The 56335-nt window shown below is 43.8% G+C and carries 65 protein-coding genes and 1 riboswitch (2 of these 66 running past the window's edge); of the genes, 54 read left to right on the top strand and 11 right to left on the bottom strand.

Annotated elements, in window-relative coordinates; all coding sequences use genetic code 11:
• The 10 genes from DESACI_RS15810 to DESACI_RS15765 all read left to right on the top strand — a co-directional run.
• Positions 1 to 309: the 3' portion of an NUDIX domain-containing protein gene (locus DESACI_RS15810; protein ID WP_014828202.1), read on the top strand. Its footprint begins 228 nt before the window's first position; only the last 309 of its 537 coding nucleotides appear in the window; the start codon falls outside the window, past its left edge; it ends in the stop codon at positions 307 to 309.
• Entirely contained in the window at positions 309 to 1478 is a 1170-nt protein-coding gene (locus tag DESACI_RS15805) for an endonuclease Q family protein (protein WP_014828201.1), read from the top strand. Before DESACI_RS15810 ends, DESACI_RS15805 begins: the two co-directional genes overlap by 1 nt.
• Before the next feature lie 33 nt (positions 1479 to 1511).
• A complete protein-coding gene (locus tag DESACI_RS15800) occupies positions 1512 to 2111 on the top strand; it encodes a stage II sporulation protein M (protein WP_014828200.1) in 600 nt (199 codons plus the stop codon).
• A 235-nt stretch (positions 2112 to 2346) separates the two neighbouring features.
• Positions 2347 to 3462 carry an alanine dehydrogenase gene (gene ald, locus DESACI_RS15795; protein ID WP_014828199.1) on the top strand — a complete coding sequence of 372 codons (1116 nt, stop codon included), beginning with the start codon at positions 2347 to 2349 and terminating at the stop codon, positions 3460 to 3462.
• Positions 3463 to 3690: 228 nt separating this feature from the next.
• Positions 3691 to 3915 carry a hypothetical protein gene (locus DESACI_RS15790; RefSeq protein ID WP_014828198.1) on the top strand — a complete coding sequence of 75 codons (225 nt, stop codon included), beginning with the start codon at positions 3691 to 3693 and terminating at the stop codon, positions 3913 to 3915.
• A gap of 99 nt (positions 3916 to 4014) precedes the next feature.
• Positions 4015 to 4911, top strand: coding sequence for a site-specific tyrosine recombinase XerD (xerD, locus tag DESACI_RS15785; protein ID WP_014828197.1), 897 nt, complete (start codon positions 4015 to 4017; stop codon positions 4909 to 4911).
• Positions 4912 to 4960: 49 nt separating this feature from the next.
• Positions 4961 to 6133: a phosphopentomutase gene (locus DESACI_RS15780; RefSeq protein ID WP_014828196.1), complete on the top strand. Its 1173-nt coding sequence runs from the start codon at positions 4961 to 4963 to the stop codon at positions 6131 to 6133.
• 15 nt (positions 6134 to 6148) lie between these two features.
• Complete coding sequence (locus DESACI_RS15775) at positions 6149 to 7450, top strand: pyrimidine-nucleoside phosphorylase (RefSeq protein ID WP_014828195.1); 1302 nt, start codon at positions 6149 to 6151, stop codon at positions 7448 to 7450.
• A gap of 67 nt (positions 7451 to 7517) precedes the next feature.
• Complete coding sequence (locus DESACI_RS15770) at positions 7518 to 8009, top strand: CoA-binding protein (protein ID WP_014828194.1); 492 nt, start codon at positions 7518 to 7520, stop codon at positions 8007 to 8009.
• A 201-nt stretch (positions 8010 to 8210) separates the two neighbouring features.
• Entirely contained in the window at positions 8211 to 9359 is a 1149-nt protein-coding gene (locus DESACI_RS15765; protein WP_014828193.1) for a D-alanyl-D-alanine carboxypeptidase family protein, read from the top strand.
• Here DESACI_RS15765 and sigF read toward each other — a convergent pair.
• From sigF to spoIIAA, 3 genes are read right to left on the bottom strand one after another with little or no spacing between them, the layout of a single operon-like run.
• On the bottom strand, positions 9356 to 10195 hold the full coding sequence (gene sigF, locus DESACI_RS15760) for an RNA polymerase sporulation sigma factor SigF (RefSeq protein ID WP_014828192.1): 840 nt from the start codon (positions 10193 to 10195) through the stop codon (positions 9356 to 9358). The genes DESACI_RS15765 and sigF overlap by 4 nt on opposite strands.
• 11 nt (positions 10196 to 10206) lie before the next feature.
• On the bottom strand, positions 10207 to 10644 hold the full coding sequence (gene spoIIAB / locus DESACI_RS15755; RefSeq protein WP_014828191.1) for an anti-sigma F factor: 438 nt from the start codon (positions 10642 to 10644) through the stop codon (positions 10207 to 10209).
• Positions 10644 to 10988 carry an anti-sigma F factor antagonist gene (gene spoIIAA / locus DESACI_RS15750; RefSeq protein WP_014828190.1) on the bottom strand — a complete coding sequence of 115 codons (345 nt, stop codon included), beginning with the start codon at positions 10986 to 10988 and terminating at the stop codon, positions 10644 to 10646. Before spoIIAA ends, spoIIAB begins: the two co-directional genes overlap by 1 nt.
• 270 nt (positions 10989 to 11258) lie before the next feature.
• Here spoIIAA and spoVAC point away from each other — a divergent pair, with 270 nt between their 5' ends.
• From spoVAC to lysA, 8 genes are all read left to right on the top strand, one after another.
• On the top strand, positions 11259 to 11726 hold the full coding sequence (spoVAC, locus tag DESACI_RS15745) for a stage V sporulation protein AC (RefSeq protein WP_014828189.1): 468 nt from the start codon (positions 11259 to 11261) through the stop codon (positions 11724 to 11726).
• Positions 11727 to 11781: 55 nt separating this feature from the next.
• Positions 11782 to 12789 carry a stage V sporulation protein AD gene (gene spoVAD / locus DESACI_RS15740; RefSeq protein ID WP_014828188.1) on the top strand — a complete coding sequence of 336 codons (1008 nt, stop codon included), beginning with the start codon at positions 11782 to 11784 and terminating at the stop codon, positions 12787 to 12789.
• A gap of 13 nt (positions 12790 to 12802) precedes the next feature.
• Positions 12803 to 13165, top strand: coding sequence for a stage V sporulation protein AE (gene spoVAE / locus DESACI_RS15735; protein WP_014828187.1), 363 nt, complete (start codon positions 12803 to 12805; stop codon positions 13163 to 13165).
• Positions 13166 to 13211: 46 nt separating this feature from the next.
• Positions 13212 to 14705 (top strand): spore germination protein, encoded by a 1494-nt coding sequence (locus DESACI_RS15730; protein WP_014828186.1) that lies wholly within the window; start codon positions 13212 to 13214, stop codon positions 14703 to 14705.
• A 22-nt stretch (positions 14706 to 14727) separates the two neighbouring features.
• On the top strand, positions 14728 to 15789 hold the full coding sequence (locus DESACI_RS15725) for an acyl-CoA dehydratase activase-related protein (RefSeq protein WP_014828185.1): 1062 nt from the start codon (positions 14728 to 14730) through the stop codon (positions 15787 to 15789).
• Positions 15731 to 16882, top strand: a complete 1152-nt coding sequence (locus tag DESACI_RS15720; RefSeq protein WP_014828184.1) for an acyl-CoA dehydratase activase-related protein — start codon at positions 15731 to 15733, stop codon at positions 16880 to 16882. The genes DESACI_RS15725 and DESACI_RS15720 overlap by 59 nt, the downstream gene beginning before the upstream one ends.
• Entirely contained in the window at positions 16866 to 17888 is a 1023-nt protein-coding gene (locus DESACI_RS15715) for an acyl-CoA dehydratase activase (protein ID WP_014828183.1), read from the top strand. Before DESACI_RS15720 ends, DESACI_RS15715 begins: the two co-directional genes overlap by 17 nt.
• Positions 17889 to 17983: 95 nt before the next feature.
• A riboswitch (Lysine riboswitch) is annotated at positions 17984 to 18175 on the top strand.
• A 116-nt stretch (positions 18176 to 18291) separates the two neighbouring features.
• The gene (gene lysA, locus DESACI_RS15710) at positions 18292 to 19626 is read left to right on the top strand and encodes a diaminopimelate decarboxylase (protein ID WP_014828182.1); all 1335 of its coding nucleotides are present in this window, start codon (positions 18292 to 18294) and stop codon (positions 19624 to 19626) included.
• Between the two features lie 54 nt (positions 19627 to 19680).
• On the opposite strand, the gene DESACI_RS15705 is transcribed toward lysA, so the two are convergent.
• Positions 19681 to 20067 (bottom strand): hypothetical protein, encoded by a 387-nt coding sequence (locus DESACI_RS15705; protein ID WP_014828181.1) that lies wholly within the window; start codon positions 20065 to 20067, stop codon positions 19681 to 19683.
• A gap of 117 nt (positions 20068 to 20184) precedes the next feature.
• A complete protein-coding gene (locus DESACI_RS15700; protein ID WP_014828180.1) occupies positions 20185 to 20484 on the bottom strand; it encodes a hypothetical protein in 300 nt (99 codons plus the stop codon).
• Positions 20485 to 20667: 183 nt separating this feature from the next.
• On the opposite strand from DESACI_RS15700, the gene DESACI_RS15695 reads away from it, so the two are divergent.
• The 17 genes from DESACI_RS15695 to DESACI_RS15620 all read left to right on the top strand — a co-directional run bounded on the left by DESACI_RS15695 (position 20668) and on the right by DESACI_RS15620 (position 35128).
• Positions 20668 to 21741 (top strand): LCP family protein, encoded by a 1074-nt coding sequence (locus DESACI_RS15695; protein WP_014828179.1) that lies wholly within the window; start codon positions 20668 to 20670, stop codon positions 21739 to 21741.
• A gap of 290 nt (positions 21742 to 22031) precedes the next feature.
• Complete coding sequence (locus DESACI_RS15690; protein WP_014828178.1) at positions 22032 to 22373, top strand: hypothetical protein; 342 nt, start codon at positions 22032 to 22034, stop codon at positions 22371 to 22373.
• 196 nt (positions 22374 to 22569) lie between these two features.
• On the top strand, positions 22570 to 25128 hold the full coding sequence (locus DESACI_RS15685; protein ID WP_014828177.1) for a CBS domain-containing protein: 2559 nt from the start codon (positions 22570 to 22572) through the stop codon (positions 25126 to 25128).
• A gap of 4 nt (positions 25129 to 25132) precedes the next feature.
• Positions 25133 to 25807, top strand: coding sequence for a site-2 protease family protein (locus DESACI_RS15680; RefSeq protein ID WP_014828176.1), 675 nt, complete (start codon positions 25133 to 25135; stop codon positions 25805 to 25807).
• A gap of 43 nt (positions 25808 to 25850) precedes the next feature.
• Complete coding sequence (trpS, locus tag DESACI_RS15675) at positions 25851 to 26825, top strand: tryptophan--tRNA ligase (protein WP_014828175.1); 975 nt, start codon at positions 25851 to 25853, stop codon at positions 26823 to 26825.
• Positions 26826 to 27602, top strand: coding sequence for a segregation and condensation protein A (locus tag DESACI_RS15670; RefSeq protein WP_014828174.1), 777 nt, complete (start codon positions 26826 to 26828; stop codon positions 27600 to 27602). It abuts the gene before it with no gap.
• A gap of 5 nt (positions 27603 to 27607) precedes the next feature.
• Complete coding sequence (gene scpB / locus DESACI_RS15665) at positions 27608 to 28168, top strand: SMC-Scp complex subunit ScpB (protein WP_014828173.1); 561 nt, start codon at positions 27608 to 27610, stop codon at positions 28166 to 28168.
• An 18-nt stretch (positions 28169 to 28186) separates the two neighbouring features.
• Positions 28187 to 28735, top strand: a complete 549-nt coding sequence (gene thpR, locus DESACI_RS15660) for an RNA 2',3'-cyclic phosphodiesterase (RefSeq protein ID WP_242833068.1) — start codon at positions 28187 to 28189, stop codon at positions 28733 to 28735.
• Positions 28736 to 28752: 17 nt separating this feature from the next.
• Entirely contained in the window at positions 28753 to 30594 is a 1842-nt protein-coding gene (locus DESACI_RS15655; protein WP_014828171.1) for an ABC-F family ATP-binding cassette domain-containing protein, read from the top strand.
• 63 nt (positions 30595 to 30657) lie between these two features.
• On the top strand, positions 30658 to 31317 hold the full coding sequence (ytaF, locus tag DESACI_RS15650) for a sporulation membrane protein YtaF (protein WP_014828170.1): 660 nt from the start codon (positions 30658 to 30660) through the stop codon (positions 31315 to 31317).
• A 10-nt stretch (positions 31318 to 31327) separates the two neighbouring features.
• Complete coding sequence (gene coaE, locus DESACI_RS15645) at positions 31328 to 31927, top strand: dephospho-CoA kinase (protein ID WP_014828169.1); 600 nt, start codon at positions 31328 to 31330, stop codon at positions 31925 to 31927.
• A 54-nt stretch (positions 31928 to 31981) separates the two neighbouring features.
• Positions 31982 to 32560 (top strand): lytic transglycosylase domain-containing protein, encoded by a 579-nt coding sequence (locus DESACI_RS15640; RefSeq protein WP_014828168.1) that lies wholly within the window; start codon positions 31982 to 31984, stop codon positions 32558 to 32560.
• Between the two features lie 27 nt (positions 32561 to 32587).
• Positions 32588 to 32887 carry a metal-sensitive transcriptional regulator gene (locus tag DESACI_RS15635; protein WP_014828167.1) on the top strand — a complete coding sequence of 100 codons (300 nt, stop codon included), beginning with the start codon at positions 32588 to 32590 and terminating at the stop codon, positions 32885 to 32887.
• Between the two features lie 224 nt (positions 32888 to 33111).
• Positions 33112 to 33249: a hypothetical protein gene (locus tag DESACI_RS24595; RefSeq protein WP_158310190.1), complete on the top strand. Its 138-nt coding sequence runs from the start codon at positions 33112 to 33114 to the stop codon at positions 33247 to 33249.
• Between the two features lie 4 nt (positions 33250 to 33253).
• Positions 33254 to 33739, top strand: coding sequence for a DUF134 domain-containing protein (locus DESACI_RS15630; RefSeq protein ID WP_014828166.1), 486 nt, complete (start codon positions 33254 to 33256; stop codon positions 33737 to 33739).
• Between the two features lie 30 nt (positions 33740 to 33769).
• Entirely contained in the window at positions 33770 to 34156 is a 387-nt protein-coding gene (locus tag DESACI_RS15625) for a NifB/NifX family molybdenum-iron cluster-binding protein (protein WP_014828165.1), read from the top strand.
• Between the two features lie 117 nt (positions 34157 to 34273).
• Complete coding sequence (locus tag DESACI_RS15620) at positions 34274 to 35128, top strand: Mrp/NBP35 family ATP-binding protein (protein WP_014828164.1); 855 nt, start codon at positions 34274 to 34276, stop codon at positions 35126 to 35128.
• Positions 35129 to 35235: 107 nt separating this feature from the next.
• On the opposite strand, the gene DESACI_RS15615 is transcribed toward DESACI_RS15620, so the two are convergent.
• Positions 35236 to 35706 (bottom strand): HAD family hydrolase, encoded by a 471-nt coding sequence (locus tag DESACI_RS15615; protein WP_014828163.1) that lies wholly within the window; start codon positions 35704 to 35706, stop codon positions 35236 to 35238.
• A gap of 116 nt (positions 35707 to 35822) precedes the next feature.
• Between DESACI_RS15615 and DESACI_RS15610 the strand changes: the two genes are divergently transcribed.
• The gene (locus tag DESACI_RS15610; protein WP_083845606.1) at positions 35823 to 36242 is read left to right on the top strand and encodes an iron-sulfur cluster assembly scaffold protein; all 420 of its coding nucleotides are present in this window, start codon (positions 35823 to 35825) and stop codon (positions 36240 to 36242) included.
• Between the two features lie 39 nt (positions 36243 to 36281).
• Positions 36282 to 36716: a MerR family transcriptional regulator gene (locus DESACI_RS15605; RefSeq protein ID WP_014828161.1), complete on the top strand. Its 435-nt coding sequence runs from the start codon at positions 36282 to 36284 to the stop codon at positions 36714 to 36716.
• Positions 36717 to 36970: 254 nt separating this feature from the next.
• Here DESACI_RS15605 and DESACI_RS15600 read toward each other — a convergent pair whose 3' ends face one another.
• The gene (locus DESACI_RS15600; RefSeq protein WP_014828160.1) at positions 36971 to 37186 is read right to left on the bottom strand and encodes a hypothetical protein; all 216 of its coding nucleotides are present in this window, start codon (positions 37184 to 37186) and stop codon (positions 36971 to 36973) included.
• Between the two features lie 331 nt (positions 37187 to 37517).
• Here DESACI_RS15600 and DESACI_RS15595 point away from each other — a divergent pair, with 331 nt between their 5' ends.
• The 10 genes from DESACI_RS15595 to DESACI_RS15550 are packed head-to-tail and all read left to right on the top strand — an operon-like array spanning position 37518 to position 46381.
• Positions 37518 to 38405 carry a cytochrome c3 family protein gene (locus DESACI_RS15595; RefSeq protein WP_014828159.1) on the top strand — a complete coding sequence of 296 codons (888 nt, stop codon included), beginning with the start codon at positions 37518 to 37520 and terminating at the stop codon, positions 38403 to 38405.
• Positions 38406 to 38407: 2 nt separating this feature from the next.
• Positions 38408 to 38938 (top strand): YeeE/YedE thiosulfate transporter family protein, encoded by a 531-nt coding sequence (locus DESACI_RS15590; protein ID WP_014828158.1) that lies wholly within the window; start codon positions 38408 to 38410, stop codon positions 38936 to 38938.
• 1 nt (position 38939) lies between these two features.
• The gene (locus DESACI_RS15585; protein ID WP_014828157.1) at positions 38940 to 39530 is read left to right on the top strand and encodes a YeeE/YedE thiosulfate transporter family protein; all 591 of its coding nucleotides are present in this window, start codon (positions 38940 to 38942) and stop codon (positions 39528 to 39530) included.
• 35 nt (positions 39531 to 39565) lie between these two features.
• On the top strand, positions 39566 to 41782 hold the full coding sequence (locus tag DESACI_RS15580; protein ID WP_014828156.1) for a molybdopterin-containing oxidoreductase family protein: 2217 nt from the start codon (positions 39566 to 39568) through the stop codon (positions 41780 to 41782).
• 11 nt (positions 41783 to 41793) lie between these two features.
• A complete protein-coding gene (locus DESACI_RS15575) occupies positions 41794 to 42369 on the top strand; it encodes a 4Fe-4S dicluster domain-containing protein (protein ID WP_014828155.1) in 576 nt (191 codons plus the stop codon).
• Positions 42370 to 42389: 20 nt separating this feature from the next.
• The gene (gene nrfD / locus DESACI_RS15570) at positions 42390 to 43286 is read left to right on the top strand and encodes an NrfD/PsrC family molybdoenzyme membrane anchor subunit (protein ID WP_014828154.1); all 897 of its coding nucleotides are present in this window, start codon (positions 42390 to 42392) and stop codon (positions 43284 to 43286) included.
• A gap of 39 nt (positions 43287 to 43325) precedes the next feature.
• Positions 43326 to 43778 (top strand): QcrA and Rieske domain-containing protein, encoded by a 453-nt coding sequence (locus DESACI_RS15565; protein ID WP_014828153.1) that lies wholly within the window; start codon positions 43326 to 43328, stop codon positions 43776 to 43778.
• Positions 43775 to 44500 (top strand): cytochrome b N-terminal domain-containing protein, encoded by a 726-nt coding sequence (locus tag DESACI_RS15560; protein WP_014828152.1) that lies wholly within the window; start codon positions 43775 to 43777, stop codon positions 44498 to 44500. The genes DESACI_RS15565 and DESACI_RS15560 overlap by 4 nt, the downstream gene beginning before the upstream one ends.
• On the top strand, positions 44475 to 44885 hold the full coding sequence (locus DESACI_RS15555) for a hypothetical protein (protein ID WP_242833067.1): 411 nt from the start codon (positions 44475 to 44477) through the stop codon (positions 44883 to 44885). The genes DESACI_RS15560 and DESACI_RS15555 overlap by 26 nt, the downstream gene beginning before the upstream one ends.
• Complete coding sequence (locus DESACI_RS15550) at positions 44882 to 46381, top strand: hypothetical protein (RefSeq protein WP_014828150.1); 1500 nt, start codon at positions 44882 to 44884, stop codon at positions 46379 to 46381. The genes DESACI_RS15555 and DESACI_RS15550 overlap by 4 nt, the downstream gene beginning before the upstream one ends.
• Positions 46382 to 46535: 154 nt before the next feature.
• On the opposite strand, the gene DESACI_RS15545 is transcribed toward DESACI_RS15550, so the two are convergent.
• On the bottom strand, positions 46536 to 47426 hold the full coding sequence (locus tag DESACI_RS15545) for a helix-turn-helix domain-containing protein (protein ID WP_014828149.1): 891 nt from the start codon (positions 47424 to 47426) through the stop codon (positions 46536 to 46538).
• A 419-nt stretch (positions 47427 to 47845) separates the two neighbouring features.
• On the opposite strand from DESACI_RS15545, the gene DESACI_RS15540 reads away from it, so the two are divergent.
• The 4 genes from DESACI_RS15540 (at position 47846) to DESACI_RS15525 (ending at position 48966) form a co-directional block, all read left to right on the top strand.
• Positions 47846 to 48049: an FmdB family zinc ribbon protein gene (locus tag DESACI_RS15540; RefSeq protein ID WP_014828148.1), complete on the top strand. Its 204-nt coding sequence runs from the start codon at positions 47846 to 47848 to the stop codon at positions 48047 to 48049.
• A 63-nt stretch (positions 48050 to 48112) separates the two neighbouring features.
• Positions 48113 to 48316 carry a DUF362 domain-containing protein gene (locus tag DESACI_RS25260; protein WP_041276106.1) on the top strand — a complete coding sequence of 68 codons (204 nt, stop codon included), beginning with the start codon at positions 48113 to 48115 and terminating at the stop codon, positions 48314 to 48316.
• A complete protein-coding gene (locus tag DESACI_RS25255) occupies positions 48300 to 48506 on the top strand; it encodes a hypothetical protein (RefSeq protein ID WP_014828147.1) in 207 nt (68 codons plus the stop codon). Before DESACI_RS25260 ends, DESACI_RS25255 begins: the two co-directional genes overlap by 17 nt.
• 73 nt (positions 48507 to 48579) lie before the next feature.
• Positions 48580 to 48966, top strand: coding sequence for a DUF302 domain-containing protein (locus tag DESACI_RS15525; protein WP_014828146.1), 387 nt, complete (start codon positions 48580 to 48582; stop codon positions 48964 to 48966).
• A 429-nt stretch (positions 48967 to 49395) separates the two neighbouring features.
• On the opposite strand, the gene DESACI_RS15520 is transcribed toward DESACI_RS15525, so the two are convergent.
• The gene (locus DESACI_RS15520; protein WP_014828145.1) at positions 49396 to 51003 is read right to left on the bottom strand and encodes an N-acyl-D-amino-acid deacylase family protein; all 1608 of its coding nucleotides are present in this window, start codon (positions 51001 to 51003) and stop codon (positions 49396 to 49398) included.
• A gap of 264 nt (positions 51004 to 51267) precedes the next feature.
• On the opposite strand from DESACI_RS15520, the gene DESACI_RS15515 reads away from it, so the two are divergent.
• Positions 51268 to 52161, top strand: a complete 894-nt coding sequence (locus tag DESACI_RS15515; RefSeq protein WP_014828144.1) for an NAD(P)/FAD-dependent oxidoreductase — start codon at positions 51268 to 51270, stop codon at positions 52159 to 52161.
• A 206-nt stretch (positions 52162 to 52367) separates the two neighbouring features.
• Here the strand turns inward: DESACI_RS15515 and thrB are convergent, their stop codons facing one another.
• Together thrB and DESACI_RS15505 are read right to left on the bottom strand one after the other, a co-directional pair.
• Complete coding sequence (gene thrB, locus DESACI_RS15510; RefSeq protein ID WP_014828143.1) at positions 52368 to 53264, bottom strand: homoserine kinase; 897 nt, start codon at positions 53262 to 53264, stop codon at positions 52368 to 52370.
• Entirely contained in the window at positions 53261 to 54556 is a 1296-nt protein-coding gene (locus tag DESACI_RS15505) for a homoserine dehydrogenase (RefSeq protein ID WP_014828142.1), read from the bottom strand. Before DESACI_RS15505 ends, thrB begins: the two co-directional genes overlap by 4 nt.
• Before the next feature lie 365 nt (positions 54557 to 54921).
• Between DESACI_RS15505 and ilvE the strand changes: the two genes are divergently transcribed.
• Entirely contained in the window at positions 54922 to 55821 is a 900-nt protein-coding gene (gene ilvE, locus DESACI_RS15500) for a branched-chain-amino-acid transaminase (protein ID WP_014828141.1), read from the top strand.
• A 20-nt stretch (positions 55822 to 55841) separates the two neighbouring features.
• Positions 55842 to 56335: the start of a biosynthetic-type acetolactate synthase large subunit gene (ilvB, locus tag DESACI_RS15495; RefSeq protein ID WP_014828140.1), read on the top strand. It continues 1195 nt past the right edge of the window; 494 of the gene's 1689 nt are visible here — the first part of the coding sequence; the start codon lies at positions 55842 to 55844; the stop codon falls past the right edge of the window.

Raw genomic sequence — 56335 nt, 5'->3', positions numbered from 1 at the left:
CCCGCTGGAAAGATCGATCCTCAAGAAGCTCCTTTGGCTTGTGCTATTAGAGAACTGCGCGAAGAAACCGGTTATAGAGGAACTATGGAGGAAATCGCAACGTTTTACACCACGCCAGGCTTTTCGGACGAAGTGATGCATGTTTTTCTGGCAAGTGATTTAAGCTGGGATCCGTTGACAATGGATGATGATGAATTTATTGCTTTAGAAAGAATTCCTTGGGCCGAGGCGTTAAAGCTTGCCCGAAATAACGGGTTTATAGATGCCAAAACGATCCTGGGGATTTTGTTGGCTGAGGGACATATTTGATGATTTATGCTGATTTACATATTCATATTGGGCAAAGTCTTGATGGTAAGGATGTCAAGGTTACTGCTTCGAGGTCTCTGACTCTTCCCAATCTTATAGAGATGGCTCGGAATGTTAAAGGTTTGACCTTGATAGGGATTGTAGATGCCCATTCACAGGGTGTCCGGCGTGATTTCAGAACGCTGCTGTCTGCAGGACAACTCTCTTCCCTGGCAGGTGGCGGATATACTGCAAGAGGCTTGATCATTATTCCGGGGCATGAAATTGAATTGCAAATTGGGGAAGGGAATGCTCATTTTCTAGCCTATTTTCCCTCTATAGACCACGTTGAACGATATGTTCAAGAATTACGGCCTGCTATAAAGAATTGGCAGCTTAGCACTCAGAAAGGGCATCTTCCAATTGAACTGTGGCTGGAAGCAGTTCGCAGGGCCGAGGGGATTTGGTTTCCTGCTCATGCCTTTACTCCTCATAAAGGAATTTATGGCAACTGCTGCCGCCGCTTGGCAGATGTCTTGCCTGTTCTTCCCCTGGCGCTGGAAATCGGTTTGAGTGCTGATAGAGCAATGGCTAAGAGTATTGGAGAACTGGAGAACGTGGTCTTATTTAGTAATTCCGATGCTCACTCCCTGGCTAACGTTGCCCGGGAATATAATTTACTGGAAGGCGTTGAATCCTCATTTAAGGGATTATGTGATTTGTTGAAGAAAAACTCGGTAGGAACGGTGCGAAATTATGGTTTGCCTCCGAAAGTAGGGAAATATCATCGTACCTATTGTTTAAGCTGTGAACAAGTTGTCTTAACTGCCCCGCCTCAATTATCGTGTCCGGTCTGCGGAGATCATCGCGTTGTCGTGGGTGTTTTGGATCGCCTGGTAAGTATTGCAGATCAACCGGTGAAGGATTACGATCCGTCGCGCTATGTCTATCATGTTCCCTTAATGCGTCTCCCGGGAATCGGACCTAAAATGTATCAGCGATTACTTAACAGTTTCGGAACGGAAATGGCTGTCCTGCATGAAGTTACTGAGGCTGAGTTGCTCCCGGTAGCCGGTGAAAAAGTAACGCGTTTGATTTTAAAGGCTCGTCATAATGATTTGCGATTTATTTCCGGTGGCGGCGGTGAATTTGGCAGAGTTTTGGACATACTTCCCGACCGAAAGGAATAAAATTCCATATAGGATAGGGAAGGAGGAACTGGCGTGTGGAAGAAACTAGGTGAACATATTCGTAACTATTGGGTTATTTATCTAACCCTTTCCGGTGTCTACCTGGCAGGGGCAGTGTTTGGCGCCTTGGGGGTTAAAGCTTTGGGTGGGACGGAAGCTTCTCAATTGGGGAATTTTCTCGATACACTTCTGAAAAATCAGCCGGTAGATTTAAATCCTATATTTCTGGGACAATTAGCGAGAGATGTTTTCATAGTTATGACGGGAATATGGATTCTGGGACTTACCATCATCGGAGCCCCATTGATTTATCTTATAGTATTTACACGAGGTTTCATTCTAGGTTTCACAATAAGTTTTATTATTGGCTTTAAAGGAATGCTTGGTCTTGGTTTGATCGTTATTACCGTATTATTGCCTGCTCTTCTGGGAATTCCGCTGCTGCTTTTGGGGGCAGGCTTAGCAACGATCTTCTCATTTCTATTGTTAAGGGGAAAAGCTCGAGGAGAATCCTTGCGTAGAGAGTTTCTGTATTATACGGTTGCTGCGGCGTTCGTTTGTCTTGGGGCGGTATTTGTAGGGGTCACTCAAGGTTATTTATCGGTTTTAGGTGTACGAGTTTTTGGACTATAATATTCAATCATGCAAGATAATGCAGTGCATAAAAATGCATGCAATTAAATGCAGGTTTTTAAGACTTCAGAACCTTCATATTCTTCAAATGCTTAGAGATAATTCTATACAACAGATTGGAACTAGCCTTTCTAACGATAATCTTTTGATAGTAAATTAGTTGGCTTGCTTCTGGCACGAGAATTGCATTATAATTAGCAAAGTTAGGAATAATGTTAAAATGGAGGTTTGCATTATGCTAATTGGAGTACCAAAAGAGATTAAAAACAATGAAAACCGTGTAGCTATTACTCCAGCGGGTGTCCACGCTTTTACTTTGACCGGACATCAGGTTCTCGTGGAAAAATCTGCCGGAGAAGGCAGCGGAATCACCGATGAGGAGTATATGAAGGCTGGTGCCCAAATTTTGGATTCTGCGGCCGACGTTTGGAATGCGGATATGATCATCAAGGTTAAGGAACCTATAGCTTCTGAATATGATTATTTCAAACCCGGACAAATTCTTTTTACTTATTTACATTTAGCTAATGAACCGGAACTAACCAAAGCGCTTATGGAAAAACAAGTGGTAGGAATCGCCTATGAGACGATTCAACTGGATAATGGTTCTTTGCCTCTGTTGGTTCCCATGAGCGAAGTGGCCGGACGCATGTCAATTCAAATAGGCGCTCAATTCCTGGAAAAACACTACGGCGGAAAAGGAATGTTATTAGGTGGGGTTCCCGGAGTGTCACCGGCGAAAGTTACCATTATAGGCGGCGGGATTGTTGGCACAAACGCTGCTAAAATGGCTGTTGGCTTAGGCGCTAATGTCATTTTGGTTGAAAAGAGTGCCCAGCGGCTTCGAGAAATTGATGACCTTTTTAACGGTCGGGTTAAAACTCTGATGTCCAATCCTTATAATATTGCTGTCAGTGTCGCCCGAGCAGATTTGCTCATTGGAGCTGTGCTGATACCCGGAGCTCGTGCTCCGCACTTGGTCACTGAAGAAATGGTAAAAACTATGACCCCGGGCAGCGTGATTGTCGATGTAGCTATCGACCAAGGCGGAAGTATCGAAACCATTGATCGGGTTACTACCCATAGTGATCCGGTTTACATTAGGCACGGTGTGGTGCACTATTCTGTAGCAAATATGCCAGGCGCTGTTGCCAGGACCTCAACCTTTGCTTTGACGAATGTTACGATGGGTTATGCCTTGGACATCGCCAATAAAGGATATTTTAAAGCGATTCAAGAAAACCGATCTCTGCGCAAAGGGATTAACGTTATTAAGGGTAAACTAACCTATAAAGCTGTAGCCGAATCATTAAATATTATGTATACCCCTTTAGAAGAAGCTTTGCTCTAATTTCTAACCTTTGTATTTGATAAAAGCAATATAAGCTGCTAAGGTTAATCCGAGTGGAATCCTGAGGTGGATTCCACTCTTTTTCGTACTATACCATCACCCCCCTATGCCCCTTTGCTTGCCTATGCGATAGTATCCTTAGTAAGGCGGGAGGATACGAACTTGCGATTTCCTTAGGGATATGGACAATCTGGAGCTGCATAGGCTTTAAGGATAGGAGGTAGAGGCATGCCAAAAAAATATTGGAGAGATTTTTTCTTATATTTGGGTCGAGTATTTCTCCTCCTGGTTCTACTCGCTGTGTTGCTTCCCAAGCTTGCCATTATCTGCAATGTTTGGATTTCATCAATGCTTCATAATGATAATAAGCCGTTGGGAAATCCGATGAAGGTTGAAGCACCTGGATGGACAAAATCTGTATTGCAGTTATTTCCTATTTCCAAGGAGGAGTGAGAATTTCCTTCAAAGTTCGTAGGGAACAAGGAAAAGCGCCTGCCGATGTAGAATTCAAAAAATGAGGCATCTGAGTATGGTAGCAAAGAAGGGGATTGAATGACCTCCACTGAAGAGCTTATGAAACAGTACTTAACTTATTTACACGTCGAACGGGGACTTTCCTTGAATACTCGTCAGGCCTACGAGCGTGACTTGCGTCAGCTTGTTGTTTTTCTGGAACAAAGGGGAACTGATATTTTAACTTGCGAGTCTAATGACCTCTTCTTGTTTCTCTTTCAATGGAAAGAACAGGGGAAGTCTCCTCGAAGTATTGCCAGGTGCAATGCAACGTTACGAGGTTTTTTTGCGTTTCTTTTAGATGAAGGAAAGAGGGTTGATAATCCCAGCGAATATCTTGTAACACCAAAGCTAAATCAATCTCTGCCGAAGGTGTTGCCTGAAGGGACAATGGATAGACTATTAAAAATCAGTGAATCAACGGATTATGCTTATCGAGATCTTGCAATGCTGGAAATCCTCTATGGCAGCGGCTTGAGGGTCTCGGAATTAATTAATCTCCGTGTCAATGATATATCGTTGGACGTTGGTTTTATTCGCTGTATAGGTAAAGGAAATAAGGAACGCATTGTTCCTTTGGGAGAACCTGCTATAGAGGCTGTCAGGAGTTACCTTAATGGCCCAAGAAAGAGAATGTGCTCTAAGACGGCGAGTGATTTTTTATTTTTAAATTCTCACGGCCGTCCTCTTACTCGTCAAGGAGTATCCTTTATTTTAAATAATTGGGGTGTCTCCCATAATATTGCGAGGAAAGTTTCCCCACATATGTTTCGACATAGTTTTGCAACTCATTTGCTGGATCACGGCGCTGATTTGCGTTCCGTGCAAGAACTGTTAGGACATGCGGACATTTCTACAACTCAGATATACACGCATTTGACAAGAAAACGTTTGTTAGAAGTTTTTAATAAGTCACATCCCCGTGCTGAGCGGTGAATTCAATCAACTAAAGCTATTTTTCAAGTCGATTTTGGAGGCGAGACTAGTGACACGCAGTATTATTATTGTCTTAGATAGTGTCGGAATCGGAGAAATGCCCGATGCTTGTAATTATGGTGATGCGGGGAGCAATACTTTACATAATATTGCCGAATATATGGGGGGATTAGAACTTCCTAATCTTGAAATGCTCGGACTGGGAAACATTCATCAGATCAAAGGGGTTCAAGCTCAGGCACACCCCAAAGGCTGTTATGGCAAAATGGCTGAGGCCTCACGAGGGAAGGATACTACCAGCGGCCATTGGGAAATAGCGGGAGTTATTTTAGAGAGAGCTCTTCCGACGTTTCCCCAGGGATTTCCTCAGGAGTTTATTAAACGTTATGAAGAGGCAATCGGCCGGGGGGTTATTGGCAATGAAGTTGCTTCGGGTACAGAAATCATCCAGCGCTTGGGAGAGGAGCATGTGAAAACGGGTAAACTCATTGTTTATACCTCTGCGGATTCGGTTTTTCAAATTGCTGCCCATGAAGAGGTTGTACCTTTGCCGGAATTGATGCATTATTGTCAGACGGCCCGTGAAATGCTGACCGGAGATCTGCAAGTTGGCCGAGTGATTGCGCGCCCATTTCTCGGACAAGCCGGCGAATTTTATCGAACTGCAAACCGGCATGATTTTGCTTTAGAGCCTCCCCGTAAAACATTGCTGGAATATATTTCCGAACAGGGCCTAACAGTTAATGCCGTAGGAAAAATTCATGATATTTATGCAGGGAAGGGGATTACTGACTTTTGCCCAACTAAAAACAATAGGGAGGGCATTGATAAGACCATAGAATACATGGGCCACGAACATGATGGCTTGATTATGACAAATCTTGTAGATTTCGATATGGTATATGGTCACAGAAATAATGCGGAAGGATATGCCCAAGCATTGAAGGATTTTGATCAACGCTTGCCAGAGATATTTAAACGTTTAAAACCTGACGACTTACTGATTATTACAGCTGATCATGGCTGCGATCCGACCACTCCCGGAACCGATCATACGAGAGAGTATGTCCCTCTCCTCGTTTATGGGCTCAGGATAAAAGGTGGGGTTAACTTAGGCGTAAGGCCGACGTTTGCCGATTTAGGGGCGACCGTTGCAGAGTTTTTAGGAATTGATCCTTTGCCTGCAGGAAAAAGTTTCTTAGCTGAAATTAAAAATGGTTGATGGAGTGATTTTTATATGAGAATGGTTGATTTAATCCAAAAGAAAAAACGAGGGGAATCTCTAACGGCCGCTGAAATTAACACGATAGTACAGGGATATGTTAAAGGCGGAATCCCTGACTATCAAATGTCGGCATGGCTCATGGCTGTTTACTTTAAGGGTATGAGCAAACAAGAGATTGCCGACCTGACGTCAGCATTTGTGGATTCCGGAGATAGAAATGATTTATCAGCCATTCACGGGATCAAAGTTGATAAACATTCCTCGGGCGGAGTGGGCGATAAGCTCAGTCTGGTCATTATTCCCCTTGTAGCCTCTGTTGGGGTGCCGGTTGCTAAAATGTCCGGAAGAGGATTAGGCCATACCGGCGGCACCATAGATAAATTAGAGTCGATTGAAGGCTTTAATACTGTCTTAGATCGGGAAGCATTTATTCATAATGTTAATACGCATAAGATGGCTATCGTCAGCCAAAGTTCTAATTTAACGCCGGCAGATAAAAAGATTTATGCTCTGCGCGATGTAACGGCTACTGTAGACAGCATTCCCTTGATTGCCAGTAGTATTATGAGCAAAAAGATAGCCTCAGGTGCCGATTGTATTGTACTTGATGTAAAGGTTGGTTCGGGAGCTTTTATGAAATCTATTGCTGAGGCTGTTGACCTAGCTAAGACAATGGTTGAAATAGGCAAATCATTGAATAGAAAAACCATTGCTGTTGTAACAGATATGAGTCAACCCCTTGGCCATGAAGTAGGGAACGCCAATGAGGTCAAGGAAGCTATTGAAATCCTGAAAGGACAGGGAGCAGAAGACGAAACGGTTGTAGCTTTGACTCTGGCATCCTATATGACGGTTCTCGGGGGGGCCTTTGATGACTTTGATACTGCCTACACGGAACTCAGCCAAATCCTTAAAACAGGGCGGGCTGTGGAAAAGTTCAAAGAGCTGATAGAAATCCAAGGCGGAAATTCGAAGGTTGTTGATAACCCAAGTCTGCTTCCGCAAAGTAAATACCATACTGAAATAAAAGCACTGTCCGATGGATATGTTTCGGCGATTGATGCAGAAAAAATAGGTATTACAGCGATGCTGCTTGGTGCGGGAAGAAAAGAGAAAGAAGATCCCATAGATTATTCTGCTGGGGTCACCATGGTGAAGAAAGTTGGAGATAAGGTCAACGTGGGAGACACTATTGGTATTTTACACACCAATAGCGAAGGTCATGAAGAAGCTGTTGACCTATTTAATAAGGCCTATGTTTTCAGCAAAATAATGCCCGAATCACATCAGTACATTTATGAGGTCATCCATTAACCATAGCCATTCATAAATTTCTCTTCTCCACGTATATGATAAATAAGGCGCTGGGAGGAGGAAGTTTATGGTGCGAGAGAAAACGATTTTTCCATTTACCGAAGGGATTACAACGGCTGATACGTTCGCTGTTTTGGGAAATGCCCAAAAGTTTAAAACTCACAAACATGCTTGGAAAACCTGGAAGACTTTAAAAGAATTTGGCTGCCTTGCCTATCCTGTGGCAGATGATCTGAAAAGACTTGATGGGAGTAAAGTATATCCAAGTGTAACCGAACTCAAGGGTAAAGTAACGGTCGTTGTGCCTTGCTTACTGCCGGAAAATTTGCCGTCACTTGTCTCAGAAGTTATTCTTGCCGGGGCCGAAAAGATTTGGTTTCAGGAGCAAACATGGAGCCAAGCCTTTCAAGAGGAATGCGAGAAACAGGGAGTTCAGGTCATCAGAGGATGTGTCCTTCGGCATAAGAGGTATCCGGCATTGAGCTTGTGTTACCTTAATCCTTGCTATTGGCACGGATTAAGAGATTTGAAAGTTCCCGCGAAACGCTCCCTAAGATAGAATAATTCGCTTTTGCATGTCTAATTATTTAATAAAGGTGTTGTTACTCCACTGTAGTAGTGAAGTGACAACACCTTTTGTTATTTGTAGCCATCTAGGTTTTTCGCAAGTTCGTTACAAGCCCAGTTTTCTTTATGCGCATTTCAATATAATTTTCCTTTTCGGGAATAATAACATCAAATTTAATGAGGAGGAGTTAAGATGCGCAAAGGATTGGCTGTTGTTTTTGCTTTCATGCTTGTACTTAGCAATATAGCTTTTGCTAATGTCCGTTCCGTTTGGGGAGCAGAGATTGAGACTGATGCAGCGAGCGCTGTTCTGATGGATGCAGCATCGGGCCGGGTTCTCTATGAAAAAGATATGCATAAAGAGTTGCCGCCTGCCAGTGTAACGAAACTTATGACGTTGCTTGTGGCTGCAGAAGCTATTGATTCAGGGAAGGTAAAACTGACGGATAAAATCACTGCTAGTGAGAATGCCAGTAAATTAGGAGGATCTCAAATTTATCTTGAACCAGGGGAAACGTTTACCTTAGAGCAAATGTTAATTGCCATTGCAGTTGGTTCTGCAAATGATGGTTGTGTCGCAGTGGCAGAACATATTGATGGAACTCATGAAGCCTTTGTGGAAGAGATGAACCGAAAGGCTCAAGCCTTGGGCTTAAAAAACACTCACTTTGTTAATGCTTATGGGTTACCTGCCGAAGGGCATTATACAAGTGCTTATGATTTAGCGGTGATTGCACGAGAGACTCTTAAATATCCGCTGATACGAAAATTGACAAGTATTAAAGAATATGACTTACGTGATGGAAAGTTTAAACTCTGGAATACCAATAAACTCCTTTGGTGGTATCCGGGTGCCGATGGCTTTAAAACAGGCTGGACTAACGAAGCCAAATATTGTCTGGCATCAACGGTTGAGAGGAATGGGCTGAGGTTAATTTGTGTCGTGATGGGAGTTCCTCAGGTTCGAGGGCATTTTGCTGAATCGATGAAAATTTATAACTACGGTTTTGCCAAATATCAATTTAAATCCTTTGCCCCAGTCGGTGAGAAGGAGGGGGTTGTCAAAGTTCATAAAGGAACGGAAGACAGTGTCAATGCCGTGACTGAAAAGGCCTTCGGAGCTACTATTGAAAAGGGAAATGATAAAAATTTCTGGGTCGAGACTAAGCTTAACCCAGAAGTGAGTGCTCCCATTCAAAAAGGACAAAAACTTGGGGAAATTTTGTTATACCGGAATGACGTTTTACAAAGCAGTGTCAATTTGATTGCTGATCATTCTGTAGGCAAAGCCGGCTTAGCAGAACAGATAACCCGTACTCTCAAAGGAGTAATCGGATATTAATGGGGTTCGTTTTTAGAGGATGTGTCTGATTCAGAGTCTGGAACAGATCGTTGATTTGAGCGTTCATCGACCTTGGATAATTCGCGAATTTTCAGGAGAGCTGCACGCTCAATTCTGGATATCTGAACTTGAGAGAGGTTTAGAATTTCGGCAATTTGACTTTGAGTTTTATCTTCAAAAAAGCGCATTAACAGAACACGTTTTTCCCGTTCAGGAAGTTTATCCAAGACTTCATTCAGAGCAATTTTATCAAACCAGCCAGGCTCTGTCCCTTTTTCGGCTGAGAGTTGATCAAGCACATAGATGGGATCGGAGTCATCTTGGTAGAGGGTGTCGTAAATCGATGTCGGGCTTTGAATGGCCTCCAGGGCGGCAACGATCTCGTCACGATCAACCCCAATATTAGCCGCAATTTCTCCGATAGTCGCCTCGCGGCCTAATTTGGAAGAAAGTTCATCTCTGGCGCGGTTAACTTTATATACCAGTTCTTTATAAGAGCGTGGAACCTTTAAAGGGTGATCATCACGAAGGAAACGTCGAATTTCTCCGATGATCATCGGCACCGCATAGGTTGAAAATTTTACGCCATAGGAAAAGTCAAATTTATCAATTGCTTTAATGAGCCCAATGGTTCCTATCTGAAAGAGATCTTCCAGTTCATAGCCTCTGTGGGCAAAGCGCTGGACTAGGTTAAAAATAAGTTTTAAGTTGCAATTTATTAATCTCTCTCGGGCTTCTATGTCTCCTTCCTTGGCAGCATGAAGATTTTCCATCATCTCTTCATCAGAGAGAAGCGGAAAGTGAGGAAGATTCATATCCGTTAGTCGTTGAATCATGTCCGGCCCTCCTAATGGGAAGCATTGGACGTTTGTTTAAGTTGCTTCTTCATGGTTACAGTTGTTCCAATGTCAACCGTTGAGTCGACTTGAAGGTCATCCATAAACGATTGCATGAAGACGAAGCCTAGACCCATCCGTTCCGGATCTGTACTAAAAGCGGGCTGCATAGCCTGTTCAACATTGGGAATACCACATCCTTCATCTTTTACAACAATTTTGAGGGTACTGTCAGTCACTTCTAACTCGAGATAAACAATATGATTAGAGCGGTTATGGTAACCGTGGATGATGGCGTTGGAAACTGCCTCAGAAACTGCGACTTTAAGTTCTTCGATATCATTAAGAGGCAGATCTAATTGGGCTCCGACAGAAGCTATGAGCAACCGCGCAATTCCAACATTTTCGGCGATACTTGAAAATGTGAGGGCTAATTGATTTGATTTCATTATGCTCTCCTTCCTTCCTCATAGGCATGAGTTTCATCCTCGTAAAAATTAATTATTTTGGGTAATCCTGACAACTCCATAATTTTATAAACATGGGGCTGAACATTACTGATTTTAAGTTTTCCTCCTAAGGAGAGTAATTTCTTATATCTCCCCAAAATAACCCCTAATCCGGAACTATCAATAAATTGAACGTTTTGGAGATTGAGAATTACGGTGCGAATGCCTCTTTTCTCAATTTCCTTGTCGATAGCTTGTCTTACAAGATCTGAAGTGTGCATGTCCAGTTCTCCGTCTAAGCGTAAGAACAGGGTAAGGCGCTCTATCTTTTTCTCAAGGTTCAAGACCATCCCCCCTAAATTGTCTGTTTGTTAAGAAAATCTGTATTGATTTTTGTTTACAAAGTAAGCTGAAACTTATTTTAGAGAAACTCATTCTCTCATATTTAAACTATGATTTCGGCTAATAACCATAATTTTCCTGCGTGCTTTTTATAGAATTCTTGGCAAGCTCTGTCGAATGGTCGCGTTCAATATGAATTTTTAAGTATAAAGTATAATTTATACCGTTTTCATTAATAATACAAATTAGTCTATAAAAGGGAGGAAGCCTGAGTGACGAATCAATCTCTCCGCGAACCTACGCTTTCGATTTCACCGGAAGACTATAAAACTCTAGCGAAAAGCTATACTCCCAAGCCAACTATTGTTAAGAATATCTTGCGGGCATTCTTTGTTGGCGGAGTAATTTGTGCTATAGGACAAGTCATTATTAATTTCTTTTCCCTTATTGGCTTAACCCGTGCAGAGGCTTCCAATGCATCTACTGCCACTATGATTTTTTTCGGGGCTCTGTTGACCGGTTTGGGGGTTTATGATGAGATTGGTAAATTTGGGGGAGCCGGCTCGATTGTTCCGGTGACTGGTTTTGCTAATTCTATTGTTTCACCGGCTATGGAATTCAAACGCGAAGGATATGTCCAGGGAGTTGGAGCGAAACTGTTTACAGTTGCCGGTCCCGTTCTCGTCTATGGTATTGCAGCCTCTATCATTATCGGAGTTATTGCTTATTTTATTCATTGATAGTGACCCGGGAATTTGTTCCAAATTTGATCATGAATAGAGATGAATGCGTGATATGGATTCCAAAAGAGCGGGGAACCAAACCGTGGTGTTTGGCAGCCCTCCGGTTATTCTAGCGTCTTATTCGGTCGTTGGCCCGAAAGAAGGTCAAGGTCCTCTTGGCAAGACCTTTAATAAGATTTGGAAAGATCAATTGAATGGTGAAAAATCTTGGGAATTAGCGGAGAGCAAAATGCTCCAAGAAGCTTTGCAGGGAAGTATTGATGAAGCGGGTATTACCAAAGATCGGATTGATTTTATGTTAGCCGGTGACTTGCTGAATCAAATTGTTTCTTCGAATTTTGCTGCACGTCAGATTGCGTTGCCTTTTATTGGGGTCTATGGAGCATGTTCCACCATGGCTTTAAGCATAGCCTTGGGCAGTATGCTGATTGACGGCGGGTTTGCCGAATATGTGCTTATTGGAGTTTCCAGTCACCATGATACAGCTGAGAGACAATTTCGTGCCCCCACCGAACAGGGAAACCAAAGAGCGATGAGTGCTCAATGGACAGTCACCGGAGCCGGCAGTGTTCTCCTCGGTAAACAGGGAGTCGGACCAAGGGTTACTGCAGCAACCATAGGCAGGGTTATTGATTATGGAGAGACGGATGCCAATAATATGGGTTCAGCCATGGCACCGGCGGTGGCAGATACTATTCTTAATCATTTCCAAGATTTGAAGCGCACGGCTCAAGATTATGATCACATAGCTTCCGGGGATTTGGGAACCGTCGGCATAGCCCTAGCCGCTGAAGTTCTTAAACAAAGCGGTTCGGACATGGGAACTGTATTTACGGATTGCGGTATAAGAATATTTGATTCAACTCAGGATGTTCATGCAGGAGGCAGTGGGTGTGCTTGTTCTTCTGTCGTTTTTGCTGGGGACTTGATGCAGAGGCTGAAAGCCGGAGAGCTGAAACGAGTTATGCTGGTAGGAAGCGGTGCTTTACATAGTCCAACATCTGCCTTGCAAGGAGAATCTATTCCTGGTATCGGACATGCAGTTGTTATAGAAGCCTGAAAGGAGTCCCTTGATGTTTAATATGATTTTACCTGCCTTTTTTGTCGGCGGCTTGATCTGTGTTATTGGCCAATTATTGATGGACTTGACGAAACCCTCTTTTACCCCAGCCCATGTATTAGTTACGTTTGTAACTGGAGGTGCCATCCTGGGAGCCTTGGGGATATATGAGCCTCTTGTTAAGTTTGCAGGAGCCGGCGCAACAATTCCATTATCTGGCTTTGGGTACAGTTTGGCTAAAGGCGCCATCGAGGCTGTAGGTAAAAGGGGGATATTAGGAGCTTTGTCAGGCGGGGTTGAGGCTACGGCAGTTGGTATTGCGGCCGCAGTGTTTTTTGGCTATTTAATGTCAATAACCTTTAACCCTAAAGGGTAAGTTGTCTCTAGGCGAATGAAAATACCGTGATTAAGGGAGGTAAGGTATGGATAACAACTCAAGTGAAAAAAACACACCCATCAGTAAAAATTATCAGGAGAATGTGGATTACATAAATAAGGAATTAGGAATTCCGGACTGTTTTGATGCCATTCTCCGGGAGATGTCTATTGGCGGCAAAAAGGTTGCCATCTATTCGATTAACGGAATGGTGGATACCCATGTAGCCAGTTATATCCTAGATGCCTTGATTGACTTGGAACGCTCCGACCTCATTGTCAATGCCTTGGACAAATTAGTTAAAGGACGCATTGTCAATCTACAGGTTACAGAAGTTGAGACCATGGACAAGGTGTTCTATTTTGTTTTATCCGGCCCTATGGCAATTTTTGTAGAGGGGCAAGAAAAGGCAATTATAGTAGATCTGCGGACTTATCCCTCCCGCCAACCCCAGGAACCTGATATTGAACGTGTTACCCGGGGATCTCGTGATGGATTTGTTGAAACCCTAGTCATGAATACTGCCCTAATTCGCAGGCGTTTGCGTGATCCCAAACTGCGCATGAAATTAGTTCAAGTCGGGGGCAGGTCTAAAACCGATGTGTGTATTTCCTATATTGAGGATATTACCAATCCGGAGATGGTTAAGAAAATCCAAGAAGATCTCCAGGCGATTAAAATTGATGGGATTCCTATGGCGGAAAAGAGCGTCGAAGAATTTATCCTTGGCAGCAAATTCTGGAATCCCTACCCCCGGGTAAGGTATACAGAACGTCCGGATGTGGCCGCCATTCATTTATTGGAAGGGCACGTAATTATTATTGTCGATACATCACCATCTGTCATTATGGCGCCGGCCACTTTCTGGAGTCACCTGCAGCATGCGGAAGAATACCGGCAGGAGCCTATTGTCGGTGCCTATCTGCGCTGGATACGTTTTGCAGGTATCTTTGCTGCTTTGTTTCTTCTTCCGCTTTGGCTGGGTGCTGCTCTCAATCCTCAGCTGCTGCCTGAAGGGCTTCGATTTATCGGAGTTTCTAAGCCGGCAAAAATTGGTCTATTTCCTCAAGTTGTCCTCGCAGAATTTGGAGTAGATCTTTTGCGGATGGCTGCTGTCCATACTCCGGCTCCCCTTGCAACGGCTTTAGGTTTAATTGCCGCTTTTATGCTGGGGGACATTGCTGTTAAAGTGGGGATGTTTTCGCCGGAAGTAATTCTTTATGTCGCTGTAGCGACCGTTGCTACCTTTGCCACTCCGAGTTTCGAGCTGGGTTTGGCCAATCGGTTGGCACGTTTATTTATTATTGTATTGACAGGACTCTTTAATTTTTGGGGATTTTTGGTTGGAATGGTCCTTGTCCTCTTTCTTCTCTGGAGAACCAGATCTTTCGGGGTTCCCTACCTTTGGCCTCTGCTGCCCTTTAATCTTAAAGCGATGGGGACAGTTTTGGTTCGGTCGCCGGTTCCCATTAAGAATACACGCCCAAGTATTTTAAAACCTCAGGATCCGATCAGACAACCGGAAGGTAGAAATAAATAGATTATGGAAAGGATGCCGTAGAGTGAAAATAGGGTTTCCGCGTGCTCTTTTTTATTATGACTATTTCCCTTTTTGGTCCGGCTTTTTTAATCATCTCGACATCGAGCTGAAAATATCCCCTTCGACACATCGGCAGATTATGGAAGACGGCCTAAAAAGAGCCAACGATGAAACGTGCCTGCCGCTTAAACTTCTAGCCGGTCATATTCAGGCCTTAAAGGATGTTGACGCGATTTTTCTGCCCCGAATGGTCAGCGGGGAGGAAAATGCCTACAATTGTCCAAAGTTTCTTGGCATTCCGGAAACCCTTCTGGCTGCAGTTCCTCCGGGTATGCCCGTGCTCAGCGCAGTGATCAATTGGCGGAAAGGACAACGCCAGGTTCTCAAAGATCTTCAGATTTTGGGTGTTAAGCTGGGCAAGAGCCGGGCCGAAATTCATAAGGCTTTTTTAAGGGGACATGAGTGTCAGCAACAGTATCAGGAATCGCGGGGGGCAGGATGGAATTTTGAGGAGAAAATTAAGGAACTGGAATCTGCTGGGGGAGGAACGTTAAAAAAATCGAACGGCAATTGTATGGTTATCGCCGCAAACGTACCCCAGACGCCCTCAAAGCCCTTGAGAATTACTTTAATTGGCCATTCTTATCTTGTGCAAGAATCTTATGCCAACCTGAATCTTCTGCAGCGTCTTCGTGAGAAAGCAGAAGTAAGTTTGATTCAGCATGTTGAACCTAAAGAAGCCGAAGCTCATCTCTCAGGATTACGCAAGAAACTTTTCTGGAGTCATGCTAAACAAATTTATGGAGCAGGGAACAAGTTTGTCGAAGATCCAACGATTGATGGGATTATATACTTAACTTGTTTCGGCTGCGGCACGGATTCCATGGTGCAAGAATTATTGGCTCAAAAAGTTCGGAAGCATCATAAACCGTATATGGTAATAACCCTCGACGAACATACCGGCGAAGCAGGGTTGGTGACTCGCTTAGAGGCCTTTCTGGATATGGTTGAAAGGAGGAAAGCTCGTGAAGGTTACGTTTCCGCATATGGGAAATGCTTGGATAGCCATTCAAACACTCTTTGAATCTCTCAATGTCGAAGTTGTTGTACCTCCCCCGAATAGTAAACAAACGTTAACATTAGGTGCGAAATTAGCACCTGAATCGGCATGTCTTCCACTTAAATTGAATCTGGGAAATTACCTTGAAGCAGCTCGGGATGGGGCGGATACGGTTGTTATCACCGGGGGGATAGGTCCTTGCCGTTTTGGCTATTATGGGGAGATTGAACGGCAAATTCTCAGAGAAGCTGGGTATGATTTTGATGTAGTGACCTTGGAACCCCCTGACGGAAGTTTAAGAGGTTTGGCTCAACGTATTCGCTATTTAGCTGGAACAAAAAATTCATGGGCCTCAATTCTCAAGGCGCTGCGTTTTGCTTACCTTAAATGTGTTGCCCTGGATCAGGTAGAAGATTTGATCCATGCCGCCAGACCCCGTCTGTCTGATCCTCATAATACGGAAAGGCTTTATGAGGAGGGCAAGAGGCGTTTGGCCCAGGCGATGACTGTGCAAGGGATACAGGATTCAGTGCGTTGGATGCACCAATGCATCAGAGAACGTCAATCGGACAGAAATAGTCCTCAAGAGAAATCTCACAAGCCTTTGCGTGTTGGGATTATCGGAGAAATTTACACCATCTTGGATCCCTATACCTCCGTGGGGATTGAAGAAGAACTGGGCCGTCAAGGGGTTGAAGTGGATCGTTCAATTTATCTTTCAGGCTGGGTGGGTAATCATATCTTTCAAGGGCTTGCTTCCGGTTATCGTTCAATCCGTTCTTACCCTAATCATGCTAAACCTTTTCTGCCCCACTTCGTGGGAGGACATGGTCAGGAAACGGTGGGGGCTGCAGTTAAATTTGCCAAGGAAGGTTTTGACGGGATAATTCAGCTTTTCCCGCTTTCTTGTATGCCGGAGATAGTGGCAGCCAGCGTCTTGCCTAGAGTCCAGGATGCCTATAATATCCCTATAATGACGCTCATTGTTGATGAACATACAGGGCATGCTGGAATACAAACACGTTTGGAGGCGTTCGTCGATTTATTAGAACGGCCGAATAATAAATACCTTTCAGAAACTACCGGAGAGGGTGTGTCTGTTGTTGGGGAACGATAACTATTATTTAGGGGCTGACGTTGGATCGGTTAGCACAAATTTGGTTTTGTTAAATCAAAATAATGAAGTGGATTTAACTCTTTATCTGAGAACTCAAGGAAGGCCAATGCAGACCATTCAAGAAGGGATTAAAATCTTAAGATCAAAGATTGGAAAATCAACAAAAATTATAGGTGTAGGAACCACTGGAAGTGCCCGTCAGCTGGCAGCAACGCTGCTTGGTGCCGATGTCATCAAGAATGAAATTACTGCTCACGCAGTTGCTGCTTCGAGAGTAGATCCTTCAGTTCAAACCATTCTTGAAATTGGTGGTCAGGATTCAAAGATCATTATTCTTCGCGATGGGGTTGTTTCTGATTTTGCTATGAATACGGTTTGTGCTGCAGGAACAGGCTCGTTCCTTGATCAACAAGCCGCCCGGCTTGGCATACCCATTGAGGAGTTTGGCAAACTAGCCCTGGAAGCTAAAAATCCGGTCAAGATTGCCGGGCGGTGTTCAGTCTTTGCAGAGTCCGACATGATCCATAAACAACAGTTGGGGCATGCCTTGCCGGATATCTTAGCAGGCCTTTGCCAGGCGATGGTCCGTAATTACTTAAATAATGTAGGTAAGAACAAGGACATAAAGGGACCTGTTTTTTTTCAAGGGGGTGTTGCGGCGAATCCAGGAATCTGTAAAGCCTTTGAAAGAGAGCTTGGGCTGTCTGTTATAGTCCCGGAACATTTTGGGGTCATGGGCGCTCTGGGAGCGGCATATCTAGCTCAAGAAAAGCTGAAGATGAACTCAGAAACAGAGACAAGGTTTCGGGGGTTACACTTGGCCGAAACCCAGTTCAAAGCTAAAAGCTTTGAATGTACAGGTTGCGCCAATCGTTGTGAAGTTGTGGAGATTCAGCAAGAAGGCTTAGCTTTGGCCCGCTGGGGGGATCGATGCGGAAAATGGGCTAATGCTCTTGGTAAGGGTATTTATAGGGCAAAACCTCCGGAGGAACAGCAAGGTGCATAATTGCTAAATTTAAGGCCGTTTTCCAGAAAAATATTTTGACCTTCCCTTAGAAGTCTGATATACTAAGAAAAATTTAATGTACCTCATCTCTTTGGAGGTGTGGTAGAGGCGCGAATGACAATAGTACTGTGGAGAAGGCTGCGACAGCCGATGAGCCCATAGAAAAGGGGATTTCGCCGAAGCCCAAAATGCAGCGTGAATTTTGGTGCTGGGCCTATGGTTAATAGCTGTAGGACTGTCACACGATGATTTCGATGAAATCCATCGTGTGGAGAACTACTCCCAACAGGAGAAGAGGGTCAATGTTAACGTGCAGTAGTACGGCAACAGAGGACCTCCTTCTGTTGTCGTTTGTTTTTTTGTCGGATAGAGAACGTTAGAGTAATGAGGGAGGAAGAGAACCATGAGGCTGCACGGTACTCAGAGAATTAATGAACAAGGACATTTAGAGATTGGTGGGTGTGACACGGTAAATTTAGCTCAAGAATTTGGCACACCGCTTTATATTATGGACGAGGCCCATATTCGCGAAATATGCAGGCGATATTATCAATCGTTTACTCAAGGTTTGAAAAATGCAGAAGTAATCTATGCTTCCAAAGCTTTTTCCACCATGGCTATGTGCCGCATCATTAACCAAGAAGGATTAGGTTTGGATGTGGTTTCCGGCGGGGAACTGTATACGGCTCTGCAGGCGGACTTTCCCGCTGAACGTATTTATTTTCATGGCAACAACAAATCGGCGGAAGAATTGGCTATGGCTTTAAAAGCAGGTGTTGGGCGTATCGTCGTTGATAATTTTTATGAAATGAGTCTTCTTAACGATTTGGCTCAAGGAATGAATCAAAAGGCCAATATTCTTCTTCGGGTAACTCCGGGCATTGAAGCTCACACTCATGAGTACATTCAGACAGGGCAAATTGACTCAAAATTTGGCTTTACACTTTCTAATGGAACCGCTGACCGAGCTTTAGACTTAGCTTTATCCTCTGCAAACCTTGTGGTCAAAGGGGTACATGCTCATATTGGATCGCAAATCTTTGAGTTAGAGTCCTTCAGTCACGAGGTCCGGGTTATGATTCAGTACATGGCAGATATATATGAACGTACAGGTTCTCTTTTGGAAGAATTGAACTTAGGCGGAGGATTTGGAATTTACTATGCCTCAGGCGATGAACCTGCCCAAATTGAGGATTATGCCAAAATCGTTCGAAATGCTCTTGAGGATGCCTGTGAAAAGCATAAATTCCCGATTCCTAAAATTATTATTGAACCTGGACGCTCCATTGTGGGAACAGCAGGAACAACCCTTTATACCATTGGATCCATTAAAGAGATTCCTGGGATACGAAAATATATAGCCGTTGACGGCGGTATGGCGGATAATCCGCGCCCAGCCTTATACCAAGCTCGTTATGAAGCAGTTTTGGCAAATCGTGCCGCTGAAGAAAACGCTGAAGAAGTTTCCATCACAGGAAAGTGTTGTGAATCCGGGGATATGTTGATTTGGGATATTAATTTGCCGAAAGTCCAATCAGGTGACTTGCTGGCTGTATCTTGCACAGGAGCTTATAACTATTCTATGTCTTCCAATTATAATCGTCTTCCTCGGCCTGCCGCAATCTTTGCAGAAGGCGGCAAGGCTGATGTGATCGTTAAACGGGAAAATTATTCAGATTTATTGAGAAATGACGTTCTCCCTGAGCGCTTAGCTCACTTGCCCATGGCAAGCCGTTAAGAGAAACAAAAAAGGATCCGTATACGCATTGAGTTCGTATCGGATTCTTTTACTTTAATACCCTTTTTGTGGTCGAACTAATGTTAAATCAAGAGCGACTAAAATGAGAATAGCAATTAAAATCAAGGTCAGACCATTAGCGGAAACCGGTCTTGCGCGGCCATTATCCGGGACAATAACTGGGGCATAGCCCAAAGGTAGAAGAGGCATGCTTCCGAACGCAGGCGCGGGATAAGATTGATAGTAAGAAGGTGAAGATGTGGTCGGGGGGAAAGAGAATTGTTCTAAGGGAAAGAAATTTTGAGCAGAAGAGTCTGGATAATAAGACGGAAAACTCTGTTGTATTGGATAGTAATTAGAATTTAGAACAGCATTGTTTTGATGAAAGAGTAAGGGAGCTCTCATTACGGGTCCATACATACGGGTGTTGCCAGGATTCAATTCAGTTCCCCCTTTTCCTACAAATTCACCCGATATAAAATTTTAAACAGGTTATGCTGGGGTGTGACATATATCGTCACACCCCTTTTTTAGCATTAGAGGGTAGAAGGTGTTTCTTTATTCCTGGGGATTGGAAGAGTCGAGATTCTGACCTTCAGGATAATGGGTTCCTTTGTGAAAAAGTCTCACAGGTTCGCGTTCTGGGGACCAAGCCTCATTTTCATAAAGGAACTCCGGCTCTGCCTGTGATCGTAATAATTTGCTCATAAGAGTACCGGGAGCTTTTAGAGCATGATCCTTGGCTTCTAGGTTTTCATCCATTGTGATGGTGTCTGATGTTTCTTGGGACATAGTATTGTCCAAGTCAGAAGAATTGACCGAAAGGGGTTTAAAAAATAATCGTTTGAGAATTACCATAGCAATACACCTCTCAATGGCATTATATGTATTTTGATTTCCTGCGTGCCAACCAGGAATGGATTAATATTAAAAAAATGCTAAATATTACATCTTGATTCGGGAATATTTCCAATGAGTTTGTTTGATCCTAAAAAGTAGCTTAAACCAAATTCAATAAATCCTATTGTGAGGTGGACTCGGGTGCAGAAAGGAAAATTCGGATTATTAGTCCGGGTCTGCAAAGTGTATTTCCTGCTTTTCCTGTTTGGTATAGTTCTCGGAGCCGGCTTTGCTTTAGGTCCGGTAATTTTCGGTCAAGCAAAGGAACCTGGATCTTTGCGAGCAGCTGAATCCAAAGAAAATGTGGTATCTCAAGGGGAAGAAAGTCAAGGCACTGATATTGAGGATAATCGTGACCAAGCGGATTTGTCCACTAAACCTGAAGTAAAACAAACGGTACCTCAAATGGATTCCTCAATATCATCTTCTCCCCTTAAAGATAACCGAATGACAATTCTTCTAGTGGGGGTGGATCGGAGACCTAATGAAAAATCCATAAGCAATACGGATACTCTTATTGTTGCCAGTGTTGATATTCAAAATGGGAAAGTTGCCCTAATTTCAGTACCACGTGATACTCAAATAACGATTCCCGGTTATGGTATGAGTAAAATTAACGCTGCCGCTCGACTGGGCCATGGACTTAAGACAACTTCTGAAATTATTGAAGGGCTCATAGGACAGCGAATTGAAGGGTATGTACTCACGAACTTTAATGGGTTTAAGGAAATTATTGATACTTTGGGAGGAGTAACCATCAACGTTGAAAAAAATATGTATTACGTTACCGGGGATAAAACAGATGGACTCATTAATTTAAAAAAAGGAACTCAGCACTTAAACGGATCACAGGCTTTGCAATATGCCAGGTACCGACAAGATGCCTTAGCCGATATTTCAAGGACCGCACGTCAGCAAGCCGTTTTAAAGGCGATGGAGAAGGAATTCCTGCAAGTACAAACGATTCCAAAGCTGCCAAGGTTAATTCCTCAGTTTATGAAATCCGTAGAGACGAATCTCTCCTTAAGCCAAATATGGTCCTTGGCTAATGTCTTATTCCGTATTGGGACTCCCGAAGTTGCATCGCAAACGCTGCCGGGTGATTTTCTGACGGAAAACGGTATTAGTTATTGGAAAATTGAACCGCAGAGGACCCGAGCAGTTGTTAGACGTTTATTTGAAGAGGGGAAGACTTCGTCTGTTTTTTTTAAATAAGAAGTAATGTTCTTTAGTTTTAAAGTTTTGTTTAATAGTTTTCCGGATACACTTTTGGGGGTAATGATATTTCGCAAGCATAAGTAAACTAACGGCTTCTGCCTTCACATGTTTGGCAGAAGTCAATTTTTTGTACCATATCGGTTTTGCAAAACTGCAGCGTCATTCATTCAATCACTGGCTTATCTTTTTTGTGACCACTTCCCTTCATGCTAGAAAATCTTGTGATTTTTATGAAATAGATATATACTATTTAAGTTATAAAAAGGCAATTATTTGGAGGGTGAACATTGGAAAAGCTATTTGATAAGTTGAAAGAATACTTACACATGGATACAGAAATCTCCTTTGAAGAGTTTTCAGAGTACTATCGCAATTTGATTACTGAACTTAACCAAACTTTTAGTGATCTTGATAAGGATAGTCGCATTAAAGCCCTTTATATTTGTTCGATCGTTCAGTCTAATGCCGATGCTCGGGCTAAAACCAATAAATCTAACGCTAAGGCCTATAAAAAAGTAAGTGCAAAATGTGCTTTTTGGGTTGATGCCATAAAATTCCACCTAGGTAAAGACGGTATGTCTCCTGAGGAAATTGAAAAAGCTACGGAAGATATCAACAGCGGTATTTAAACAGAATCATTCCGGGCTATAATCTAACAATCATAACTCCGCACCCTTTTGGTCTGCGGAGTTTTTCCATACCATCTGAATGTATAACTTTCGGTTGTCCTTATCTTGATCAACTAAGCAACAAGTTGCTGTTCTAGGTCCAGAGATGATATAATTTAGGAATAATACGTAAAAATAAAGAATTTAGGGTGTCGATATGGATATCATTTTGGCTCATCGCCAAATCGATTTTGATGCTTTAGCATCAATGGTAGCTGCTCAAAAGCTCTATCCGAACAGTGTTTTGGTTCTTGACGGGAAGCCAAACGTTTATGTTCAGGACTTTTTAGCGTTATCGAAAGATCAACTGAGGTTTTCTAAAGCACAAGAGGTTGATATAAACGACGTTTCTAAGGTCATCCTGGTTGATACTCATGAATTAAAGAGGGCCGGAATGCTCGCTGAGAAGATCACTCAAACTCCGGGTATAGAAGTGGAAATCTATGATCATCATCCGTACAGCGGTCCCTTAAAACCAGGAATGTTTATTGATCATGTTGGATCCTGCGCTACACTGCTGGTGGAAAAGCTGGCAGGGTTTGGGATGCCCTTAAGCAGTTTTGAAGCAACATTAATTGCCATTGGGATTTATGATGATACAGGGAGTCTCTTATTTGACAGTACGACTGTACGCGATGTTCGTGCCGTAGCTTATTTGCTCGAACAAGGCGCAAATTTAAGTGTCATCGCTGAATATTTACGGAAACCTCTTACAGAGGAACAAAAAGAGCTCTTGCAGCAATTGCTTGATCATGGGCAAACAGAATTTTTTGAGGGGGTACCCGTTTATCTTGCTTATGCAGAAACCGAGGAATATGTTGGAGGACTTGCCTTATTGGCTCATCGTGTAGGGGAACTTGAAGGCGCCGACACTTGGTTTTTGTTGGTTAAAATGGATCAGAGAGTGTATATTGTTGGCCGTTCCAGGGGAAGAGGGCTGGCGGTTAATCGCTTGGTAGAGGTATTTGGAGGCGCGGGACATGAGAGAGCTGCTTCGGCTACTATTAAAGATGCAGAGCTTGAGGCAATATTAAAGAAATTGCGTTTTGCCATAAAAAGCAGGGCCACTCGCCCTCACTTAGTACGAGATATGATGAGTTATCCGGTTAAAACAGTTTCCCCGGAGACTCGTTTAGGTGATGTTGAAAAAATTCTTTTGCGTTATGGACATACCGGGGTTCCGGTAACCGAGGATAAAACGTTAGTGGGAATCATCTCACGCCGAGATGTAGAGAAGGCAGTGAGGCATGGACTTCAACATGCGCCTGTTAAAGGCTTTATGACGCGAAATGTTGTCACTGTGGACTCAGATGCAACTTTAGATGAAGTTCAGAGGGTCATGGTACAGAACGACATAGGGCGGCTTCCCGTGGTGGAAGATGGTGATTTAGTAGGTATTGTTTCCAGATCAGATGTTTTACGTATAGTCCATGGGGGGGCAGTTCCTTTCGAAACCCAACTGGTTCGAGAACGCAGTATTGCCATGCGTCAGGATATTTTAGAGCTAATCGGAGGATTGCCCTCTGAAGAACAGGGAATCCTGGAAGCTGTGCGGGACACTGCACAAGAGGAAGAATGTTCAGTTTATTTAGTCGGAGGGTTTGTCCGGGATTTACTCTTATCATTTCCTACTCAAGATTTGGATTTTGTCGTTGAAGGCAACGGCGGACAATTTGCTCAAGCCTTAATGAAACGTTTGCCGGAAGGAAAGCTGACTCAGCACGTGAAGTTTGGTACAGCTCATATTTCTTTTCCTAACGGGAGTCATCTGGATGTAGCAAGTACACGAGTAGAATATTATTCTTTTCCCGGTGCTCTTCCTCAAGTGGAAGAATCCTGCTTGCGAGATGATTTGTTCCGGCGTGACTTTACGATTAACTCTATGGCAATCTGCTTGAATTCAGAACATTTCGGAGAACTTGTCGATTACTATGGCGGCAAGCGGGACTTGCAGCAAGGTAAAATTCGTTTTTTACACAATTTAAGCTTTATTGAGGATCCTACCAGAATGCTGCGAGCCGTTCGTTTTGCCCGGCGCTATAACTTTAAACTAGCCAAAGAAACTCTGGAAGCATTATTTACGGCTATTGAGACGGGAGTTCTCTTGAAGCTTAGTGTCGAACGGTTTACGGAAGAACTGTTTGTAATCTTTCAGGAGGACAACTATATCTCAATGGGCCAAACCCTGATAAGAAGTGGTTTGTTTCAAGGGTGGTTTGGGGAAGATTATAGTTGGAACTTCAGCGAGGATGATGTTCAGGAAAGTGTTGGCTGGCCTTTAGACCAGCGATGGTTAAGCTGTATATCGAGAATAAACTCAGAAGATATAGAAAAACTATGCGGCCGTTTAAGCTTGAACAAGACGTTACGCGACGAAACTCAGATTTTTCTTCATTTACGGGCAGTTTTGCCGAAAACGCAATCAATCAGCGAACTTGACCAATTAATTAGCAAAGCTCCCCAAGGGGTTATTGCAGTTTTAGCGCAGGATGAGCATTTCCGGCCACGGATCATGGACTGTCTGGAATCTGAAAAGAGAATTCGTATGACCCTTGATGGGAAGAAACTCTTGCAGATGGGGGTTAAGGAAGGCCCGATAATCGGAGAAATATTAGAGCAGGTGCGCAGGGCCTGGCTCGAAGGCAAAATTCATTCAACGGAAGAAGAACGAGAAGTCGCTCAACAGTTGATTGAGTCCATGTGCAGGAGGAGGTAATTTTTTGAATTCTTTGTTCGGGTTTGATCCAGCAACCATTATCGCCAATGTACCGGCCTTATTGATCGGGTTTGCCTTTCATGAGTATGCTCATGCTTGGGTAGCCGACAGACTCGGGGATCCGACGCCTGGGAGTCAGGGACGCTTAACCATGAATCCCTTGGCGCATCTTGATGTTTTTGGAACGTTAATGGCCCTTTTATATCAATTTGGCTGGGCAAAGCCTGTAATGATCAATCCCCGCTATTTTAAAGGCAATAAACAGCGGGGAAGAATGCTGGTGGCATTAGCGGGACCAATTTCTAATTTGCTCGTCGCCTTTTTGGCCTTGTTCGCTTGGTATATCAGCATGCATTGGCTTCATGGCACAGATTGGAGTTCTGTCATTGAAAGAGTGTTCTCTTCCATCGTCTTTATGAATTTAGGCTTAGGCATTTTTAATCTCCTGCCTATCCCTCCTCTGGATGGTTTTTCAATTCTTGCAGGGATTTTGCCGGAACGGTTTGCCCGCTATCTCTATTTGCTTGAACAATACGGCATGATTATCTTGGTAATACTTTTATTTACAGATATTCTGAATGTTGTCTTATACCCGGCTATGAATGGAATTGCTTCCGTTTACCAGACGATTATTTCCTTGATCTTAACCCCTTTTTTGGGTCATTTATGGTTGATTTAACGATTAAGTCCTTTTGAAGAGATTAATAAAAGGAGTGTATTGAATGAAAGGTACTATTTTTAGCGGGATGCGTCCGACAGGGGCGTTGCATATTGGACACCTCAGTGTTATCCAAAACTGGGTCTCTTTGCAAGATGACTATAACTGTTATTTTTCGGTGGTTGATCTGCATGCTCTAACCTCAGGGTATGAAGACAAATTGGACTTCCCCCGCCTGCGCCGCGAAATCGCTCTTGATTGGCTGAGCGTGGGTATTGATCCTGAAAAAAGTGCTGTATTTCTCCAATCTGAGGTAAAAGAACATGCCGAACTTCATCTGCTCTTATCCATGTTTACGCCCTTATCCTGGCTGGAACGTGTTCCTACCTACAAGGACCAAATCCAACAATTAAGCCTCCAAGGAAAAGATTTGGGTACCTATGGTTTTTTAGGATACCCCATGTTAATGTCTGCCGATATCTTGGTCTACAAAGCAGACACTGTGCCGGTTGGCGAAGATCAACTTCCTCATGTTGAGCTTTGCCGGGAAGTCGCCCGGCGTTTTAATCATCTTTATGGCCCGGTCTTCCCGGAACCCAAAGCTCTTGTGGGCAAAATTCCCCTTTTGCCGGGTGTTGATGGCCGAAAGATGAGTAAAAGTTATCATAATGCTATTTCTCTCACAGCATCTCCTGAGGAGATTAAAACGCGGGTTCAACAAATGGTGACAGACCCGGCACGTCTCCGTAAAGATGACCCCGGTCATCCGGAGGTATGTGTTGTGGATAAGTTTCATCAGATATATACATCGGAAGCGGCGGATTTGGAAGAAAATTGCCGGGCGGGAAAAATTGGCTGTGTCGCTTGCAAACGACTCTTGGCCGAGAACTTAGAGAAACTATTAAGTCCTTTTAGGGAACGCCGCGCTTATTGGGAGGAACCGGGACGTGTGGATAATGTCTTGAAAGAAGGAGCACTGCGTGCTCACGAAGCGGCCTCGGTCACGATGAAAGAAGTTCGAAGTGCTATGGGGCTCTAAATGGAAAGCGGAAATAACAATCCGAATAGTCCTCAGATAGAATTGCCTGCATATCATGGTCCTTTAGATTTACTTTTAACCTTAATTCAACAAGAAAAAGTAGATATCTATGATATACCCATTGCCCGGATCGCCGATCAGTTTGTAGAAGCGGTTCGCCAAATGGAGTCTTTAGATATGGAAGTGACAACTGAGTTCCTTGTTCTGGCAGCTCAGCTGCTCTTTATGAAATCAAGGGAACTGTTGCCGAAACCTGCCAAGAGTGGACAAAATCAGGCTGAAGAAGAAGACCTGCGCCAAGAACTAGCCGAACGACTGGTGGCTTATAGAACTTACAAACAGGCGGCTCAGATGTTAGAAAAAATCGAAGTTGCTTCTGGGCGTTCTTTTAATCGGGAAATTGATGTTGAGGAACTATTAGTCGGCGTCCAGCCGGAGGATCCCCTTAAGGGAATTTCCTTTGAGGATCTCTGGCAGGCCTTCTGTAAGGTTATTGAGCGAGCTGAAAAAGGCGAAGAAATTCGGGAAGTTGAGCCGGATGAAATTGCTATTGGGGTTATGCTTGCAGATGTGATGCGGCGAGTACTTCTTCACCCTAAGGGAATGCGCTTTACCCATTTATTGCGAATTAGATCGCGCATGGAAGTTGTCGTTTCTTTTCTTGCGCTCTTGGAACTGTTGAAAGCGGGCAAAGTTCGTGCAGAACAATCCGCAGTGCTCAGTGATATTATGCTGTTCCCGACGGAAAAGGCTTGGGAATTCATTGAAGAGGAGTAGATAAAATGCTGTTTAGGGAACCGGAAATGGCTGCTTTAGAAGCGCTGTTATTTGTTGCCAAGAATCCTTTGACTCTCGATTTGCTTGAGGAGATCCTCGAGTTGGATTCAGCAAAGATTTCAGAACTCTTAGATGAACTTCGCCGTCGATATTCCTCCGAGGCCTGCGGTCTAATGCTCTTAGAACTCAACGGGGGATTTAAATTAGCAACGAAACCGGAAGTGGCACGTTATATAGAAATTTTATATAAACAGCCGGCTCAGACCCTTTCCAATGCGGCCTTGGAAGTCCTCTCCATTATTGCCTATAAGCAGCCGGTGACTCGCGGAGAAGTTGATTTTATAAGAGGCGTTCAGTCTGATCGAGCCTTGATGACGTTAGTTGAGAAAGGCCTGGTAAAAGATGTTGGGCGTAAAGAAGGTCCTGGGCGTCCTATACTTTATGGAACAACGGAACACTTCCTCTTGCATTTTGGTTTGAGCTCCCTTGAGGATTTACCGAATCTCGAGGCTTTCGCTCTCAGTGAACGCGAGGTTGCCAGTTCCAGCGAACTAGAAGAAGGATAACCCAAATTTAGGAGAACAATGATGAGATTATTTATTGGTATCGATATACCGGATATTCTTAAACATTCCCTCCTTACCTTTCAATCAGAACTTAAAAGGCTGGGAATCAACGGCTCTTGGAAATCCAAGGATAACTTCCATATAACGCTGGAATTCTTAGGGGAACTTGACGCCATTGTAATACCGGACATTACCGATAGGATGTCTATAGCTGCTCAGCATAGTCAGGCTTTTAGATTAGAGATTGGCGGACTGGGAGTTTTCCCTTCATATAAGCGGCCGCACACTTTCTGGACCGCAGTGGGCGGAAACCTGCCGGAACTCTTCCGGCTAAGGGATGAGCTGCATGCTCTGCTCGCCCAAAAAGGTTTGCGTTTGGAAGATAGAAAATTTAAGCCGCATATTACCATAGCTTCTCGGCCAAATTTTAATGACATCGACTTATCAAGCCTAAAGACCAAGAATTTAGGTGAATTTACGGTTAATGAGGTAACTCTTTTTGAAAGCGTAGTCCTTCAAGGAAAGAGAATTTACCAACCTTTGAATCAATTAAGGCTACAGGGATAAAGGGGCCGTTTTGAGAAATGAGTGTTTTGTTTTGCCGTGATTGCGGCGTAGATATTTCTGGAGATCCATTGTTCAGACAAGTGAGTTTTGCCTTGGAAAATGGAGAAAAAGCTGCTCTGGTAGGCCCCAATGGCGCCGGAAAAACCACCTTAATCCGAGCGTGTCTAGGGGAGGTTCGCTTGGAAAGCGGCAAGGTGCAGATTCTTGGTTCCTGCGGTTATCTTCCTCAGACTCCTATTATTGAAGACGAAGGGACAGTATTTCAATGCATGCTTCAAGAAAGGGCTGATTTGCTGGAAATACAGAATCAGCTTCGAGAAATAGAAAAGAAAATGGCCTATACGTCTCATGAGAAAATCATGGAGCAGTACGCAGCCTTGACAGAACGCTTTGAACGTCAAGGCGGATATGCCCTGGAAGCTTTAATTCGCAAGATTTTGGCCGGGCTTGGTCTTGAGGGGGAGGCTAATACCCTCGTTCAGACCTTGAGCGGAGGCCAGAAAACGAGATTAGCCTTGTGTAAGCTCTTGCTGCGTTCACCGGAGCTCTTGATTCTGGATGAACCGACGAATCATCTGGATGTTGCGGCATTGGAGTGGTTAGAAGGGTACTTGCGAGACTATCCGGGAGCCCTTCTTATCGTTTCTCACGATCGATATTTTTTAGATCGTACAGTGTCCAAAGTGTTTTGTCTGGAAAATGGAGAACTAAAAAGTTACCCTGGCAATTACTCCGAGTTCGAGCTTCAGCGTGCTTTAGAAAACAAAACGGTAAGCCGAGAAGCAGAACGGTTGGAGAAAAAAATTGCTAAACTAGAAGAATATGTGCGCAGAAATAAAGCAGGCGTTAATTCCAAGCAGGCCCGGGGACGGGAAAGTCAACTGAATAAGTTAAAGCCTATTCAAGTTGCCCGTTCTGATCATAAACTTTCAATTTCTCTAGGAACTGCAGTGCGCAGCGGTGACCGGGTTCTGCTCCTGAAAGACTTTGCCATTACTTTTGGGCAGCGTACTTTGTTTCAGGATACTCAGTTGGATCTGCGGCGCGGGGACCGTGTCGCTTTGCTGGGTAAAAACGGGGTAGGAAAAACTTCACTTTTGAAAGGAATCCTCCGCCAAATTCCTTATCAGGGAACAATACATTTAGGAGCCAACGTTAAGGTTGCCTATTATTCCCAGGAACACGAGAATCTGGGGAATTCAGGGACTGTTATGGATGAGATACGTGCAGTTTCCGATTTTAAAGATCCGGAAATCAGAAGCCTTTTGGCGAGGTATGGCTTTCGGCAGGATGATGTTTTTAAGCTTGTCAGTGTACTCAGCGGCGGAGAAAAAAGCCGCTTGGCTTTATGTAAATTATTCCTGGAACAAGGAAATTTGTTATTGTTGGACGAACCTACGAATCATCTGGATATTGAAACTCGCGGAGTCTTGGAAGAGGCCCTGCAGGATTATGACGGAACCGTCCTTGTTGTCTCCCATGACCGTTACTTCTTAGATAAAGTTGTTCAAAAAATAGCAGAATTAACTCCTCAAGGTCTGACAATTTTTGAGGGGGACTACACATACTATCGAGAGGCAAAGCAACAAGAAGAATCTGCCCTGGCCCCGATCGAGAAAAATGCCAAGTCCGGTTATCAGGAGCAACAAGAGACCCGCAGTTTAGCTCGGGAGAAAAAGCGGCTCAAGCAATTAGAAAAGGAAATTGAGGAATTGGAACAAACCCTGGAGAGATTAGAAAGCGAACTGTCATCAGCAGGCACTAATTATGAATTAGCCATGAATCTGCATGAGGAGTATGAGAAAGTAAAAAAACGCCGTGACAGTGTTTTGGAGGAATGGATTGCGGCGAATGATTGATTTCACCAATTAACTCCTTTGCCCATATATTATCCTGAAGTCGCAAGGTGGAGGGATACATATATGGGAGTCGCATTACTTATGGCCGTGGCTTTAAGCCTGGATGGCTTTGGTGTTGGTTTGGCATACGGACTGCGCCGTATCCGTATACCGTTAGGTTCTTTAATGGTCATCGCCATGTGTACTGTTTTTGCCATGGGCATTTCTATGTTATTTGGGAGCTTGGTTAAGCTCTGGCTTACGTTTTTTCCTGCAAGGTTATTGGGAGCCGTGATATTATTAGTCTTAGGGGTATTTCAGTTAACCAGAGCAATCATTAACCGAAATCATGAATCATTACCTGAAGCAGTCCCCGCGCTAGCTGTAATCCAGGAAAAGCCTGTCCTGGAACCGGAGTTTCGTTTTCAATTGGAGTTTCTTGGCTTTGTAATTCAAGTTCTAAAAACACCGCAAATCGCAGATGTTGACGGCTCAGGCGGGATTAGTCCTAGAGAAAGCTTATTGTTGGGAAGTGCCCTGGCTATGGATGCTTTTGCCAGCGGAATAGGGGCTGCCATGGCAGGAATGACTGCTTCTGTCATTGGATTAGTGGCTCTGACCCAGATTATGATGTTATGCTTAGGTCAGCAAATGGCCGGTAAAGTTCCCGAAAATTGGATCAACAAAGCAGAATTTTTACCGGGTACTGTTTTAATTCTTGTGGGGTTGGGTAAATTGATTTGAGGTGAGCTTTTTGTTAACAATCGGCCTGACCGGTGGTATTGGCAGCGGAAAGTCTACGGTATCTCAGTGGTTTAAAAATCAGGGAATTCCTGTAATCGATGCGGATAAAGCAGTTCACCGTTTGTTACAGTCGGATTCTGACCTGATTTCCAGGTTAATTATGACCTTCGGCTCAGACATCGCAGGGGAAACGGGAGAAATTCTGCGCGGCAAACTGGGGAAGTTGGTTTTTGCAGATGCTGCAGCCCGCAAAAGCCTTGAGGGGCTTGTCCATCCCCGGGTGCTTGACCATATGAATCGTGAACGAGAAGTGCTGGAAAATTCCGGTGAGAAGGTTTGTGTTTGGGATGTACCTTTGCTTTTTGAAACGGGATTTGAACAGCATGTTGATAAAGTTTGGGTTGTTTGGGTACCGAGGGATATACAGTTGCAACGTGTACTTAAGCGAGATAACTTAGGAATACACGAAGCCGAAGCACGAATTGCAGCGCAAGGTTCACTGGATGAAAAATGTCAGCGGGCCGATACAGTCATTGATAATTCTGGGAGTATTCAGGAAACCATTGAGCAGCTTATAGCAGCTTGGAACGATTTTAAAAAGCATATTTGAGAGAAAACTATGATATATTTCATGTAACAGTCCTAATTGAGATGAGGAGATGCGATGCTTAAAAAGAAGAAAACAATTGGAACAAGCAAAAAGCTTCTTCTGGTTTTAATAGTCGTAATCCTTATAGGCTTTGTTCTGCTAAATATTCCTACATTTGAAAAAATCATCTATCCCTATCCACACCAAAAAATTGTGGAAAAATATGCGGCCCAATACGGTGTAGATCCTTTGCTTGTCGTGGCGATTATTCGGGAAGAGAGTAAATTTTTCCCTCAATCTCAATCTCATAAAGGGGCTGTAGGCTTAATGCAGCTTATGCCCAGCACGGCACAGGCAATTGCTGAAAGTTTAGGGGATAAGAGTTATTCTAATGAAGATCTCATCAACCCGGAAACCAATATTCAATTTGGAACCTGGTATTTAGGCAGTTTGGAAAAGGTTTTTTCGAACAATCTTATTTTAGTGATTGCTGCCTATAACGGCGGGAGAGGGCATGTTCAAGAATGGATTAAATCAGGGCAGATCAATCCTAATAATGTCCGGCAGGAGGATATACCCTTCACAGAAACAAGGGATTATGTGGGGCGAGTCTTGAAAAGTTATCAAAAATATATTAAACTTTACCGTACATAATTTTCTGCCCTCTAAGGGACTTGATGAATGAAATGGGGAAAAACGAACGTGAAAGAAATCGACCCAACGGATACCCAAAAGATTCTAACGAGACTCAAAACGGTGCGAGGGCATATTTCAGGGGTTGAACGGATGATTGAAGAAGAAAAACCCTGTGAGGATATACTATTGCAGCTCGTTGCTATCCGTTCGGCGGTTCAGAAAGTCTCGGTAATTGTTGCTCAGCATTATGCCAATTCCTGCCTGGTCGATGCTCTGGATAAAGGAGAAAACCGGCAAGATGTTCTCAGCAAGGCCATCGAAACGTTGATGAAACTAAATCAGTAAATTACGGCTGTTTATAGCAATATAAAAATTAAACTACCAGAAGCACTTTTCTTCTGGTAGTTTTTTAATATCCTAATGGGTTACGAAGAAACAAGTGGTCCCTATTGGAGCAACTCCTTACGGTCCGCAGTCTCGGGGTGGCTTTTCCAAAGGCCTATGGGATTGGAAGGTTGATTGAATCGGAGGTGTAACCCTCACTTATAGAAGGGGGCTCAACTGGGGATATGACGTTTGTAAATAAATTTTACTCCTTGCTGCCGGCGCAAATAGCAGAGGTTTTCCTGGGAGTAAAAAGTCTAATACTTGATTATTCGAAGAATTATGGCTATACTGTAATTGAGCATATGCCCAAAAGGAGCTGATACAATGTCAAGACGGCGTTGTTGCGGCCGAATTGATGAAACGATAGTCTGTCAAACGTTCATACCTCAGGGATATTCACGTTGGCCGGAAGTATTAATCCAGCTTGAGGAACTTGAAGCCGTTCGTCTCAAAGACAAGTTGGGTCTAGATCAAGGTGAATGTGCAGCATCTATGGGAGTTTCCAGGGCTACGTTTCAACGAATTCTTGGTGCAGCTAGGGTGAAAATTGCCACTGCCTTACTGGAAGGCAGACCTATTATTATTCAAGGAGGTAATTACACAGTAAAAAATAGGGTCTTTGAGTGCCTTAATTGTCATCATGTTTGGGAGGAGAAACCGTGTTCTGCCGGTGGAAAACATGGCTACGAACTGGTCTGCCCAAAATGTGGCGACATGAAGAAAATGCGCTTAGACAAAGGAGTTAACCGTCCATGTGACAGTCATTTGTTGAAGGAAGGCCGGAGCGACTGTCGTAAAGAAAGCACTTAAAAGAAAATATTTATAAGGAGGGTTTATTCAATGGCCAAAAAGATAGCAATTCCAACAAATGGTGAGGTTTTAGATGCCCACTTTGGACGGGCAGCCGCGTTTACCGTGTTTGAAATTGAGGGACAGACAGCTCGTTTGGTAGAAGTACTCAGCACAGTGGGTCTTCAACATCAACATGAAGGGCTTGCCAACATGTTTAAGAATAAAGGAGTGGAAGTACTCGTTTGTGGCGGAATCGGCGGGGGAATGATTAATGGTCTTAACGCCGTAGGATTACAAGTAGTTTCCGGGGCTTCAGGAAGAGTTGCTGATGTCGCCCAAGCCTATGCAGAGGGCAAAGTCGTAAGCACCGGATCCGTGTGTCAGCATGATCACGGGCATGACCACGGTCATGATCACGGCCATTCCTGCCATTAAGACTGGAACGTTGCCAATATTGGACAAACTTGACAAAGCTTGAATCCGGGGAGTAAGATGAATTTGGATTTATTACCTTTTTAAAGGTAATTTACGATAGGAAAGGGAGGCATTACCGTGAGCGAAGCGTGTAATAGCTGTTCAGCAGCAGGAACCTGTACGACAGATAGTTGTTCCAGTCAGCCAAAATTAACGGAGGCTCAAAAAGCCAGTCACATCGATAAAATTATTGCTGTCATGAGTGGTAAGGGAGGCGTTGGTAAATCCTCCGTTACGAGTATGATAGCTGTAAGTTTAATGCGTCAAGGATTTAAAGTGGGAATTTTAGACGCTGATATTACAGGACCAAGTGTCCCCAGAATGTTTGGGGTTACAGGTAAAGCGGGGGTCAGTAAGACCGGAATTCTTGCCCCCCAGAGCCGTGACGGGATAAAAGTTATGTCTTTGAATCTTATGATTGAAACGGAAGATGACCCTGTAATTTTGAGAGGACCCCTAATCACCCAAATTGTCAATCAGTTTTATACAGAAGTTGTTTGGGGAGATCTTGATTATCTCTTAATTGATATGCCTCCGGGTACCGGTGATGTTCCCATTACGGTCTTCCAATCATTCCCCATTGATGGCGTTGTTATGGTAACAAGTCCCCAATCATTGGCCAACATGGTTGTTCGTAAAGCCATAAAAATGGTTCGCAATTATAAGCCTCCGATTTATGGTTTAATTGAAAACATGGCTTATATTCAATGTACTGACTGCAATCATCGAATGGAGGTGTTTGGAAAACCCCAAGGAAAAGATGAAGCAGAACGCACATCCATTCCATTTTTGGGAGAACTCCCGCTTGATCCAACCTTGACTGAATTGGCAGATGCCGGTAAGATAGAAGATTACAAATCTCCGATCTTTGATGAAATAGCAAAACGTTTAGCCCAAGAAATACAAAAAAATAGCGGCGAAAAGTTAGCCTAATTAAAATCTAAAAAGACCAAGGTTTGCACTGAGCAAGCTCTTGGTCTTTTCACACGATGACAGTGTCTTAGGTTGCCCGCCAAGTTTTCTTTAATTAGCCAAGAAAATCAACGTCTGAGAGTTGCTTTAAGTCGCTGAGGTTCTAAGAGCAAACCAAAAGCATCTTTAATATCGTTGACGATAATGTCGGAAGATAATAACGTTGACGTAAAAGCTCCTTCAAATCCAATCACACCAATCCCTAAACCTGCTTTTTCAAGCATTATCTTATCATTAGAACCGTTTCCAACCGCAACGACGCGATCTGGGTTAAAGGTTAAGATATAGTCCCCTTTCTCTTGAGTATGATCCAGGCTACCCAGAACCTTCACTTTAACAGGCAGTTCTTGGCACTGGCGTTCCACCGACCCAAAAGTATCTGAGGTGAGAACGTGAATGTCCATAAAAAGAGACAAACGTTTAAGGTCCTCCTTGACGGATTCCAACAATCTGCCGTCTAACGCTAATGTTCCATTAAAGTCTAAAACCAATACGCTTAGGGTTATTGCTCCTTTACCAGGTATCATTAACTCAATCATTTCAAGCACTCTTCTTTATAAGTTTCTTTGATGAGAATAATAAACTAGTATGCCCAGAATATCAATAAAATTATTGAAATAAATTAAATAATAAAATATAATGTGATTTAATATTTATGAGTGGTGGTGAAACGATGTATTCGCAAAAGTTCTTGGAACTTATTACAAATCCTATGAATCAAGGTAAGATGCAGAATTCCGATGGCGAAGGAACTGTGGAAGATCCACAAAGCGGGGCTAATTGTACAATTGAAATTAAAGTGGAATTTGGGATTATTAAAAGCATTAGCTTTTGGGTAAGCGGGGATAACGAGACGATAGCATGTTGCAGTATGACTACTATTTTAGCCAAAGGCAAACATTTGGCGGAAGCTTTAAAAATAACTAAACAAGATGTCAAGGACGCCTTGGAGTGGTCGGTTGAAGCAGATCATCCTGGAATAGATCTTGCTTTAGGCACTCTGCGCAAAACCATACAGAATTATCTTCTGAGGCGAGGCATATATCATATCCAGTTTGAAAATCTCGATAGCTAAGACCGTGTAGGGTCTTAATGATATTTGGAAGTGACAGAAATGCTTGATGAGGATCAAGGATTGTATACGATTGGCACGGTTGCGGAGTTAATTGATGAACATCCGGAGACTCTAAGAGTTTGGGAAAAAAATAACCTCATACACCCCGAAAGAAAAGGTAAGCAACGCAGGTATTCAAATAATGACATTAAGCGGCTTCAATTTATTAAGTTTTTATTAGATCAAAAGGGGTTAAATATTGCAGGAGCCAAACACTTGATTTCGATGTATTCTTGTTGGTACAATCGCAATTGTAAAGGCGGGGCTTATCAGAACAGTCCTGTACCTGTCAATGAAGCAAAAGCATGTTGGAAAATAAAAAATACATATTGTCTCGTTGCAAGTGACAAAGCGGAAATGTGTAATTCTTGCGCTCTCTTGAAAACTTGTAGGGAAGGGCAGGAATGCAAGGATGGGACACCCCTCGGACAGTAACAATTGGTACTAAAAATGAGTATTGATGACTTGGAAATCAATATCTACAGAAAGAATAATATACGGATAGTGATCTTTCGCGTGCTTCTGCACGCTTTTTTATTCTATCAGAGTCCCATGGCACTTCGTTCTGCTTTCACTTAGCAGTCCGAGGCTCGCTCATTGCTTGCGCGGGAGCTGTCTTCAGCGGATAAGCAGACGAGCTTATCGCCGCACAGCTGCTGAATAAGCAGACTCCTGCAGTGTGGATTGGCTTAAGGTCTTCGAGCTATTTCCTCTTGAAGTTTTGCAATGGATTTGTTAAGTGCCGATAATTCTGTTTCGTATTTTTTGACGGTATGCCCGGGAAGATGAAGTCCGGTCTGTTTTAAAACAAAGCTTCTTTCTTCTTCCAGTTCTTCAAGTTCCTCAGTTAAAGTTTTCAGACGTTGAATTAAAACCTCGCGTTTTAATGATTTTAAATCCTCCATTATGACTATCTTCCTCCTCCTCAATGCTTATGGAATAAAAATCGACACAGGGTTATTGTTTTTTCGATATTGACCTGAAGATGATTTCATTGTATTCTATAGCTAGCCGCGGACCCCCCTCCCCCGGGGGGTAGGACAAAGGGGATTTGTGAATATATTAGCATAAATGAGTTCCAATATCTAGAATTTTCCTAAAATTAATTATTATTTATTTCAATCGTATGTTTTAAGAAATTACTTAATGGATGAAAGCCTTATATGGTTGGGGGTGATAAAGACGAAGAACTTAAAAACAACAACGCATTAATTTGAAATGAGGTGAGGAGTAAACGTGAAAGGAATAAAAAAGCTATTTATTGCCGTAATCTTTGGTATTGTCGGAATTGCTTCCTTAGGGGCTTTGGGATTGTCGACTCCCCAAGATGTCCAGGCAGCCTGTGGAGCCTCAACGTCTTCTTGTAAAACCTGTCACGAAGTTCAAGGCGCAGATCCCGTTTCCAAAAAGGGAGACTGGCATAGCCAACATTCCTTTGGGGATTTCTGTCAAGCTTGTCACTTAGGGGTAGCTACGGAAACCGATAAAACAAAAGCGCATGCGGGGATGATTGCAAACCCCGTAACTCAGCCAGATCAAACTTGTATTTCTTGTCATCCTACGGATGCTGCGGCACGAGCTGCAAAGTACGGAGGTACTGCAACTCCATCAGGAAAAAGTTCTGCGGCAAGTCCCTCAGCATCAGGAACAACAACCTCGACAGACAACGGATCGGTCACTCCTTCTCCGGCGGCTGCTCAAGTTCCACCCAGTGCCAATCCGAATTTTGATGTTCTTGACTTTAACCAAAACGGCAGGTTATCCTTGCTTGCTTGGGCTATTATTTTAGCCGATGTGTTGGCTCTTTTTGTCTTGGCAATCTTGCTTTGGAAATGGAAAAAAGGCCTCTGGCCTTGGGCCTATATTAAAGGAAAGCAGAAGAATGTCCCTTTTAATTCTCTCCCGCCGGAAGTTCAAGAAGTGTTCACTCAGTTATTAGAGGGAGATATGGAGACAATTCTAATTCTTAAGTCGATCCTCGAAGGTCATCAGGGACGGCAAACCTTGCATCTATTGACTCAATTGCCGGAGACTGTTCTGGTTAAACTCCAAACCATGGATGAAAACGATCTAAAACTTTTAATTTCCAGAGTCGAGCAGGAGAAAGAGAAAGGGGGAAGATGATCATGTCTTTTAATGAAAAAATGAAAGAGAAAACATGGTCTCCATGGGCAGCAGGATTTCTTTTAGGATTGACGGCCATCGCTTCCTATGTTTTAGTTGACAAGACTATTGGTTCCTCCGGTGGCCTAGAAAGTATTGACAGCATTCTGCTTAAAACCTTCCATTTTAACTTAGCCAACTCTATGTATTTTAAATTTCAAATGCCCCCTGTCGTGAGTTTTCAAATAATCCTCTTTATTGGCATGATCCTTGGCGCTCTTGCCTCAAGCCTATGGTCACGGGATTTCAAATTGCGCTTGATGCCAGATCAGTTATGGACGCAGAACTTTGGGCCCAGCAAGTTAAAACGATGGATACTGATTTTTATTGGGGGCATCATCATTGAATACTCGGCAGGTATCGCAGGCGGATGCACCAGCGGTTTAGCTATATCAGGGACAATGCAGCTTTCACCGGCAGGCTTATTATTTATCGTTGGTTTATTTGTGTCTGGAATTATTACCACTAAACTTTTATATGGGAGGGACTATTAAAATGACCACCTATATTATTCCTTTAGCGATTGGTTTTTTCTTCGCCTTTGCGCTGCAAAAGGCCGGCCTAGGTCATTATCATCGAATTGTTAACCAATTTCGTTTTAAAGATAACACCATCATGAAATTTATGATGACGGGGATTTCAGTGGGACTTGTGGGTCTATATGCCTTGAAGGATCTGGGCTTTATTCAATTAGATCAAATGTCCTCCACCTATATTGTCGGCAATCTTCTGGGCGGGCTTCTGTTCGGAGTTGGTATGGCTTTAGCCGGAACATGACCAGGTACGCTGATCACAGGTTGTGGTCAAGGAAATTTGGACTATTTAATTCCGGGGGTTTTAGGTTTTTTGGTCGGTGGAGTTCTCTTTGGTGCCACTTACCAGTCCATCTTCTTAAAAATTTCCACCATTGGTGTCTATGGACAGCAATCCCTTGAGGAACTTCTTCATGTGAACCATTGGCTGTTTATCTCCCTCTTCGTTCTCTGTACGATTGTATTTTATGTGGGCTCCAAAGTCGCTGAAAACTCAAAAGGTACCCCTGCTGATGACTCTGTAAAACCAGTTAAGACTCTGAATATAAACTAAACGTTGTTCTGTTAATGTGGAAAGGAGGTCTGACTATGTCCAAAGTCTATACTTGGGACCAATTGTTCAGCCGCCGGCAATTTATTAAAGGCGCTGCTGCCGGTGCTGCGTTGGGTGCATCGGCGGGCTTGGGGCTCTTAACGCCGGATAATATGTTGGCTGTGGACCATTCGGCGTCAAAGGCAGCGGCCAAGAGTACTGAGTCCCGGAAGGTCACAACGATTTGTGAGCAATGTGTCTGGCGCTGCGGAGTCATTGCCAAGGTCGAAAACGGTACTGTAAAAAAGTTAGAAGGAAATCCGGATCATCCTAATAATATGGGCAAACTTTGCCCGCGGGGAAATGCAGGAATTGAAACGTTATACAGCCCTGACCGCATCAAATTTCCTCTTATTCGGGCGGGAGCACGTGGAAGCGGATTATGGCGCAGAGCTTCCTGGGATGAAGCCTTAACTTATACGGCAGATCAGATGAAAAAAATCAAAGATAAGTATGGCGCTAAAGCAATGATGTTCAACTCCACAGACAATCTGTCCCAGCCCTTTTTTGAGATTTTACTGAAGGCATTTGGTTCCCCTAACTATGGCACCCAGAGAAGTTTATGCTTCAATGCTATGACCACCGGCTTTTTATATACTTACGGTGTTCCTCAGCCGGGTACGGATTATAAACACTGCAAGTATATGATATTTATGGGAAGAAATCTGGCGGAGGGAATTTCCAACAATGAAACCCAAGAAATGATCGAAATGATTGCCAGGGGAACAAAGGTTGTGGTTCTTGATCCGCGTTTCAGCAAAACAGCGTCTAAAGCTGCAGAATGGCTGCCAATACGGCCCGGAACAGATTCCGCTTTCTTTTTAGCAATACTTCATGTCATTATTAAAGAAAAACTGTACAAGGCAGACTTTGTAAAAACTTATACTCAAGGCTTTGATGATTTGGTCCAAGAGGTCAAAGAGTATACGCCGGAATGGGCGGAGCAAAAGTGTGAGATTCCTGCGGCAACCATAGAAAGGATTGCCCGGGAGTTTGCTGCGGCTGCTCCTGCTGCTATTGCCCATCCTAACTGGCGGACATCGAATTTTAAGAATTCCTTTCAAACGGAGCGGGCCATTGCCGTACTGAATGCCCTGATCGGCAATTGGGCCCAGCCAGGAGGACTAATTCCTGATCAGGAAATCAATACGGCAAAGCTTGGGGTTTTGTCTCATCCCCCCTTTCCCCAGGCCCAGGGAATACGACTTGACGGGGTACCCTGGCAGTATCCCTTAGTTCCTTTATCTTATGGTGTAATTCAAACCATGCGGGATAATATCTTGTCTGGTAAACCTTATGAGGCTAAAGGGTGGTTGATTTCTCGGCAGAATCCCATTCTTTCGATACCGGAACGGCAGAAAACCATCAATGCCTTTATGAAGTTGGATTTTGTCGCTGTTATTGACATTCAAGCAAGCGATACTGCCTATTATGCTGATGTTATTCTACCTGAATCAAGTTATCTGGAACGCTATGACGGTTTAATCCCTATTGGCAATAAAATCTTTATCAGACAGCCGGTGATTGACCCTTTATATGATACAAAAAGCAGCTTGATGATTTACAAAGAACTAGCTGAGAAATTAGGCCTTGGTGATTTTCTCCCTTATAAGGATGAACGGGATCTTTTGGCTAAACAGCTTAAACCCTTCCCAATCACCTTAGATGAATTAGAAAGGGCCGGGCATTATGCTATCCCAAATTTTCACGAAGACCATTCTAAAGACTTCGAATTTCAAACCAGCAGCGGCAAAATTGAATTAGCATCGAGTATTATGGCCCAAATGGGCAAAAAGGCCGTGCCCACTTGGGATGAGCCGCCTCGTCCTCCCGAAGGCCGTTATTACCTCCTGACGGGAAAAACAGCTCAGCATACCCAGATGTTTACTCAAAATAACCGCTGGTTATTGGAAGTTTTTCCGGAAAACCGGGCTTGGCTGCATACGTCAGTAGCTGCCCGCCTGGGAATCAAGACGGATGATGATGTTGTCCTGGAAAGCGATGTAGGAAAAGTGACAATTAAGGCCCAGGTTACCGAAGGAATCCGGCCGGACTGCATTTTCATGGTCGGAGGATTTGGGCATGTCAGCAAAGGACTTAGATCAGCCTATAAACTTGGAGCAAGCGATTCAGCACTCCACAAGACCGTTACGGATCCACTCTCGGGAGGTTCGGCTTTGAGTGAGACGTTTGTAACCGTAAGTAAGGCGTAGGAGGGAAAACTATGACAGTTCGCATGGGATTTGTCATTATCACTTCGCGCTGTATCGACTGTGATGCCTGTATGGTCGCATGCCGCGCCGAAAATGACGTGCCCATTGGTAAAACGCGCAATTGGGTCAAAAGCAGTGGTGTTCAGGGTAAGTTCCCAAAGATTACAGAAGTTTTTCAACCGGGAAATTGTATGCATTGTGACAACCCTCCTTGCGTTTCGGTATGTCCTACCGGAGCATCTCAAAAACGTTCCGATGGTATTGTCATTGTTGAAAACAGTAAATGTATCGGCTGCAAATATTGTCTTACTGCTTGCCCTTATGATGCTCGTTTTGCCAATCCGGAGACAGGTAAAGCGGATAAATGCACCTTTTGTCTGCAGCGTTTGGAAGAAGGCTTAAAGCCTGCCTGTGTTCAGACTTGTCTTGGAAAATCACGGCAAGCCGGTGATCTCAATGACCCGGACAGTGTCGTAGCCAAATTAATTGCCAAATATCCTGCCCGTCAGCTTTTGAAGTATGTGGGAACAGGCCCCAATATTTATTACATTGATGACGTCGTCCCGGAAATACCGGAGGGCAAATAGGTGGTAAGGAGGGTTTGCACGTGGAAATAACTTGGGGCTTATTAATTGTCATTTACCTTTTTACTGCTGGCGTAAGTGCCGGAGCTATGATTACCTCGAACCTGGCCTTGCTCTTTGGTGGTAAAGATTTTGAGAGGGTTGGGCGCTGGGGGGCATTCATCTCGCCCTTTCCAATTTCTTTAGGTTTAGCAGTACTTCTGCTGGACTTAGGAAGCCCTTTTAACTTCTATCGTTTATTTATGACCTTACAGGTTCGTTCCCCTATGTCGTATGGGAGTTGGGCGATTCTTTTGTTCACCCTGCTCAGCGTTGTTTATCTTTATCTTTGGCTTCCTCAAAAGTTTCAAATGGTTGAGGATACTAAATCATTGGAACAATGGAAAAAACGGTTGGCTAAGGTAATCCCTTTTTTGTCAATAGGCGTGGCATCTTATACCGGTCTCCTTCTCAATGCTGCCGCGCGCCCTTTGTGGGGAGCGCCCTTGCTGCCGGTGCTTTTTTTAGTATCAGCGTTGTCGACTGGGGTGGCCGCCGTAATATTTATCTCATCAGTAACACCCTGGCAGCGGGCAAAGTATCATGAATTGCATCTATTGACGAAAGTGGACGCTTTACTCATTGTTTTAGAATGCTTTATACTATTAGCAATGATTGTTATGGGAAGACTAGGTTCTATAAGCGTTGCGGAGGCTTATGGAACTATGATTTACGGTGAATTTGCTCTGATTTTTTGGATTTTGATCATTGGCCTTGGATTGGTGATCCCTTTTTCACTGGAATACCTGGAGTTGAAAGAGAAAATCCCGGTCCGTTGGACCCTGCCAGTAACTATCGGCAGCAGTTTTCTAGTACTCTTTGGGGGGTTCTTTGTCCGCTATATCATCACTTATGCCGGGCAATGGAGCCGTTGGTTTTAAGACGACTTGGAGATCGTGGGAAGAAGGGGCTGAAAAAGGATGACTGGGCCAATAGAATGCACAAGACGGACAGTATTGCGGTTTGCTTGGGCCGGAATGGTTGCGGTAGGTGCTCTGAGCGTCAAACCACTTCTTGACTATCTGACAAGCAACGAAGACCAGCCGCGCTCGCCCTTAGTGTCTTATGACAAGAGCCTTAAGGAAAAAACAGACTGGCAGCATGTTCCGAATTCACGGGTTTGGGTGAAGAAGGATGATCAGGGCATTACTGCATTGGTAGCAACTTGTACTCATCTCGGCTGTGAAGTGACTTATCATGCGGATAAAAAAGAATGGTTGTGCCCATGCCATGGCAGCATTTACGATATAGAGGGCAGGCCCATAGCCGGGCCTGCCCCTAAGGCCTTGCCAAGGGTAGCCGTGGATCGGAAGGCGGATGGTTCTTTGATCATTAATACGGAGAAACACGTGGGATTGGAAGTACGGCTATGAGGGAATTAAGTGCAACACAAACTATGGTCCAGAAGCCAGTCCAGACGTCTGACCATGATCTGAAACAAAAACAACCGGCACCTGAGGGGTCGGCTCGGAATTCCAGACACAGCTTTGTCGATCACCTCAGACCACGATCTATTCCAGAACGTGCACTTTCTGTTTTCTACACCTTCTGCCTCGGGGGCCTGTCATTTCTGGCATTCCTAATGCTGGGGGTTACGGGACTCCTTTTAATGTTTCATTATCAACCGGGTGAAAGTACTGGTTACAGCAGCGTTCTTACCCTGGGGTCAGTAATTCCTTACGGGGGTATCATCAGAAACTTGCATTACTGGTCAGCTCAACTTATGGTCGTTACCGTTAATTTACATATGGTGAGGGTGGTATGGACTCATTCTTACAAGCCTCCAAAGCAGCTCAATTGGCTCGTCGGTGTTGGACTGCTGGTACTTGTTTTGGTTTTGGATTTTACAGGTTATCTGCTCATTGGTTCTCAAGAAAGCGGTGCCGCGGCAACGGTTGCAGCCAATATCCTTAAGCAAATTCCGGTTTTGGGAACAGCACTGGCGCATATTGCCTTAGGGGAACCAACCGCTTTGAGCGGCAGCACCTTGGTCGTCTATGTTTGGCACTGTGTGGCCTTGCCTTTCGCGGCGTTGTGGCTGCAGCTCTATCACTTTTGGCGGATTCGCCGTGACGGCGGAGTACGTCCTCTCTAAGGAAGGAGATACCATGGCTCGTTCACCCCTTAATGATCTTAAAGAAAGCGAAGGAATTGCTGCACTGATTTTTCTGATCCTCTGTACTTTGTTGGCCTTTATAATCTCGCCGAAAGTGGGGACGAGTAATTTAGCTCCGGCAGTTTCTCATGCCACCGCACCCTGGATTTTTGGTCCTTTCCAGGTGTTGCTCTTATATCTCCCGCCTTGGTTGGGAGCTTTAGCAGTTCCCGCCCTAATCATTTTTGGAGTGGCGGGGGTGCCCTGGGCTGCCCATTATTGGGGAGACAAATGGGGAAGGGGGATTTTCAGCGTTCTTTTTAGCTCGGTCCTGATCCTTCTGTTTTGGTTTATGGTGAAAGAATTGTGGTGGACACATTTATGAAAAAAGCTCTGATCTTAGTAAGCCTTTTCGTGGGTCTTGTCGTTTTAATTCTCCTTATTCAAGGCAGAACTCCAGATTGGGCACAATATCAACGGGAGTATTTTAAAGAACAGGCAGCAACATTGCATGCACAATTAAATTCGACTAAAGATGAGGCGAAGAGAACTCAACTGAAGCAAGAAATCAAGAGTTTTCAGAATCAGAAACCTGAAATCATTGACCTGGTTCTTCCTAATGGGAAGGTTGAGCGCTGTAAAACCTGTCATATCGGTATAGAGGAGATTTCCAGCTCCCATCCCAGCAATACGTTTGGCTGTGTCGCTTGCCATGGCGGAAATCCTCTCTCTCTGGATAAAGGGACCGCTCATGATCAAATGTATGGAGGGGGGCATCCGGGCTCCTTGAACACAGCTTCTTTAAGCTGCGGAGGAACGGCTGAGAACGGGATGGCTTGTCACTCAGGTAATCAGGAAGCGGCGAAAAATGAAGTCGATCTCGTGAAAACGTCGATTATGTCCACGAAGGCTGGCGAGCTCAGTGTTGTACGCAGGATGTTCGGATTTGATAAAACGAATGAGGTGCCAGGGCTTGTCAAGGGGCAGACAGCAGCCCTTTATCCCAATCCTCTGCAGGGACAGCCTAATCAGAAAGCGTTTCAGCAGAACTGTCTCAATCAATGTCATCAAAACGGAGGGGAAATCCCCGTTTTTCCAACGTCCAATAATCTTTCTCCCCAGGGCAGCCAAACCGGAGCTAAATCTCAAACAGAGAACAAGATCACGGCGAAGGGTTGCGAGGTATGTCATGTTTTAACGAACCCTATGCATACTTATATCGGGACAGATACGACTATGAGATCCGCTGATCTCGGCTGGGGGATGACCCACAGCCTGACAACCCAAATTCCTTATACCCAGTGTAATCAGTGCCATAATCAAGGAAATCATGACCCGCTCAAAATGAGTTTTGCGTTTCGTTCGGATATGACTAAAGTCATTAGTGACTGGAAATCCGGAGATACAAATTATCTGGATAGGGTCAAAGATTACTATTTGCCCGGTGAAATTTTCGCTCAATGTGAAGTCAGCCTGGATTGTATTGATTGTCATACAAGGCAGGACGTCATGGGAGACAACCTACTTCACACCTCACAATATGAGGCTGTTCACCTTCAATGCCAAGACTGTCATGGTACAAAAGAAACTCTCCCTAAGACTAAGAAGATTGTAGATCCTAAGGACTTAGCCTTTGAAGAGCAACTAACCAATCCTAAATTTCCTGCTCTGAAACTTGGAGATGAGATTCTTGTTACAGGAAAAGGGGAGGAGCTGCCCTTTATCCGCCATGAGGGAAATAGTTGGGTCCAGACCAGTCGTGTGACGGGCAAAACCTTTTCTATTCCATTAGTTTATGGAAGCAATTGCAAGCAATCCCTTTTGGAGCAAGGAGCTGATTCTTGTCACAAATGTCATGATCGGAGCGCCTCACATCCCTGAGGTGATCGTTTGTCTAAGCTTATAATAAACACAGAGGTTATGAATTCTATTTATTATCCATAACCTCTGTGTTTTATTTTTATATTTGATTTAAAATAATGGCAGTAACACAGTCCAACCGCCACAAATTCTTGCATTGTTCTTCGGAATCTTTTTACCTGTTCTCCTCAAAGGAAAGGTTCACAGGCTTTTCTGGCAATTCACTGCTGAGATCGACATCCGTAGCCGGAACATTTTTGTCAACGATGTCAAAGGAAACGTTATCCATCCATAATTCCCCCGTGCCGCTGAGCAGCATACCGATATTGATAATTGCGCTGTTTTCCGGCACATCAAGCACCACCGAATAATGGTTCCAGTCCGAATCGCCCGTTATAGGGCGGTTTTGCATATTATCAATTTTGATCACATTTGCGGTTATGCTGTCAATCCTCATCCAGAGTCCACCCCAGCCAGTCACACCTCTTGCTTTTAAAAACCCTGATAAACGCACTCTTTTTCCAATATAGTTTTTGGCTTTGAACTGCTGCATTACCGCATAGTAGTCGCCTGTCTCCAGTTCTGTACTGGTGCTTTTCAAAAGCACCGATTTTGTTCCCTTAAAAAACACTTCTTGGTCAAATGCAGCTTCAAATTTCCCTGGAGCGGTTCCTGTTATGATCCATCCGGGAATTTGCTGATTATTTTTCATATCGTTCACCTCGTTTATAGTTACTAAGTGGTTTATGACACGGCGATATTTTCCGGGAGGAAGCGCGTATACCTTCTTAAATGCTCTTGTAAAGGCCTCTTGAGATTCAAAACGGCAATAGAGAGCAATATCCATAATACTAAACTTCGATGACAGAAGAAGTTTCGCCGCTAAAGTTAACCGACGGCTTTGAATATGCTCCTTTAACCCCAATCCGGTCTCGCGCTTAAAAATGCGAACAAAGTGATATTTTGAAAATCCGGATACTTTTACAATCTCATCCAATGAGAGCCTCTCGCAGAGGTGTTGTTCAATGTAAGCGATGGTGTCTTGAATACTTTGAGAATAGTTCATTGGCGGCTCCTCCTAGATGATAGTATAGTACCAATTAGAAGACTTTTTTTGATTTATATTGCTCAAATTTTAGTTATCTTGCAACTCTTGGGTGTTTCTTCTTGCAGGCGGCTTTTCCCAGGCAGATAATTTAAGCAAATGTTAAGGAAATGGGAATTAAAGAAAGTAGTTCCAATGGGTTGACAAAACAGGAATATGCGAATATATTGGAATTACAAAATACCCTTACGGGGTATATGGGGTAAAGTTAAAATTGCTGCTTCACTTAGTTCAAGACGGACTCATCTTCAAATATCAAGTGTGCTTAACGTACAAAAGGAGCAAAGAGCTAGGAATCAGGATCTGAATTCTGAATATCAGGCTTTGAGCCGTGTAAAGCAGTAGTTATGAAGTAAAGTTCATTAGGAGGATTGAAGACAATGCCAAGTTATGATTTAATTTGCCAGTCATGTAATCATAAGTTTTCTGTCTTTTGCAGCATAAGCCAAAAAGACCATCAAGTATGTCCGGTATGCGGAAGTGACCAAATTAAACAGCGGTTTACTACGGTCAATGTTCTGGGGAAGAGTTCGGGCGGGGGGGCTTCCGTAGGCTCAAACTCAGGTCCCCAGCGCTTTGGCTGAGCAGGCTGCTAATGAGGAACCGGGTGTTCCTTTAATGCCGCAGGAATAAGGAGGAGAAATGGAATGTCAGCGTTTATCTTGGAAAAACTTTGCCGGGGGTGCAAACGCTGTGTTAATACCTGTCCCGAACAGGCTATTGCCATGCTGTCACATTTGGCAGTGGTAGATCCTAAGAAATGTGTGGAATGTGAAGCCTGCATGGAAGCTTGTATGCATGGCGCGATTACCTTTGTGGAGGCCGGTGAGATGAATGCCAATGGAGGATAAGGGACAAGAACAAGAAAAGGAAACGCTATTAGATCAACAGGAAATATTGCTGCAACTTCAGGACGTTGAGAAAAAGTTGGCTGATCTTAAAGCTCGTTGGCCTTTTCACTCTGTGCAGCCGCGAATGGTGGCAGAACGAGAAGATTTAGAAGAAGAAAGAGACCGTTTATTGGGTATACTAAAGTCATAGGAAGTTGTTTAGAAGAATCTATTGTCCGTAGTCAGGGAAATTGAATTAATTAAGATAAAGCGAGGGAAAAGTCATGGATTTAAAGTATGAAGTTAAGACCGATAAACCTTTTATGACAGCAGTGGAGGACTTAAAGAAAACATTAAGCAACAATAGTTTTGGCGTTTTATGGGAGCTTGACTTTAAAGACAAGTTAGCAGAAAAAGGGTTAGATTTTCAAGGGCATTTTAAGGTTTTGGAGGTCTGCAATCCTAAACAAGCAAAAGAAGTACTGGAAATTCAGGTTGAAGTTGGCTACTTTTTGCCCTGCAAAGTCGTTGTCTACGAAAAGGAAAACAGTGTTTATATGGGGATGCTTCGCCCGACCTCTTTGATTGGTATGTTGAAAGAAGAAAAACTATTGAGTATTGCCGAACAGGTGGAAGAAGTGATAAAGAAAGCCTTAGATGAAGCGATCTAGACTATAGATGAGTCATCTCGGCTGGAATTATGGAGTGTAACTTTAGAGACAGAATGAATGGATAAGTTTAAATCATTGAATAAGAAAGAAGATTATTTACCTGTCTCTTAAAGTAAATAATCTTCTTTCTTATTTTTTAAGCTCTTTCACAACCGTTAGTTGAAATAACTAAAGCCTTTCGGGAGCTTTTTTACCGACAAACTTCGGAAATTCGCTATAGAAAATGCTAAATTGATCATTCGACAATATTTAAATGTTTTTTGTTTAATAAGAAATTATACAAATATTGAATAATAAGCACAAGTACAATGAAATAGGCGTAGGGTGGGCGGCCAAACCTCCGGAAAGGGGGTGAGGCGGGATGGATAGGTGCAAAAAGCTTTAATGTTCTTTGTTATCAGACCGTAGGGGTATTTACAAGATATTTAGTTATAATATCTCACCGTTTCTCAATAAAACTTGACCGGCATTGATTGCCTGAACGATCCCATGATCTAAAGCTACTTTGCCATTAACTATAGTAAAATGTACCCCGCTGGCCATGGTCAACGGATTAAGGACATCAATTTCAGTGTTAGAGGGATAGGTGAAATTTTTCGGATCAAAGATTGTAATGTCGGCAGCATTTCCCCGAGCCAAAATTCCCCGCCCATGTAAGCGAAATTGCCGGGCAGGAAGAGAAGTTACTCTGCGAATAATTTCTTCTATAGTAACACCTTTGTTCTTACATAAGTCAAAATAAATGGGAAAGGCCCCTTTTCTGAACAATTCATACCAGTCAAAAGGATCCTGCCAATCGCCGAAGATCCGGTCCGAGCCCACCATGACTAAGGGGTTATGAGCAATATCATCAGGATAGGGGATTCCGGGAAAATCCCAACGGTTAACTCCTCCTTGACAGAAGGTCAGGTTGGGGGTGTTTTCTTTTAAGAGCTGAAAGAGGAGCTCATCGACGGTCACTCCTCTTTCCTCGGAGATATCTTTGAGAGTCCGATTTTCCATCTGAGGATCAAGGGTATGATAAACCATCAATTGATCCTTAAAGCGAATTTTTCTGAGCAATGCTTTTGTGATTTCAAAGTTCCGGCTCCCCAGCGAAGAAACGTTAGCCTCCGGTGATTGGCTCAGCGCTGAACCAGAGAGGAGAAATTGCAGAAACCTCTCCCATCTCTTAAAGTGACCGCTGCTTTTAGGAATTGTATCAACTCCGATTTCCAGGCCTCGATTCCTTGCCGCCAAGATCTCGGCAAAAGCATCCGGGCAAGTTGGCGATAGATGGGAGATTTGTACCCTGGTTCCTGAACTTTCACCTATTCTGATGGCCTCTTTAACGGCAGCGAGAAGCCCGAGATAGGTTCTTAGATGGGTTGTATAGATCCCGTCATAGTTACGGATGATGGCGGACAGCTTAATGAGTTCATCGGTACCTGCAAAGCGTCCGGGTGTATAGGCTAAACCGGTGGATAGTCCTAAAGCCCCTTGTTCCATACCTTCTTCAATTAAGCGGACGAGCTCCTTCTCCTCGGAAAAATTCGGTATACCAGTCTTAGTCCCCATGATACTCCAGCGTAAACAACCATGTCCTAAGAGAAATCCCATATTGATGTTATGACCTCTGGTTTTAACAATATTGATATAGCCGGAAAAATCTCCCCAGGGGGGATTTAAGGTTCCGAGCCGCATTTTTTCCTTGGACGAAATCAATCCGGTTCTCGCCATATAATCGAGGATATTATATGAGCTATAAGGGGTTATAGAATGCCCACAGTTACCATTGACAGTGGTGGTCACTCCTTGACGTAAAAAATCTTTAAAGTTACCGCTTGTCAAAACTGCGAGTTCGCCATGGACATGGGGATCAATAAACCCCGGGCTGACTATCAGCCCGGATGCATCAATGACTCTCGCGGCGGGATATTCAAGTTTGGTACTGATTTCTAGGATTTTACCTTGACGTACGGCCAAATCGCCGAAGTACCCAGATATTCCGGTACCATCGATGATCCAGCCATTTTTTATTAAAAGATCAAAGTTCATAAATCTCCGCCTTGTCAAAGAAGTAATGTTCCTTGTTACTACCTTATCTTGTTTACTTTAATGGGTACCATTATTGTATTGTCAGCAAATTTATTAATACTCCCCGAATTGCCTAATATTCCCTGATGAGATTTAGCAAAACTTAATCTGTTCTTAGCAAGTTGGGAAAATCAAAAACATTGTTGCTATTTTTTTATTGAATTTTGGGGAACACTTTCGCTATGAAGAAAAACTACAGAGAATAATCCAGGAGGTGTACATAACGTGTCTGAGGATCTTTCCAATATCAAAGATCATTATGAGCTTGTTATTATTGGCTGCGGACCTGCAGGGATGGCTGCAGCCCTGAATTCCAAAATTAGGAAAAGGGATTTTATCTTATTAGGTTCAGAATTCTGCAGCCCCAAGCTCGCCAAAGCACCTCAGATCGATAATTGGCTTGGTTTCCCCGAAATTAGTGGCGAGGAATTGAGACAGCGATTTTTAAATCATCTGAAGGAGAAAGACATAGCCATTGTTCCTTTTAAAGTTACGAATATCTATCCGGGGCCTCCCTTTACCGTTATGGGCAAGGAGAGATCCCTGGAAGCGGATGCTCTTATTTTGGCAACGGGTGTGTCAGCAAGCAAATTATTCCCAGGAGAGGCTGAATTGCTGGGGATGGGGGTTGGCTATTGTGCCACCTGTGATGGCCCGCTCTATAAAGACAAGATCGCTGCGATTATTTCCTATAATCAAGAAGGCGAAGATGAGGCTAATTTTATGGCCGGCATCTGCTCTAAAGTCTATTATGTTCCATATTATACCGAACTTACGCGACTGGATTCCAGAGTTGAAATCAAAAAAGGTAAAGTGAAAAAAATACTAGGGAAACAAAAGGTGGAGCAGCTTGATCTTGGGGAGGAGCAATTAAACGTCGATGGAGTCTTCATTATCCGAGATAACCTTCCCGCCGAGCAGTTGATTTCCGGTCTGGAAATGGAAGAGGGTGCTGTAAAAGTTAATCACAAATTGGAGACTAGTTTGCCCGGTTTATTTGCAGCCGGAGATTGTACCGGGCAACCCTATCAACTAATTAAGGCAGCTGGAGAAGGAGGTACTGCAGCTCTACAGGCGGTTAAATATCTGGATAGTCTAAAAGCTGGCCAAGGGGTATGATCTTAATTGAAAAATGGACCCTATGAGAGACAGTTTTTTGCTTATTAAGTCGAAAAGTCAAAGAGGATTGTGAGAAGTAAGGCGTTCTCCTTGCAAAAATAAAGGGACCTGGATTGTCTTGCAACAGCCCCGGGTCCAGAACTTTGCTTAGGTGGGGGACGTCTCTCTCCACTCTAGCCATAATGCTCAGCCTAAGCTGAACAAGTTTACTTTTCTGAAAAAATTACTCCCTCGTGATCCATGTCGAGTGTAAGAGCTTGAGCCTCTACTCCAAATTGGCCTATAGTTGACAGCATTTTCTGACGAACGTCATCCTTTGAAATTTCCGGAACTAAGGCGATTAAGGTTGGGCCGGAACCACTTAGGGCGGTTCCGTATGCCCCAGCTTGTTCTGCAGCTTTGAGCGTTTCAAACATTCCCGGAATGAGAACAGAACGCTGGTTTTGATGAAGCATGTCGCGCATGGCTTCTTTTAAGAGGGGATAATTTTCACGAATAAAGGCATCAATTAAAAGTCCTGCGTGGGAGATATTGAATACGGCATCTTGACGCGAAACGTTGGGGGGCAAAATGCTCCGGGCCTTTTCTGTTTTTAAACGCAGATTAGGGATCAGGACAACTGCCTTGAGGTTTGTTCCCTGGCCCAGTACTCTTGGCAGAATGCCGTTTTCTGTAGAGACCGCTAACGTGATTCCGCCGTAGAGAGCCGGGGTGACGTTATCGGGGTGTCCCTCGAGGGTATTGGCTATTTGCAGTAACTCTAATTTTGACAGAGGTGTACCGGCTATTACGTTGGCAGCCGCTAGACCGCCGACGATAGCGGCAGAACTGCTTCCCAGACCACGAGCCGGGGGAATGTTATTTTCCAGGGTCAGGGCAACGGTGGGAATTGGATAATTAATGCTCTCCCAGAGATGGCGCATGGTTCTCCATACTAAATTGGTCTCGTCGGTGGCAATACCTTCATTATAAGTCCCGGTCAAAGAAATTCGAAAAGGACGGTCAGTTTCAATGGTAATGGAGTTGTACAGTTGAAGGGCCAGCCCGAGACAGTCAAAACCTGGTCCTAGGTTAGCGGAGGTTGCAGGAATTTTTACAATCATGAGTTCATATCCTCCCCTTTTTCAAAGCGAATGACATTGTGAATCATCAGAACTTTATTGTAGGCTCGGATTGAGTCAAGAGCTTTTTGCAGTGCGCCTTCGCGACAGGGGTGCGTTACCAAGACGATTTCGGCTTGCTGCTCTCCGCGTGGTTTTTGAATGATGGAAGCAAAACTGATATTTGCTTCGGCAAAGAGCAGCGCTAAGGTGGCAAGGACCCGCGGCTCGTCTTTAACGAGAAGACGGATATAAAAGGCAGTGAAGAATTCAGAGGCAGCCTTAATTCCGAGATCGCGATAACAAGTGCAGTTAATCATCGATGTGGAGCCGGACTGAATGGTGCGAATAACTCGAATGATGTCTGATACTACAGCGCTGCCTGTGGGCAAAGATCCTGCTCCGCGGCCATAGAACATGGTTTCTCCTACTGCGTCGCCGACGACATAAATGGCGTTAAAGACGCCGTTTACGGATGCTAAGGGATGGTTCATGGGCAAGATTGCCGGATGAACTCGTACTTCAATTCCCTCCGGTTGATGTTTAGCAATGGCCAGAAGTTTTATGGTACAGCCTAGCTCCGCGGCATAGGCTAAATCTTCTCGGGTAATTTTGGAAATTCCTTCGACAAAAACGTCTTTAAGAGTAACGCGTGAATTAAAGGCAATGGAGGCAAGGATGGACAATTTACGGGCAGCATCTAAACCATCAACATCCGCAGAAGGATTGGATTCGGCATAACCTAAACTTTGGGCCTCAGCCAGAACTTCAAAATAATCGCGGCCTTGTTCTGCCATAGCGGACAAAATATAATTGGTTGTTCCGTTAATGATTCCCATCAGGGCTAAGATCCTGTTGGCGGCGAGAGCATGTTTAAGGGCGGCTATAATCGGAATACCACCGGCAACACTGGCTTCAAAATAGAGGTCTTTGCCTGACGCACTGGCAGTTTCAAGGAGTTCCTGCCCATGGAGAGCTAATAAATCCTTATTAGCCGTGACTACGTGTTTTCCTTGGCGTAACGCTTCTAATATATAAGAACGGGCGGGTTCGATTCCTCCCATCACTTCAACGACAATATCGATTTCCGGATCCTGGAGAATATCTTCAACATGGTCAGTGAGCTGAAAATCCCCCTGAACTTCTCGGGGTAGGCTGGGGTTGCGAACAAGAATCTTTTTTATGTGAATTTCACTTTGAGTCCGTGTTTGTATATCTTCGGCATTTTGCTGCAAGATGTTGACTACGCCACTACCAACTGTTCCAAGACCTAACATTCCAATGTTTATGGGCATTTTTGGCAGCTCCTCTCAATAAAAACAAATGTATTGCCATAGTGGACATTATACCGCTTTATCTTAAGTTTTGACAAGGGATACGGGAACTAATTATGAATTTCAGGGAAAAAGGGTTGACACTGAGGAATGTATTCTGTATCATATACACAACGTTAGCAATATTAATGTCTTATAACAGAAGAGGAAGTGTATCTAGGGTTCCGGGGGTAACCTGTCTGGTCCAAGCGATACAGGATCCAATTACGGATTTACACCGTGGGTAGAAAAAACCCAAGCGGAAAGTTCCACGTTGCTAGGGACTGGGCTTGGGTTTTTAATTGTCTGAATTATATTGGGAATATTAATGGAAAGGGGTTAATCGAATGGGACTTGTTATATACTGTAATGGGGCTTTCGTTGCTGAGGAAGAAGCGAAGGTATCAGTTTTTGACCATGGTTTTTTATATGGGGATGGTATTTTCGAAGGAATTCGCGCTTATCATGGCCGAGTTTTTAAATTAGCGGAACATTTAAAACGTCTCTATGAATCTGCTAAATCGATTCATTTATCCATCGGGATATCTAAGGAACAAATGCAGGAGATCGTTTTGGAAACCTTGCGCAGAAACGGCTTAAAAGATGCCTATATCCGTTTAGTTGTATCCCGGGGCAAAGGAGATCTGGGACTTGATCCTAACAAATGTCCTCAGGCAGCTATCTACTGCGTAGCAGATCAAATAAAAATTTTTGAATCGTTGATGTATGAAAAAGGTTTAGAAGTAAAAACCGCTGCCACTCGCAGAAATAATCCTGATTCTTTAAATCCCAGAATTAAATCCCTCAACTATTTGAATAATATTCTTGCCAAAATCGAAGCAAATCAGGCAGGAGTCGTCGAAGCAATCATGTTGACTCAAGATGGTTACGTTGCCGAAGGAACTTCTGACAATATATTTATTGTTCGCAACGGAGTACTGATGACTCCTCCTTTATCTGTCGGGGTTTTGGAAGGCATAACCAGGAACTCTGTTCTGGATCTCGCACGTGAATTGGGAATTAAAACGGCCGAAGAATTATTTACACGTCATGATCTCTATACAGCCAGTGAATGTTTCTTAACGGGCACGGCCGCCGAACTAATCCCTGTGGTTAATGTGGATGGACGAGATATCGATGATGGGCTTCCCGGCGAAGTCTTTAAAAAACTTCTTGCCGCTTTTAGAGCATTAACCCTTGTGAACGGTCCTGAAATTTATGAAGTTCGAAGTGCCACTGCCAGATAATTTTAGGGGGGAAAAGGTCTATGAACGAAGAAAAGAAGGGATTAAGTGGAGCAGAAATTTTACTAAAGGCCTTGCAAGAGGAAGGCGTGGAAATCATTTTTGGCTATCCTGGCGGGGTATTACTTCCTTTATATGACGCAATGCTGGATAGTCCGATACGCCATATATTAGGGCGCCATGAGCAGGGGGTTGTATTTGCCGCTGACGGATATGCAAGAGTGAGCGGCAAAGTAGGCGTTTGTCTTGCGACGTCAGGCCCAGGCGCTACAAATTTGGTCACTGGCATTACTAATGCTTTTTCAGATTCGATACCTCTTGTAGTTTTAACGGGGCAGGTGCCTACGAGTTCCCTTGGTTCGGACTCCTTTCAGGAGGTAGATATTATCGGAATTACCATGCCGATAACAAAGCATTCCTATTTGGTTAAGGATCCCCGCGAACTTCCCCGGATTGTTAAAGAGGCCTTTTATCTTGCCCGCACCGGGCGACCGGGCCCTGTTCTCATTGATCTGCC

This window comes from Desulfosporosinus acidiphilus SJ4, from assembly GCF_000255115.2.
Classification (GTDB): domain Bacteria; phylum Bacillota; class Desulfitobacteriia; order Desulfitobacteriales; family Desulfitobacteriaceae; genus Desulfosporosinus; species Desulfosporosinus acidiphilus.
This window is presented reverse-complemented; position numbering and strand designations above follow the sequence as displayed.

Bases quoted from the DNA above. Each gene is read 5' to 3' on its own strand.
- xerD (WP_014828197.1), top strand. From the start codon at position 4,015: ATGACCTCCACTGAAGAGCTTATGAAACAGTACTTAACTTATTTACAC.
- spoIIAB (WP_014828191.1), bottom strand. From the start codon at position 10,644: ATGAAATCAAATCAATTAGCCCTCACATTTTCAAGTATCGCCGAAAAT.
- spoVAD (WP_014828188.1), top strand. From the start codon at position 11,782: ATGGATTCCAAAAGAGCGGGGAACCAAACCGTGGTGTTTGGCAGCCCT.
- DESACI_RS15580 (WP_014828156.1), top strand. From the start codon at position 39,566: ATGTCCAAAGTCTATACTTGGGACCAATTGTTCAGCCGCCGGCAATTT.
- DESACI_RS15540 (WP_014828148.1), top strand. From the start codon at position 47,846: ATGCCAAGTTATGATTTAATTTGCCAGTCATGTAATCATAAGTTTTCT.
- DESACI_RS15790 (WP_014828198.1), top strand. From the start codon at position 3,691: ATGCCAAAAAAATATTGGAGAGATTTTTTCTTATATTTGGGTCGAGTA.
- DESACI_RS15575 (WP_014828155.1), top strand. From the start codon at position 41,794: ATGACAGTTCGCATGGGATTTGTCATTATCACTTCGCGCTGTATCGAC.
- DESACI_RS15630 (WP_014828166.1), top strand. From the start codon at position 33,254: ATGTCAAGACGGCGTTGTTGCGGCCGAATTGATGAAACGATAGTCTGT.
- ytaF (WP_014828170.1), top strand. From the start codon at position 30,658: ATGGGAGTCGCATTACTTATGGCCGTGGCTTTAAGCCTGGATGGCTTT.
- DESACI_RS15775 (WP_014828195.1), top strand. From the start codon at position 6,149: ATGAGAATGGTTGATTTAATCCAAAAGAAAAAACGAGGGGAATCTCTA.
- DESACI_RS15765 (WP_014828193.1), top strand. From the start codon at position 8,211: ATGCGCAAAGGATTGGCTGTTGTTTTTGCTTTCATGCTTGTACTTAGC.
- DESACI_RS15565 (WP_014828153.1), top strand. From the start codon at position 43,326: ATGACTGGGCCAATAGAATGCACAAGACGGACAGTATTGCGGTTTGCT.
- DESACI_RS15640 (WP_014828168.1), top strand. From the start codon at position 31,982: ATGCTTAAAAAGAAGAAAACAATTGGAACAAGCAAAAAGCTTCTTCTG.
- DESACI_RS15615 (WP_014828163.1), bottom strand. From the start codon at position 35,706: ATGATTGAGTTAATGATACCTGGTAAAGGAGCAATAACCCTAAGCGTA.
- DESACI_RS15560 (WP_014828152.1), top strand. From the start codon at position 43,775: ATGAGGGAATTAAGTGCAACACAAACTATGGTCCAGAAGCCAGTCCAG.
- scpB (WP_014828173.1), top strand. From the start codon at position 27,608: ATGCTGTTTAGGGAACCGGAAATGGCTGCTTTAGAAGCGCTGTTATTT.
- DESACI_RS15700 (WP_014828180.1), bottom strand. From the start codon at position 20,484: ATGGTAATTCTCAAACGATTATTTTTTAAACCCCTTTCGGTCAATTCT.
- DESACI_RS15730 (WP_014828186.1), top strand. From the start codon at position 13,212: ATGGATAACAACTCAAGTGAAAAAAACACACCCATCAGTAAAAATTAT.
- ald (WP_014828199.1), top strand. From the start codon at position 2,347: ATGCTAATTGGAGTACCAAAAGAGATTAAAAACAATGAAAACCGTGTA.
- spoVAE (WP_014828187.1), top strand. From the start codon at position 12,803: ATGTTTAATATGATTTTACCTGCCTTTTTTGTCGGCGGCTTGATCTGT.
- DESACI_RS15525 (WP_014828146.1), top strand. From the start codon at position 48,580: ATGGATTTAAAGTATGAAGTTAAGACCGATAAACCTTTTATGACAGCA.
- DESACI_RS24595 (WP_158310190.1), top strand. From the start codon at position 33,112: ATGACGTTTGTAAATAAATTTTACTCCTTGCTGCCGGCGCAAATAGCA.
- DESACI_RS15610 (WP_083845606.1), top strand. From the start codon at position 35,823: ATGAGTGGTGGTGAAACGATGTATTCGCAAAAGTTCTTGGAACTTATT.
- thpR (WP_242833068.1), top strand. From the start codon at position 28,187: ATGATGAGATTATTTATTGGTATCGATATACCGGATATTCTTAAACAT.
- DESACI_RS15605 (WP_014828161.1), top strand. From the start codon at position 36,282: ATGCTTGATGAGGATCAAGGATTGTATACGATTGGCACGGTTGCGGAG.
- lysA (WP_014828182.1), top strand. From the start codon at position 18,292: ATGAGGCTGCACGGTACTCAGAGAATTAATGAACAAGGACATTTAGAG.
- DESACI_RS15505 (WP_014828142.1), bottom strand. From the start codon at position 54,556: ATGCCCATAAACATTGGAATGTTAGGTCTTGGAACAGTTGGTAGTGGC.
- DESACI_RS15670 (WP_014828174.1), top strand. From the start codon at position 26,826: ATGGAAAGCGGAAATAACAATCCGAATAGTCCTCAGATAGAATTGCCT.
- DESACI_RS15685 (WP_014828177.1), top strand. From the start codon at position 22,570: ATGGATATCATTTTGGCTCATCGCCAAATCGATTTTGATGCTTTAGCA.
- DESACI_RS15635 (WP_014828167.1), top strand. From the start codon at position 32,588: ATGAAATGGGGAAAAACGAACGTGAAAGAAATCGACCCAACGGATACC.
- DESACI_RS15550 (WP_014828150.1), top strand. From the start codon at position 44,882: ATGAAAAAAGCTCTGATCTTAGTAAGCCTTTTCGTGGGTCTTGTCGTT.
- DESACI_RS15655 (WP_014828171.1), top strand. From the start codon at position 28,753: ATGAGTGTTTTGTTTTGCCGTGATTGCGGCGTAGATATTTCTGGAGAT.
- DESACI_RS15590 (WP_014828158.1), top strand. From the start codon at position 38,408: ATGTCTTTTAATGAAAAAATGAAAGAGAAAACATGGTCTCCATGGGCA.
- sigF (WP_014828192.1), bottom strand. From the start codon at position 10,195: ATGATTCAACGACTAACGGATATGAATCTTCCTCACTTTCCGCTTCTC.
- DESACI_RS15600 (WP_014828160.1), bottom strand. From the start codon at position 37,186: ATGGAGGATTTAAAATCATTAAAACGCGAGGTTTTAATTCAACGTCTG.
- DESACI_RS15770 (WP_014828194.1), top strand. From the start codon at position 7,518: ATGGTGCGAGAGAAAACGATTTTTCCATTTACCGAAGGGATTACAACG.
- DESACI_RS15805 (WP_014828201.1), top strand. From the start codon at position 309: ATGATTTATGCTGATTTACATATTCATATTGGGCAAAGTCTTGATGGT.
- thrB (WP_014828143.1), bottom strand. From the start codon at position 53,264: ATGATTGTAAAAATTCCTGCAACCTCCGCTAACCTAGGACCAGGTTTT.
- trpS (WP_014828175.1), top strand. From the start codon at position 25,851: ATGAAAGGTACTATTTTTAGCGGGATGCGTCCGACAGGGGCGTTGCAT.
- DESACI_RS25260 (WP_041276106.1), top strand. From the start codon at position 48,113: ATGTCAGCGTTTATCTTGGAAAAACTTTGCCGGGGGTGCAAACGCTGT.
- ilvE (WP_014828141.1), top strand. From the start codon at position 54,922: ATGGGACTTGTTATATACTGTAATGGGGCTTTCGTTGCTGAGGAAGAA.
- DESACI_RS15545 (WP_014828149.1), bottom strand. From the start codon at position 47,426: ATGAACTATTCTCAAAGTATTCAAGACACCATCGCTTACATTGAACAA.
- DESACI_RS15625 (WP_014828165.1), top strand. From the start codon at position 33,770: ATGGCCAAAAAGATAGCAATTCCAACAAATGGTGAGGTTTTAGATGCC.
- DESACI_RS25255 (WP_014828147.1), top strand. From the start codon at position 48,300: ATGCCAATGGAGGATAAGGGACAAGAACAAGAAAAGGAAACGCTATTA.
- DESACI_RS15520 (WP_014828145.1), bottom strand. From the start codon at position 51,003: ATGAACTTTGATCTTTTAATAAAAAATGGCTGGATCATCGATGGTACC.